General features: G+C 60.9%; 59 protein-coding genes, 1 tRNA gene and 1 pseudogene (1 of these 61 only partly in view). 36 read left to right on the top strand and 25 right to left on the bottom strand.

The window, feature by feature from the left end:
• The 3 genes in view from hisH to hisB are tightly spaced (at most 1 nt apart) and all read right to left on the bottom strand, a layout consistent with a single transcriptional unit that may run on beyond the window.
• On the bottom strand, positions 1 to 311 hold the 5' end (the start) of the coding sequence (gene hisH, locus RTX98_RS03850; RefSeq protein WP_312794713.1) for an imidazole glycerol phosphate synthase subunit HisH. 340 nt of this gene lie to the left of the window's left edge; the window shows 311 of its 651 coding nt (coding positions 1-311); it begins with the start codon at positions 309 to 311; the stop codon falls past the left edge of the window.
• Positions 311 to 799 (bottom strand): DUF2628 domain-containing protein, encoded by a 489-nt coding sequence (locus RTX98_RS03845; RefSeq protein ID WP_312794712.1) that lies wholly within the window; start codon positions 797 to 799, stop codon positions 311 to 313. The genes hisH and RTX98_RS03845 overlap by 1 nt, the downstream gene beginning before the upstream one ends.
• 1 nt (position 800) lies before the next feature.
• On the bottom strand, positions 801 to 1,406 hold the full coding sequence (gene hisB / locus RTX98_RS03840) for an imidazoleglycerol-phosphate dehydratase HisB (RefSeq protein WP_312794711.1): 606 nt from the start codon (positions 1,404 to 1,406) through the stop codon (positions 801 to 803).
• 169 nt (positions 1,407 to 1,575) lie between these two features.
• Between hisB and hslV the strand changes: the two genes are divergently transcribed.
• The 6 genes from hslV to RTX98_RS03810 all read left to right on the top strand — a co-directional run bounded on the left by hslV (position 1,576) and on the right by RTX98_RS03810 (position 6,828).
• Positions 1,576 to 2,124 (top strand): ATP-dependent protease subunit HslV, encoded by a 549-nt coding sequence (hslV, locus tag RTX98_RS03835; protein ID WP_280514875.1) that lies wholly within the window; start codon positions 1,576 to 1,578, stop codon positions 2,122 to 2,124.
• Complete coding sequence (locus RTX98_RS03830; protein WP_312794710.1) at positions 2,117 to 2,647, top strand: GNAT family N-acetyltransferase; 531 nt, start codon at positions 2,117 to 2,119, stop codon at positions 2,645 to 2,647. Before hslV ends, RTX98_RS03830 begins: the two co-directional genes overlap by 8 nt.
• Before the next feature lie 56 nt (positions 2,648 to 2,703).
• Positions 2,704 to 3,297 (top strand): DUF2585 domain-containing protein, encoded by a 594-nt coding sequence (locus RTX98_RS03825; protein ID WP_416223061.1) that lies wholly within the window; start codon positions 2,704 to 2,706, stop codon positions 3,295 to 3,297.
• Positions 3,298 to 3,300: 3 nt separating this feature from the next.
• Positions 3,301 to 4,476, top strand: a complete 1,176-nt coding sequence (locus tag RTX98_RS03820) for a hypothetical protein (protein ID WP_312794708.1) — start codon at positions 3,301 to 3,303, stop codon at positions 4,474 to 4,476.
• A 9-nt stretch (positions 4,477 to 4,485) separates the two neighbouring features.
• A complete protein-coding gene (gene hslU, locus RTX98_RS03815) occupies positions 4,486 to 5,778 on the top strand; it encodes an ATP-dependent protease ATPase subunit HslU (protein ID WP_312794707.1) in 1,293 nt (430 codons plus the stop codon).
• A 96-nt stretch (positions 5,779 to 5,874) separates the two neighbouring features.
• Positions 5,875 to 6,828 carry a DUF1402 family protein gene (locus RTX98_RS03810; protein ID WP_416223060.1) on the top strand — a complete coding sequence of 318 codons (954 nt, stop codon included), beginning with the start codon at positions 5,875 to 5,877 and terminating at the stop codon, positions 6,826 to 6,828.
• A 43-nt stretch (positions 6,829 to 6,871) separates the two neighbouring features.
• On the opposite strand, the gene RTX98_RS03805 is transcribed toward RTX98_RS03810, so the two are convergent.
• The 4 genes from RTX98_RS03805 to RTX98_RS03790 are packed head-to-tail and all read right to left on the bottom strand — an operon-like array spanning position 6,872 to position 9,626.
• Complete coding sequence (locus RTX98_RS03805; RefSeq protein ID WP_312794704.1) at positions 6,872 to 7,243, bottom strand: helix-turn-helix domain-containing protein; 372 nt, start codon at positions 7,241 to 7,243, stop codon at positions 6,872 to 6,874.
• Positions 7,240 to 7,791: a Smr/MutS family protein gene (locus RTX98_RS03800; RefSeq protein WP_312794703.1), complete on the bottom strand. Its 552-nt coding sequence runs from the start codon at positions 7,789 to 7,791 to the stop codon at positions 7,240 to 7,242. Before RTX98_RS03800 ends, RTX98_RS03805 begins: the two co-directional genes overlap by 4 nt.
• The gene (locus RTX98_RS03795; RefSeq protein WP_312794702.1) at positions 7,788 to 8,888 is read right to left on the bottom strand and encodes a murein transglycosylase A; all 1,101 of its coding nucleotides are present in this window, start codon (positions 8,886 to 8,888) and stop codon (positions 7,788 to 7,790) included. The genes RTX98_RS03800 and RTX98_RS03795 overlap by 4 nt, the downstream gene beginning before the upstream one ends.
• Before the next feature lie 27 nt (positions 8,889 to 8,915).
• Complete coding sequence (locus tag RTX98_RS03790) at positions 8,916 to 9,626, bottom strand: Tim44/TimA family putative adaptor protein (protein WP_312794701.1); 711 nt, start codon at positions 9,624 to 9,626, stop codon at positions 8,916 to 8,918.
• A 175-nt stretch (positions 9,627 to 9,801) separates the two neighbouring features.
• On the opposite strand from RTX98_RS03790, the gene RTX98_RS03785 reads away from it, so the two are divergent.
• Both RTX98_RS03785 and secB read left to right on the top strand, forming a co-directional pair.
• Complete coding sequence (locus tag RTX98_RS03785; RefSeq protein WP_312794700.1) at positions 9,802 to 10,341, top strand: FxsA family protein; 540 nt, start codon at positions 9,802 to 9,804, stop codon at positions 10,339 to 10,341.
• A 98-nt stretch (positions 10,342 to 10,439) separates the two neighbouring features.
• Positions 10,440 to 10,934, top strand: coding sequence for a protein-export chaperone SecB (secB, locus tag RTX98_RS03780; protein ID WP_312794699.1), 495 nt, complete (start codon positions 10,440 to 10,442; stop codon positions 10,932 to 10,934).
• Positions 10,935 to 11,012: 78 nt separating this feature from the next.
• On the opposite strand, the gene dnaQ is transcribed toward secB, so the two are convergent.
• From dnaQ to RTX98_RS03755, 5 genes are read right to left on the bottom strand one after another with little or no spacing between them, the layout of a single operon-like run.
• Positions 11,013 to 11,714: a DNA polymerase III subunit epsilon gene (gene dnaQ / locus RTX98_RS03775; protein WP_312794697.1), complete on the bottom strand. Its 702-nt coding sequence runs from the start codon at positions 11,712 to 11,714 to the stop codon at positions 11,013 to 11,015.
• 47 nt (positions 11,715 to 11,761) lie between these two features.
• The gene (gene coaE, locus RTX98_RS03770) at positions 11,762 to 12,367 is read right to left on the bottom strand and encodes a dephospho-CoA kinase (protein WP_312794695.1); all 606 of its coding nucleotides are present in this window, start codon (positions 12,365 to 12,367) and stop codon (positions 11,762 to 11,764) included.
• Positions 12,364 to 13,200, bottom strand: a complete 837-nt coding sequence (locus tag RTX98_RS03765; protein WP_312794692.1) for a shikimate dehydrogenase — start codon at positions 13,198 to 13,200, stop codon at positions 12,364 to 12,366. Before RTX98_RS03765 ends, coaE begins: the two co-directional genes overlap by 4 nt.
• Positions 13,193 to 13,789 carry a Maf-like protein gene (locus RTX98_RS03760; protein ID WP_312794690.1) on the bottom strand — a complete coding sequence of 199 codons (597 nt, stop codon included), beginning with the start codon at positions 13,787 to 13,789 and terminating at the stop codon, positions 13,193 to 13,195. Before RTX98_RS03760 ends, RTX98_RS03765 begins: the two co-directional genes overlap by 8 nt.
• Positions 13,790 to 13,813: 24 nt before the next feature.
• Positions 13,814 to 14,635 (bottom strand): pyruvate, water dikinase regulatory protein, encoded by an 822-nt coding sequence (locus tag RTX98_RS03755; RefSeq protein WP_312794688.1) that lies wholly within the window; start codon positions 14,633 to 14,635, stop codon positions 13,814 to 13,816.
• A gap of 390 nt (positions 14,636 to 15,025) precedes the next feature.
• Here RTX98_RS03755 and hemE point away from each other — a divergent pair, with 390 nt between their 5' ends.
• From hemE to RTX98_RS03715, 8 genes are all read left to right on the top strand, one after another.
• Positions 15,026 to 16,060, top strand: a complete 1,035-nt coding sequence (gene hemE / locus RTX98_RS03750) for a uroporphyrinogen decarboxylase (RefSeq protein WP_312794687.1) — start codon at positions 15,026 to 15,028, stop codon at positions 16,058 to 16,060.
• 14 nt (positions 16,061 to 16,074) lie between these two features.
• Positions 16,075 to 16,569: a protoporphyrinogen oxidase HemJ gene (hemJ, locus tag RTX98_RS03745; protein WP_312794686.1), complete on the top strand. Its 495-nt coding sequence runs from the start codon at positions 16,075 to 16,077 to the stop codon at positions 16,567 to 16,569.
• A 169-nt stretch (positions 16,570 to 16,738) separates the two neighbouring features.
• Entirely contained in the window at positions 16,739 to 18,004 is a 1,266-nt protein-coding gene (gene rho, locus RTX98_RS03740) for a transcription termination factor Rho (RefSeq protein ID WP_312794684.1), read from the top strand.
• A gap of 63 nt (positions 18,005 to 18,067) precedes the next feature.
• A complete protein-coding gene (mnmE, locus tag RTX98_RS03735; RefSeq protein WP_312794683.1) occupies positions 18,068 to 19,381 on the top strand; it encodes a tRNA uridine-5-carboxymethylaminomethyl(34) synthesis GTPase MnmE in 1,314 nt (437 codons plus the stop codon).
• Between the two features lie 20 nt (positions 19,382 to 19,401).
• Positions 19,402 to 21,261, top strand: coding sequence for a tRNA uridine-5-carboxymethylaminomethyl(34) synthesis enzyme MnmG (gene mnmG, locus RTX98_RS03730; RefSeq protein ID WP_312794682.1), 1,860 nt, complete (start codon positions 19,402 to 19,404; stop codon positions 21,259 to 21,261).
• Positions 21,258 to 21,896: a 16S rRNA (guanine(527)-N(7))-methyltransferase RsmG gene (gene rsmG / locus RTX98_RS03725; RefSeq protein WP_312794680.1), complete on the top strand. Its 639-nt coding sequence runs from the start codon at positions 21,258 to 21,260 to the stop codon at positions 21,894 to 21,896. The genes mnmG and rsmG overlap by 4 nt, the downstream gene beginning before the upstream one ends.
• 25 nt (positions 21,897 to 21,921) lie before the next feature.
• A complete protein-coding gene (locus RTX98_RS03720; protein ID WP_189504576.1) occupies positions 21,922 to 22,698 on the top strand; it encodes a ParA family protein in 777 nt (258 codons plus the stop codon).
• Position 22,699: 1 nt separating this feature from the next.
• A complete protein-coding gene (locus RTX98_RS03715) occupies positions 22,700 to 23,572 on the top strand; it encodes a ParB/RepB/Spo0J family partition protein (protein WP_312794677.1) in 873 nt (290 codons plus the stop codon).
• 12 nt (positions 23,573 to 23,584) lie between these two features.
• Here RTX98_RS03715 and holA read toward each other — a convergent pair whose 3' ends face one another.
• Positions 23,585 to 24,613 carry a DNA polymerase III subunit delta gene (holA, locus tag RTX98_RS03710; protein ID WP_312794675.1) on the bottom strand — a complete coding sequence of 343 codons (1,029 nt, stop codon included), beginning with the start codon at positions 24,611 to 24,613 and terminating at the stop codon, positions 23,585 to 23,587.
• Between the two features lie 162 nt (positions 24,614 to 24,775).
• On the opposite strand from holA, the gene RTX98_RS03705 reads away from it, so the two are divergent.
• The 3 genes from RTX98_RS03705 to RTX98_RS03695 are packed head-to-tail and all read left to right on the top strand — an operon-like array spanning position 24,776 to position 26,969.
• Positions 24,776 to 25,423 carry a CDP-alcohol phosphatidyltransferase family protein gene (locus RTX98_RS03705; RefSeq protein WP_312794673.1) on the top strand — a complete coding sequence of 216 codons (648 nt, stop codon included), beginning with the start codon at positions 24,776 to 24,778 and terminating at the stop codon, positions 25,421 to 25,423.
• Positions 25,420 to 26,031 (top strand): lysophospholipid acyltransferase family protein, encoded by a 612-nt coding sequence (locus tag RTX98_RS03700; protein WP_312794672.1) that lies wholly within the window; start codon positions 25,420 to 25,422, stop codon positions 26,029 to 26,031. The genes RTX98_RS03705 and RTX98_RS03700 overlap by 4 nt, the downstream gene beginning before the upstream one ends.
• Complete coding sequence (locus RTX98_RS03695) at positions 26,031 to 26,969, top strand: phosphatidate cytidylyltransferase (RefSeq protein WP_312794671.1); 939 nt, start codon at positions 26,031 to 26,033, stop codon at positions 26,967 to 26,969. Before RTX98_RS03700 ends, RTX98_RS03695 begins: the two co-directional genes overlap by 1 nt.
• Here the strand turns inward: RTX98_RS03695 and RTX98_RS03690 are convergent.
• The 3 genes from RTX98_RS03690 to RTX98_RS03680 all read right to left on the bottom strand — a co-directional run bounded on the left by RTX98_RS03690 (position 26,951) and on the right by RTX98_RS03680 (position 28,052).
• Positions 26,951 to 27,424 carry an MgtC/SapB family protein gene (locus tag RTX98_RS03690; protein ID WP_312794670.1) on the bottom strand — a complete coding sequence of 158 codons (474 nt, stop codon included), beginning with the start codon at positions 27,422 to 27,424 and terminating at the stop codon, positions 26,951 to 26,953. The genes RTX98_RS03695 and RTX98_RS03690 overlap by 19 nt on opposite strands.
• A 5-nt stretch (positions 27,425 to 27,429) precedes the next feature.
• Positions 27,430 to 27,816, bottom strand: coding sequence for a DUF1622 domain-containing protein (locus RTX98_RS03685; RefSeq protein WP_244641463.1), 387 nt, complete (start codon positions 27,814 to 27,816; stop codon positions 27,430 to 27,432).
• 161 nt (positions 27,817 to 27,977) lie between these two features.
• A tRNA-Gly gene (locus RTX98_RS03680) sits at positions 27,978 to 28,052 on the bottom strand.
• 142 nt (positions 28,053 to 28,194) lie between these two features.
• Here RTX98_RS03680 and RTX98_RS03675 point away from each other — a divergent pair.
• From RTX98_RS03675 to RTX98_RS03660, 4 genes are all read left to right on the top strand, one after another.
• The gene (locus tag RTX98_RS03675; protein WP_312794665.1) at positions 28,195 to 28,692 is read left to right on the top strand and encodes a prolyl-tRNA synthetase associated domain-containing protein; all 498 of its coding nucleotides are present in this window, start codon (positions 28,195 to 28,197) and stop codon (positions 28,690 to 28,692) included.
• Between the two features lie 57 nt (positions 28,693 to 28,749).
• On the top strand, positions 28,750 to 29,730 hold the full coding sequence (gene trxA / locus RTX98_RS03670; RefSeq protein ID WP_312794664.1) for a thioredoxin: 981 nt from the start codon (positions 28,750 to 28,752) through the stop codon (positions 29,728 to 29,730).
• 96 nt (positions 29,731 to 29,826) lie between these two features.
• Positions 29,827 to 30,498 (top strand): LON peptidase substrate-binding domain-containing protein, encoded by a 672-nt coding sequence (locus tag RTX98_RS03665; protein ID WP_189504595.1) that lies wholly within the window; start codon positions 29,827 to 29,829, stop codon positions 30,496 to 30,498.
• Positions 30,499 to 30,519: 21 nt separating this feature from the next.
• A complete protein-coding gene (locus tag RTX98_RS03660) occupies positions 30,520 to 30,741 on the top strand; it encodes a Trm112 family protein (RefSeq protein ID WP_312794663.1) in 222 nt (73 codons plus the stop codon).
• A 6-nt stretch (positions 30,742 to 30,747) separates the two neighbouring features.
• Here the strand turns inward: RTX98_RS03660 and RTX98_RS03655 are convergent, their stop codons facing one another.
• Genes RTX98_RS03655 through RTX98_RS03645 form a run of 3 tightly spaced genes read right to left on the bottom strand, consistent with a single transcriptional unit; the run spans position 30,748 to position 36,642 of the window.
• Positions 30,748 to 34,125: an error-prone DNA polymerase gene (locus tag RTX98_RS03655; RefSeq protein ID WP_312794662.1), complete on the bottom strand. Its 3,378-nt coding sequence runs from the start codon at positions 34,123 to 34,125 to the stop codon at positions 30,748 to 30,750.
• Positions 34,122 to 35,681 carry a DNA polymerase Y family protein gene (locus tag RTX98_RS03650; protein ID WP_312794741.1) on the bottom strand — a complete coding sequence of 520 codons (1,560 nt, stop codon included), beginning with the start codon at positions 35,679 to 35,681 and terminating at the stop codon, positions 34,122 to 34,124. Before RTX98_RS03650 ends, RTX98_RS03655 begins: the two co-directional genes overlap by 4 nt.
• Positions 35,674 to 36,642: a hypothetical protein gene (locus RTX98_RS03645; protein WP_312794661.1), complete on the bottom strand. Its 969-nt coding sequence runs from the start codon at positions 36,640 to 36,642 to the stop codon at positions 35,674 to 35,676. Before RTX98_RS03645 ends, RTX98_RS03650 begins: the two co-directional genes overlap by 8 nt.
• Before the next feature lie 179 nt (positions 36,643 to 36,821).
• On the opposite strand from RTX98_RS03645, the gene RTX98_RS03640 reads away from it, so the two are divergent.
• Positions 36,822 to 37,244, top strand: a complete 423-nt coding sequence (locus RTX98_RS03640; RefSeq protein WP_189504601.1) for a metallopeptidase family protein — start codon at positions 36,822 to 36,824, stop codon at positions 37,242 to 37,244.
• Between the two features lie 3 nt (positions 37,245 to 37,247).
• On the opposite strand, the gene RTX98_RS03635 is transcribed toward RTX98_RS03640, so the two are convergent.
• Both RTX98_RS03635 and RTX98_RS03630 read right to left on the bottom strand, forming a co-directional pair.
• Positions 37,248 to 37,454, bottom strand: a complete 207-nt coding sequence (locus RTX98_RS03635) for a DUF1737 domain-containing protein (protein ID WP_312794657.1) — start codon at positions 37,452 to 37,454, stop codon at positions 37,248 to 37,250.
• 12 nt (positions 37,455 to 37,466) lie between these two features.
• Positions 37,467 to 38,318 (bottom strand): CoA ester lyase, encoded by an 852-nt coding sequence (locus RTX98_RS03630; protein WP_312794740.1) that lies wholly within the window; start codon positions 38,316 to 38,318, stop codon positions 37,467 to 37,469.
• Between the two features lie 136 nt (positions 38,319 to 38,454).
• Here RTX98_RS03630 and RTX98_RS03625 point away from each other — a divergent pair, with 136 nt between their 5' ends.
• The 3 genes from RTX98_RS03625 (at position 38,455) to RTX98_RS03615 (ending at position 40,322) form a co-directional block, all read left to right on the top strand.
• Complete coding sequence (locus tag RTX98_RS03625; protein WP_312794739.1) at positions 38,455 to 39,624, top strand: FAD-binding oxidoreductase; 1,170 nt, start codon at positions 38,455 to 38,457, stop codon at positions 39,622 to 39,624.
• Positions 39,625 to 39,690: 66 nt separating this feature from the next.
• Complete coding sequence (locus RTX98_RS03620; RefSeq protein WP_312794655.1) at positions 39,691 to 39,924, top strand: type II toxin-antitoxin system prevent-host-death family antitoxin; 234 nt, start codon at positions 39,691 to 39,693, stop codon at positions 39,922 to 39,924.
• Positions 39,921 to 40,322, top strand: coding sequence for a type II toxin-antitoxin system VapC family toxin (locus tag RTX98_RS03615; protein WP_312794653.1), 402 nt, complete (start codon positions 39,921 to 39,923; stop codon positions 40,320 to 40,322). The genes RTX98_RS03620 and RTX98_RS03615 overlap by 4 nt, the downstream gene beginning before the upstream one ends.
• A 67-nt stretch (positions 40,323 to 40,389) precedes the next feature.
• Here the strand turns inward: RTX98_RS03615 and RTX98_RS03610 are convergent, their stop codons facing one another.
• Together RTX98_RS03610 and RTX98_RS03605 are read right to left on the bottom strand one after the other, a co-directional pair.
• The gene (locus RTX98_RS03610) at positions 40,390 to 40,827 is read right to left on the bottom strand and encodes an OsmC family protein (protein ID WP_312794651.1); all 438 of its coding nucleotides are present in this window, start codon (positions 40,825 to 40,827) and stop codon (positions 40,390 to 40,392) included.
• Positions 40,828 to 40,992: 165 nt separating this feature from the next.
• Positions 40,993 to 42,267, bottom strand: a complete 1,275-nt coding sequence (locus RTX98_RS03605) for a ubiquinone biosynthesis hydroxylase (RefSeq protein ID WP_312794649.1) — start codon at positions 42,265 to 42,267, stop codon at positions 40,993 to 40,995.
• 95 nt (positions 42,268 to 42,362) lie between these two features.
• Here RTX98_RS03605 and RTX98_RS03600 point away from each other — a divergent pair, with 95 nt between their 5' ends.
• From RTX98_RS03600 to RTX98_RS03565, 8 genes are all read left to right on the top strand, one after another.
• Positions 42,363 to 43,244 (top strand): acyl-CoA thioesterase II, encoded by an 882-nt coding sequence (locus RTX98_RS03600; protein ID WP_312794647.1) that lies wholly within the window; start codon positions 42,363 to 42,365, stop codon positions 43,242 to 43,244.
• 214 nt (positions 43,245 to 43,458) lie between these two features.
• Complete coding sequence (locus tag RTX98_RS03595; RefSeq protein ID WP_189504613.1) at positions 43,459 to 43,797, top strand: P-II family nitrogen regulator; 339 nt, start codon at positions 43,459 to 43,461, stop codon at positions 43,795 to 43,797.
• A 29-nt stretch (positions 43,798 to 43,826) separates the two neighbouring features.
• Positions 43,827 to 45,215, top strand: a complete 1,389-nt coding sequence (locus tag RTX98_RS03590) for an ammonium transporter (protein ID WP_312794646.1) — start codon at positions 43,827 to 43,829, stop codon at positions 45,213 to 45,215.
• A gap of 179 nt (positions 45,216 to 45,394) precedes the next feature.
• Positions 45,395 to 46,114, top strand: a complete 720-nt coding sequence (locus tag RTX98_RS03585) for a Crp/Fnr family transcriptional regulator (protein WP_312794645.1) — start codon at positions 45,395 to 45,397, stop codon at positions 46,112 to 46,114.
• 144 nt (positions 46,115 to 46,258) lie between these two features.
• On the top strand, positions 46,259 to 49,336 hold the full coding sequence (locus RTX98_RS03580; protein WP_312794644.1) for a DNA translocase FtsK: 3,078 nt from the start codon (positions 46,259 to 46,261) through the stop codon (positions 49,334 to 49,336).
• Between the two features lie 162 nt (positions 49,337 to 49,498).
• Positions 49,499 to 50,167, top strand: a complete 669-nt coding sequence (locus RTX98_RS03575; protein ID WP_416223059.1) for an outer-membrane lipoprotein carrier protein LolA — start codon at positions 49,499 to 49,501, stop codon at positions 50,165 to 50,167.
• A gap of 144 nt (positions 50,168 to 50,311) precedes the next feature.
• On the top strand, positions 50,312 to 51,121 hold the full coding sequence (locus tag RTX98_RS03570; protein ID WP_312794642.1) for an exodeoxyribonuclease III: 810 nt from the start codon (positions 50,312 to 50,314) through the stop codon (positions 51,119 to 51,121).
• Positions 51,114 to 51,575 (top strand): GNAT family N-acetyltransferase, encoded by a 462-nt coding sequence (locus RTX98_RS03565; protein WP_312794641.1) that lies wholly within the window; start codon positions 51,114 to 51,116, stop codon positions 51,573 to 51,575. Before RTX98_RS03570 ends, RTX98_RS03565 begins: the two co-directional genes overlap by 8 nt.
• A 3-nt stretch (positions 51,576 to 51,578) precedes the next feature.
• On the opposite strand, the gene RTX98_RS03560 is transcribed toward RTX98_RS03565, so the two are convergent.
• Both RTX98_RS03560 and RTX98_RS03555 read right to left on the bottom strand, forming a co-directional pair.
• Complete coding sequence (locus RTX98_RS03560) at positions 51,579 to 52,034, bottom strand: cyclic nucleotide-binding domain-containing protein (RefSeq protein ID WP_312794639.1); 456 nt, start codon at positions 52,032 to 52,034, stop codon at positions 51,579 to 51,581.
• Positions 52,035 to 52,114: 80 nt separating this feature from the next.
• Positions 52,115 to 52,798, bottom strand: coding sequence for a response regulator transcription factor (locus tag RTX98_RS03555; protein ID WP_312794637.1), 684 nt, complete (start codon positions 52,796 to 52,798; stop codon positions 52,115 to 52,117).
• Positions 52,799 to 52,916: 118 nt separating this feature from the next.
• Here RTX98_RS03555 and RTX98_RS03550 point away from each other — a divergent pair.
• Positions 52,917 to 53,231, top strand: a pseudogene (locus RTX98_RS03550) (hypothetical protein); the annotation flags it as partial.

Below are 53,231 nucleotides of genomic sequence, written 5' to 3'. Positions count from 1 at the left end.
GTAACCGTCTTTTCCAGTCCGCGCTCGGCCATCAGCTGCATGCCGACGCAGATGCCGATGAAGGGCTTTCCACCGCTTAGCACTGTTTCTTCCAGCACCTCGACCATCCCCGGAACGGCATCGAGTCCGGCGCGGCAATCGGCATAGGCACCGACGCCCGGCAGCACGATGCGATCGGCGCTTCGCACGACTTCGGCATCAGAGGTCAGGATGATCTCGGCATCGATGCCGCTTTCGCGCGCGGCGCGCTCGAAGGCCTTTGTCGCCGAATGCAGGTTGCCGGAGCCGTAGTCGATAATCGCGACGCGCATCAGCGTTTCCATGGAAAGGTGGTGGTAGCCTGAGGCGCAGTCATCACCCGAGGGGCTGGGAGGCGGGCGTTCGTCCGCTGGGGCCAAGGCGTGTCCTCAAGCACGACATCGCGCTCGTCGGCCGAGGCCGCATAGCGCAGTTCGGCTTCCTGGTGGTTGAGGGCCTCCACCGGCCCCCAAACGCGCCAACCACGACGGCGCATGGCGTTGACCTTCAGATTGCGGGCTTCGAGGCCGAAGTAGAGCTGGGTCAGCAGCGACAAGGAAAGCCCAAGCAGAGGATGGCCGCCGAACTGTGTTGCAAGAGCGCCAGCCGCCACCATCAGCGCAAGCGCCGCCAGCGCCTCGATCCAAAGCCGATGGAACAGCAGCCAGATTACCGGGAGGAGAAAGGCCCAGAAGGAGAAGCCATCGCGCACCAAGACGGCGCGATCCTGCGCTTGGGGCAGGTCGGACACATCGGGTTCGAGGACAACGAAAACGGCCATCTCAGCCCTTCAGCGAACCCTTGGTGGACGGAACGACACCGGCCTGGCGCGGATCGGTTTCGGTCGCCATCCGCAACACACGCGCCACTGCCTTGAAGCAGGTTTCGGCGATGTGGTGGGAGTTGGCGCCATAGTGGTTGGTGATATGCAGTGTGATCCCAGCATTTTGCGCCAAGGCGTGGAAGAACTCCCTGAACAGCTCGGTGTCGAACGTGCCGATCTTCTGCGACGGAAACTGCACGCTCCAAATGAGATAGGGCCGCCCCGAAACATCCACTGCCGCGCGGGTCAGCGTCTCATCCATGGCAAGATCGAGCGAGGCGTAGCGGGTGATGCCACGACGGTCACCCAGCGCCTTGTCGAGCGCCTGGCCGATCGCGATGCCGACATCTTCCACCGTGTGGTGATCGTCGATATGCAAATCGCCGTCAGCCTTGATGGTCATGTCGATCAGCGAATGGCGCGACAGCTGTTCCAGCATGTGGTCGAAGAAGCCAACCCCGGTGGCGATATCGAACTGGCCGGTGCCGTCGACCGAAAGCGACACGGCGATCGCGGTTTCCTTGGTCTTGCGCTCGACGCTTGCGCTACGCTGTGCCTCGGCCATGATTGCGGTCCTGCTTCACTGTGTCTGCGCTCCATAACAGCCGCCTCCGGTCGTGACCAGAAGCGGGCTTTGCAAATGCGCGCGCACCTTCATACATAGCCGCCAAGACCAAAGGGGTACGCATGATCGCCAGATACGGATCGTGCGCGCCGCCAATCCGGAGTTTTCCATGCCAAACGAAATCATCATGCACGGCACGACGATCGTCACCGTGCGCAAGGGCAACAAGGTCGTGATCGCCGGCGACGGGCAGGTCAGCCTTGGCCAGACCGTCATGAAGGGCAACGCCAAGAAGGTGCGCCGGCTCGGCAAGGGCAATGTGATCGCAGGCTTTGCGGGCGCCACGGCTGACGCCTTCACGCTGCTGGAGCGCCTGGAAGCCAAGCTCGAACAATACCCCGATCAGCTGACGCGCGCCTGCGTCGATCTCGCCAAGGATTGGCGCACCGATCGCTATCTGCGCCGGCTGGAAGCCATGATGCTGGTCGCCGACAAGAATGTGTCGCTGGCGCTCACCGGCACCGGCGATGTGCTGGAGCCCGAGCATGGGGTGATGGCGATCGGCTCCGGTGGGAATTATGCGCTTGCCGCGGCGCGCGCTTTGTTTGACACCGATCAGGATGCCGAAGCCATCGCGCGCAAGGCCATGCAGATCGCAGGTGAAATATGCGTTTACACCAACAACAGCGTCATCCTGGAGAGCGTCGATCTTGATTGATCCCGAAACCACCTACGACCTCCGCCCGGTTGTTCCGGAAGATCTGCCGCTCCTGGAAAGCTGGCTGCGTCAGCCGCATGCCCTGGAATGGTGGGGCGACGATGTCACGGGTTCCCTTGAAGAAATCATCGAGGCCGCCGAAGGCGTCGATACCGAACCGCTGATCGTCGAGCTCGACGGCACGCCCATCGCCTATCTCGAGATCTATGATCCGCATCTCGAAGACGATCATCCCTACCAGGATCAGCCCTTCGGCACGCTTGGCCTCGATCTTACCATCGGCGATCCGGCCTTGCTCGGCCAGGGTCACGGCACGGCCATTCTCACCCAAGTCAGCGACCAGCTGTTCGAAGAGGGCGCGCCGCAGCTGATCGTCGATCCGCATCCGGATAATGCCAGGGCGATCCGCGCTTCGGCGAACGCAGGCTTCGAAGAGATCGGACGCCGCACATCGGTAGAAGGTGCCGTTGTTCTCATGGCGCGGATTTCCGACGTGGATGCCGACATGCAGGATGGTAGCTGACGAGCAGGCTCCAGCCATGCCATGAAGAACATTCTTGTTCTTCGGCATCTGGAGCCATGATGACTACGCACACCGCGAACCCCCTGCCCCGTTCCGCCTGGAAAACGGGTGTGCTCCTCGTTCTGGGCCTGATCGTCATCCAGGCGATCACCCTTTATGCCATGGGGCGCGTGCCGATTTGCGAGTGCGGTTATGTGAAGCTGTGGCACGGCGTGGTAAACAGTTCGGAGAACTCGCAGCACCTTTCGGACTGGTACACCTTCTCCCACATCATTCACGGCTTCCTGTTCTACGCCCTGATGCGCTTCCTGTTTCCACGCGCTTCGCTCGGCACAAGGCTGGCACTGGCAGCCGGTCTGGAGATTGCCTGGGAGATCGTGGAAAACACCAACTGGGTCATCAACCGCTACCGCGAAGGCACCATCTCGCTGGACTATGACGGCGACTCCATCATCAACTCGGTGATGGATACGGTGTTCATGGTCGTAGGCTTCGTGTTGGCCTGGCGACTGCCGGTCTGGACGACGATCACGCTCGCCATCATTGCCGAGCTGGTGGTCGGCTTTCTCATCCGTGACAATCTCACCCTCAACGTCCTGATGCTGGTTTATCCGCTTGAAGCGGTGAAAGCTTGGCAAGGCGCGCTCTGAACCATGGCAACGGCGAACGACACGCGCCCGGCTTCGATCAGCCTCGAGACCCTTGATGCCGCCTTTGCCTCCGGCGTCATCTCGCTCGACCAGCGTGAGCGCCTGCTTGCGATGGAAGCGGGACCGGAGAGCGTGGCCACGGCCGAAGGCGACGAGGAAAACCTGCGTCTCATTGGCGGCGGCAACGACCTCTTCGTGACAGTCGGCACGGTACTCCTGACGGCCGGCTTCTACTTCGTTCTCAACACGATGCTTGCCGGGCGTCCTCTGTGGATCGCTGCCGCGCTTGCTGCCTTCGCCTGGCTCGTTGCCGAAGTGGTGACGCGCCAGCATCGCATGAAGCTGTCGTCGACCGTCCTCGCTTTGGTGTTCGCGGCGTCCGGCACCGTTTTGCTGGTCCTGCTCGTGCAGGCCACTCTCGATATTCAGCTGCCGGATTCCCTGTGGGAGCTGATCGCCATGCGCGGGCCGGTTTCCCAAGCGGGCTATGCCGTGCTTGGCGGCATCATCCTTGCCGCCGTCCTTTACTTCTGGCGCTTCCGCGTTCCCATTCTCGCCGGCGTGGTGGCAATCGCGGCAACGCTGCTCGCCTTCTTCCAGACAGCGCTATTCCTTTACGACGGCGTCACGTCAGGCACGGTCGCCCCACCCAGCCTGCAGGACGGACCCGAACTCGTACGGGCCGCCCTCTACATGCCGCTGGTTTGCGGTCTGATCATCTTCGCCACCGCGGTGGCGCTCGATCTTCATGACCGTGAGCGCCGCACGATCTGGTCCGATTGCGCATTCTGGCTGCATGTCGTGTCCGCACCGATGCTAGTGCATCCGCTCTTCATCATGGCGACGGGTCAGGACCTCGCCTTTGGGCGCATCGAACCCGGCGCCGACGCCACCGTGATGCTCGCCATCCTCATCATCGGCTTCGTCTATGTCGCGCTTGCCATCGACCGCCGGTCGCTGCTGGTTCCGACGCTGGCTTACTTCGGCACGCTCGGCATCTATTACCTCGTGAACTCGGCCGCCAACACCACGGGCGTGCCGCCTTTCGCGTTGATCCTGCTGGTGGTTGGCGCGCTGGTGATCCTGTTCGGCGCAGGCTGGCAGCGCATCCGACGCTTGATCATCGGTTCCACCCTCCCCACATCCGTGCTCAGCAAACTCCCTCCTTTCAGAATTTAAGCATCCTCCATGACCAATTTTTCTCCCCGCGAGATCGTTTCCGAGCTCGACCGCTTCATCATCGGCCAGAAGGACGCCAAGCGCGCCGTGGCTATTGCCCTGCGCAACCGCTGGCGCCGCCAGCAGCTGGAAGGCTCGATGCGCGAAGAGGTAATGCCGAAGAACATCCTGATGATCGGGCCGACTGGCGTCGGCAAGACCGAGATTTCGCGTCGCCTCGCCAAGCTCGCCGGCGCGCCCTTCATCAAGGTCGAAGCCACCAAGTTCACCGAAGTCGGCTATGTCGGCCGCGATGTCGAGCAGATCATCCGCGACCTCGTTGAAGTCGCCATCGGCCTGCAGCGCGAAAAGATGCGCGAGAACGTCAAGGCGCGCGCTCATGTCAATGCCGAGGAACGCGTGCTGGAAGCCCTTGTCGGCAAGACCGCCAGCCCGGCGACCCGCGACTCGTTCCGCAAGAAACTGCGCGACGGCGAGATGGACGACAAGGAAATCGAGATCGAGGTCGCCGATACCGGCGCGCCCGGCGGCTTCGAGGTTCCGGGCATGCCCAATATCGGCGTGCTCAACATCAACGACCTGATGTCAAAGATGGGTGGCAGCCGTACCAAGACTCGCCGTACGACCGTGAAGGAAAGCTACGACTTCCTGATCAATGACGAGAGCGACAAGCTGCTCGACCAGGAAGAAGTCACCCAGCGCGCCATCGAGTCCACCCAGAATGACGGCATCGTCTTCCTGGACGAGATCGACAAGGTGGCCGGCAGCGACAGTCGTACTGGTCCGTCACGCGAAGGCGTGCAGCGCGATCTGCTGCCGCTGGTGGAAGGCACCACGGTTGCCACCAAGTACGGGCCGGTGAAGACCGACCACATCCTGTTCATTGCATCAGGCGCCTTCCATGTCGCCAAGCCGTCCGACCTGCTGCCTGAGCTTCAGGGTCGCCTGCCGATCCGCGTCGAGTTGCGAGCTTTGGAGAAGGACGACTTCCGCCGTATCCTCACCGAAACGGAAGCCAGCCTCATCAAGCAGTATATCGCCCTGATGAACACGGAAGGTGTGGCGCTCGACTTCACCGATGACGCGATCGACCAGCTCGCTGGCATCGCGGTCGACCTCAACGCCAATGTCGAGAATATCGGTGCGCGGCGGTTGTCGACCGTCATGGAACGGGTGCTGGACGAGATCTCCTATACCGCGCCCGATCAGGGTGGCACGACACTCACGATCGATGCGGAGTATGTGAAGAAGCACGTCGGCGATCTCGCCAAGAACACCGACCTGTCGCGCTTCATACTTTGATATTGGAAGGGCCGACGCTAAACCCGGCCCTTTCCTTTTCAGTGAGCCTGATGCAAAGGCTCAGCTAATCAACAGGCCTGATCCCGGGGAACGAGCATGCCCATGCGCCGCTTTTGCATTGTTATGCTCAGCCTTCTTCTTGCCGCGCCCGCTTTCGCCATTACGCAAGTGCCTGAGGGCAACCGTAATGCCGAACAGCCCGGTGTGCCCGGCGGCTCGGCCCGGCGCACGGCAGCCCTCAGCACCACCTATGAGAACAAGTATCGCAAGGTCCTGAAGCTGCTTCAGACCGACAAGGCGCTGCGCACCAAGATCATCCAGACCGCACGGGCCTATGGCATTGCGCCGATCCATATCGCCGGCGCGATCGTTGGCGAGCATACCTATAATGTCGATGCCTATGACCGGCTTCAGACCTATTACGTCAAGGCGACGTCCTATCTCGGCTCCAGCTTCGCCTTCAAATATGACGGAGAGACCGTTGATCGCTTCGTTCAGCGTCCTGAGTTTGCGCAGTGTGCCTCGGTTCAGGAAAGCTATGCGCTTTGGACCTGCCGTGAGAGAGTCTGGAATGCCAAGTTCGCTGGAAAGAGCGTGGACGGAACCAAGTTCCCCAGCGATCGATTCGGAGCCGTTTTCTTCCAGCCTTTTTATGCCGGCCAGACCTTCGGCCTGGGCCAGCTCAACCCACTGACCGCCCTGCAGATGAGCGATCTCGTTCATCGCGTCTCAGGCTTCCCGAAGCTCGATGCGGCGGAGCCGGCCAAGGTCTATGAGACGATCATGGATCCCGACAAGACGCTGCCTTACGTCGCCGCGACGTTGAAGAAGTCGATCGATGCCTATCGCCGCGTGGGCTTCGACATCTCGAACAATCCAGGCATTACTGCCACGCTCTACAATATCGGTCAGCCCGAAGCGCGGGCTTCTGCGTTGAAGGCGGAAAATGCCCAGCGCCGTGCGCGCGGCGAAGCCGAGCGCCTGCCGGAAGAGAACTATTACGGCTGGCTGGTCAACGACCGGATCGCTGATCTCCAGGCGCTGTTCTAAAGCGTCGTCCGACGCTGATTTGAACGCAAAGCCTGCTCGTACTCTACCTCGAAGCGGCCTTTATAGGCTGATCGAGCACCGCCTGCATGGCCGCGATCTGCTCGGGAGACAGGTGCCGGATACGCTCGGCTAACCGGTTGGCGAGAGCGGTCGCTTCTGGCGCGAGGCTCACCGTATCGACGACGACGCGCGGATCGGAAATTTCGGCCAGCCGTTGCAGGTCTTCGGCTTCATCCCAGATCACGTTGAAATAGCCGATGATCTTCTGGATCATCGCCCAGGTCGGCTTGCCGCGACGGCCGTGTTCGAGGGCCGACAGGTAGGAGGCGGAAACGCCCAGTGCGGCCGCCATGTCCTTTTGCTCGACGCCGCGGGCTTGCCTGAGTTGCCTAAGCTTGGCGCCGAACGGCGTCATGACGTGCGCCGCCGCAACCGCACATAAAGCGCGCCAGTTCCGCCATGATGGCGCGCGGCATCATGATAGCCGCCGACCAGCACACGGAACGGCGGCGTTGCGAACCATGCCGGCACGGCGCGCTTCAAGATGCCCTCGCTGCCGAAGGATGCGCCCTTTCCGGTGACAACCAGCACATGGCGGCGGTCATGCGCGTAAGCCTGATGCATGAAGCCGAGCAGCATGGAATGCGCTTCGCTTTGGGTCAGGCCGTGCAGATCGATCTTGCCGTCGATCACCACCCTGCCCTTAGCAATCTTGTCGCGGGTCGGGCGGTCGATGGTCTGGCGCGGCGCGGTCATCGTGACGGTCGGCCGTTTGACCTCGGGTGCACGGTCGAGATCGGCAGCGAAGCGGTCGGCGGAATTCAGTTTGCTTTCAGTGAGTTGCGCATCCTTGATCGGCGCCGATTCCAGCGGAAGCGCCTTGCCCTTCAGCGGGGTCGTGGTGACCGCCACCGTGTGCCAGAGAATGCGGTCTTCTTCGGTGAGTTGCTTGCCGCGCTTCATGAGCCGAACCGCTCCACCGCCGGTGTCGGAATGAGGATAGTGAAATGCGCTAAGTGCTTGATGACGCCTGCTATTTCGCCAGCCGCATCGCCTGAGCCAAAGAACAAGTCGCCGCGAGCGGGACCGACGATGGCGGAGCCAGTATCCTGAGCAATCATCAATCTTGCCAAGGGCTTGCCGACTTCCATCAAGTCAGGAGCCTGGATGAAGAACGGCGTTCCGAAGGTGTGGATCAGGCGATCGACGGCAAGCGAGCGGCCTGGGGTCAGAGGCACCTTGGCGGCGGCGATGGGACCGAGTTCGGGGTCATCGACCGGGGCTTCGCGGAAGAAGATGAAGGAGCGATTTTGGTGCAAAATTTCGGAAAGACGCTCCGGTTTTTCCTGAAACCAGCTGCGAATCTTCCGGATTGTCACCTCGGAACGGGAAATTTCTCCCGTTTCGACGAGGATTTTTCCGGGTCCGGTGAAGGGATGACCGGTTTTTGCCGCGTAGGTGACGCGCTGCTCGCCGTCGGAAAATTGCAACCGCGCCGCACCCTGGACGTGGATAAGAAAAAGCGCGAACCGGTCTTCCAGCCAGGCGAATTCCAATCCGCGACCATCCAGCGCTCCGGTCTCGATCGCGGCGCGGTCAAAATATTCGACGATGCCGTCATCGGTCTGGCGGCCGAAGGCGAAATACGGATCCATGTCGGGAGGACGGTTTCCGTCATCGAGATCGACGAGGTCGTCAGGTCTGCGAAACAGGGGATAGCGGAAGGTTTCGGTCCGGTGACGTGACGCCTGGACGATGGGTTCGTAATAGCCCGTTACGAAACCGGCCTCGCCGGAAGCAGGCTGGATGCTGAACGGGACGAAGTGGGTTTCGAAGAAGGTGCGGGCGGCACCTTCATCGCTATCGGCTAGACTCAAAGCGGCGCGATAGGCGGCGTCAAAATCAGCAGGAGGCAAGCCTAGGCTACCGGTTCGGTAAGCCTTGGTTTGTGCATGAAGCGCGCAACGGCGAAATGCCGCCAGCGCTTCAACAAACGTGTCCGCAGCCCATCCGCCGAGGGTGGCGAAATCCGTGCGCTGGAGATGAGCGGCGGGTTGCATGATCGGGCACGGAAGCCGGCGCGCCGATCAGTCTTCGGCTTCTGTCGCGACCAGCTTCCAGTTCGGATCACGCGAGCGCGTATCGCGCGAGAAGGTCCAGACATCCTTGACCTCGGCGACAGCTTCCGGATCACCCTCGATGACCTCACCAGCCGCATCGCGCGTGGCCGAGATCAACTCGCTGATGATGCGCAGGGTGACATGGGCTTCCGAGCCCTTCATTTCCGCACCCACAACATCGGCCTTGTTGATGCCGACGAAAGAAGACTGGACCTTCTCGTTGCGCTTTTCCCGGTCGGTAATGGCGGCAACGAAGCCGTCATAGACTTCCTTGGAAAGAAGGCTCTTGAGCGCCTTGCGGTCGCCTTCGGCAAAGGCGGTCACGATCATTTCATAAGCCATCTTGGCGCCGTCAACGAAACCGCCGGCTTCAAAGGAGGGATCCGCGTCGCGGATGGCGCGCAGGCCAGTGTTGACCTCACTGCCGGGCGTGGTCAGCGCATCAATCGCGGCATAGTTTTCCGCAGCAGTCTCGGCAGCGGGCTTCTGCTTGCGGGGAAGGGAAACGACGTTCTCCGAACCTTGTGCCGGATCGGCGCTGCGCTTGCGCGCGGCGGTATAGGGATCGAATGGCGGGCGCTCGTTGCCGGTGCGGCGTCCGAGCACGTTGCGCAGCTGGTAGAAAATCACGGCAGCCGCGACGATGAAGAGGATCGTGCCCAGATCGAAATATTCCATCGCTGACGCCTGTCGGCTCCTGTTTTGCTGCGCCGGTCTGAAGCCGTTCGCTCATCTCACCGGATGCTGTCCCACATCCATTCCTTCCTTTCCATATAGAATGCGCTGCGGCATCATTCAAATTCCCGAGGGGAGTTCCCATCTGTTCGGGATCATCCCGCCCGGGATGGCAACTTTGTCCTTGAGCAAAAGGGTCGACGCCACAGTGCGCCTGTCCATTATTCCCCTGATCTTCCTCGGCTACATCCTTCTGGAAATCGCCGTCTTCATTCTCGTTGGCGATGCGATCGGCGTGTTGCCGACGCTGGGCCTCATTCTTCTGTCCGGCGTGGTCGGCGTCGGTTTGATGCGGGTGCAGGGCTTCGGTGTCATTGCCCGCATGCGCTCCGAACAGGCAGCCGGACGCGTTCCCGGACGTGAAGTGCTGCATGGTTTCATGATCCTGCTGGCCGGCATTCTTCTTCTTCTGCCGGGCTTCGTCACGGATGTGCTGGGCCTGCTGCTGTTCATTCCGGCGGTGCGCGACGGCGCCTGGAACCTGATCAAGAGCCGCCTGACGGTCGTTACCAATGTCCGCGGCTTTCGCGGGCGTCGCGCGCCGGCAGACCGGGTGGTGGATCTGGATGATGCCGAGTTTCACCGCACCGACCAGCGCGCCCCAGACGCAAAGCCAGGCTCGAGCCCCTGGATCAGGCACGAGGATCGCCGCAACTGAACGTGCCGCCGCGCTTGTCACTCAAACGGCAATCATGGTAGCCACGCGCCACATGCTAAAGCGGGTGTGTGATCGCCCGAGCTCGTTAGGGAAATGATATGTCCGACAAGCCTTTCGCGCCGACCGGTGCCCCTGCCAATGGCGCTGCAGCGCCTTCGCTGAACATCCTGACGCAGTATGTGAAGGACCTGTCCTTCGAAAATCCAGGCGCGCCGAACTCGCTGCGCGGCCGCAACCAGTCGCCGAACATCGGCATCAACGTGAATGTCGGCGCCAACCCGATCGGCGACAAGGAATATGACGTCACCCTGACCCTGTCGGCTAAGGCCGGCGAGGACAAGGAAGTGCTGTTCAACGTCGAACTGGTTTATGGCGGCGTGTTCCGCATCGACGGTTTCCCGCAGGAGCACATGCTGCCGGTGCTGTTCATCGAATGCCCGCGCCTGCTGTTCCCCTTCGCGCGCCAGATCCTCGCTGACGCCACGCGCAATGGCGGCTTCCCGCCGCTGATGCTCGATCCGATCGATTTCGGCCAGATGTTCCAGCAGAAGATGGCCGAGGAACAGGCCAAGAGCAAAATCCAGGTTAGCTAAGTGGCATTCGCCACACCTCTGAAAAAAAGAGAGCCCGCACTTGATGCGGGCTTTTTTGTGCCGTGGGAAACAGCGTGATCATGCGCTGGGAAGCGTGCTCCAGATCGCCTTTTCGCCAAGGCTGGCCACGAGGGCTGCATGGGCGGCCCGTTCTTCGTCACTGAGCCGCGGCGTGAGTGCCCTTGGACGCGGCATGGTTTCGATGACGATGGTTGTTTCCGAATAGCCACCGCCGTTCGACAAGGACACTTCGAAGCCAAGGGCGGCCTGCTTGCCGCCAATCAGCTCGATATAGACTTCGGCCAACAATTCTGAATCGAGCAGCGCGCCGTGTTTGGTGCGGCGGGTGTTGTCGATGCCGTAGCGACGGCACAGAGCATCGAGCGAGTTTGGCCCCATAGGATGCTTGCGCTTGGCCATGGCCAGCGTGTCCACCACACGGATCGGCTCAACCGGCGGATGGCCGAGACGCGCAAACTCTGCATTGATGAAGTTGATATCGAAGGTGGCGTTGTGCGCGACCAGCTTGGCACCTTCAATGAAAGACAGGAACTCGTCGCAGATATGCGGGAAATGCGGCTTGTCGGCGAGGTGCTCGACGGTGATGCCATGCACGGCGAGCGCTTCGGGATGGATCTCGCGACCCTGGGGATTGATGTAAAAGTGGATCGTACGACCGGTCGGAAAGCGATTGTCGAGTTCGATGCCGCCGATTTCAATCACTCGGTCTTCGCGGTGATCAAGGCCGGTGGTTTCGGTATCGAAGATGATTTCACGCATCGATTCGGATCCGTTTTCTTTCTTTTAATCGTTAACGCCGCGACGCCTTAGCGCGAAGCGCCTGGCAATGACGCTTCGCGAATGTCTTTCAGGACCGCCTGAACGGCAGCACGCGCAGGCTCCAGACCGGCGCCTGTGTCGATGACGTAATCGGCACGTCGACGCTTTTCCCCATCCGGCAACTGCTTCGCCAGAATAGACGCAAATTTGTCTTCCGTCATGTTCGGACGTGACAAGACCCGTTCACGTTGGATGTCGGGCGAGGCACTGACCACGACGATTCTGTTGACCCGATCTTCGCCATGGGTTTCGAACAGCAGGGGGATGTCGAGCACGGCCACCGGTGTTTTGGCCTTTCGATGCGTGTCGAGAAAGTTTTCGCTTTCCGCCCGCACCAGCGGATGGATGATCGCTTCCAGCCGCTTGAGCTCAGGCGGGTTGTTGATTACCGCAGCCGCCAGTCTGGTACGATCGACGACACCATCCACGACCGTGCCGGGAAAGGCCGCGTCGATCAGCGGCACGGCCTTGCCGGCATAAAGGCGATGCACGGTTTCATCGGAATCATGAACCGGCACACCCTCGTCGCGAAACATCTGGGCCGTCGTGGATTTACCCATGCCGATGGAGCCGGTGAGGCCGAGAATGATCATGCGGCTTTTTCCACATCGGCGGCGATAAGGTCGTAAAGCGCCTGATCGACCGTCGGCCGCGCACCGAACCAGCGTTCGAAGCCGGGAACGGCCTGATGCAGGAGCATGCCGAGGCCATCGACCGTGCGCAAACCGCGCTGTTCGGCGTCGCGCAACAAGGGCGTTTGCAGCGGCACATAAACGATGTCGGAGACCACGGCGGTCTTTGGCAGGCGGTCGAGATCGAGGACCGGGCCGGGTGTTCCCTTCATCCCAAGCGAAGTCGTGTTGACCACGAGGCCGGCATCTTCAAGCAGGCCGTCGGTCTCGTCTTCGCCGTGGGCGGTGACGCCGTTGCCGAAATGATCGGCCAGTGCTTCAGCCCGCGCGACCGTGCGGTTGACGACGCGGATCGACGGCACCTTGCGGGTTTTCAGAGCTTGGATGATGGCGCGCGCGGCACCACCGGCGCCAAGCACGACGGCCGCCTCGCATTTATCCCAGCCGGGCGCTTGCGCATCCATGTTGGCGGCATAACCGTAGGCGTCGGTGTTGCCGCCCCACAGCGTTTCGCCAGCCATCCACAGCGTGTTGACGGCGCCGATGGCTTCGGCCGCTTCATCGCGCCGGTCGACCAGCTGGAACGCGGCTTCCTTGTGGGGAATGGTGACATTGCCGCCAACGAAAGCGCCGGCGCGAAGTTGCGCGATGAAGTCCGCAAAGCCATCCGGCGCGACTTCGACGCGTTCGTAGGAGCCGGGAAGGCCGAGTGCCTCCAGCCAGTGGTTGTGGATCATCGGCGAGCGGGAATGGGCGATCGGAAACCCGCAAACGAAAGCCTTTTGATCAGCCATCGATAGCCTCCTGCTCCCGCAGAGCTGACAGGAGTGGCAGCAGCGGCAGGCCGACAATGGTGAAATGATCGCCTTCGATCTTTTCGAACAGCTGAATGCCCTCGCCTTCAATCTGGTAGGCGCCCACGCTTTGCAGAGCCTTGGGCCCGACATGGCTGAGATGGCGACCGATAAAGCCTAGATCAAGCTTGCGCATCGTCATGCGCGCGACCGAAACCGTGCGCCAGATGGGAACGCCGGCGCGCGCAATGACTACCGCGCTGTTCAGCTCATGGGTCTTGCCCGACAAAGCCAAAAGGTGACGACGCGCGCCTTCCATGTCGGCCGGCTTGTGGAAGATCTCGTCGTCAAGGGAAAGGGTCTGGTCAGCACCGATAACGACGGCATCGGGATAGCTTTCGCTGACGGACACGGCCTTGGCTTCCGCCAGAATGTCGGCGACTTCCGCCGGCGTAACGCCGGTATCTTTCAGCGTGGCGTCGATAGCGCGCTCATCGATGTCCGAGGCAACGGCGTCGACGGTGAGACCCGCGTCTCGCAACATCTTCAGGCGAAACGGGCTGGTGGAAGCGAGAATGATCTGGGTCACGGCAATTCCTGAGTTCCGGGCGGGCTATCGGTTCTTGCCGCGCAAGGCAACGATGGCAGCCGCCGTCTCTTCGATCGACCGCCGGCTGACATCGATCATCGGCCAGCCATGCCGGCCACAGATCTGGCGGGCATAAGCGAGTTCGGCCGATATCTGCGAGCGATCCGTATAAGAAGAGATGTCGAAGCTTGGCGTGGAGCCGAGCAGGCGGTTCTCGCGAACCTGCGAAATGCGTTCGGCCGAGGCAATCAGGCCGACGATCAGCGGCTTGGTGGCGGCAGCCAGACTGTCGGGCATCGGCACGCCGAGAACGATTGGGATATTCACGGTCTTGATGCCGCGATTGGCGAGATAGATGCTGGTCGGCGTTTTCGACGTGCGGGAAATGCCGATCAGGACGATATCCGCATCGTTCATATCCGGCGGCAACTGGCCGTCATCATGCTCCATGGTGAAGTTCAGCGCATCGATGCGCCGGAAATAATCGGCATCCAGCACGTGCTGCGCGCCGACGCGGCGTCCGGCCGGCGTGCCGAGATAGGACTGAAACACGGTCAGCACCGGTTCCAAAACAGACACATAGGGCAGCCCCATGGCGGCACAGCGCGCATCGATGATCGCCGCCAGCTCCTGGTCCACCATGGTGTAAAGGATGATGCCGGGCTCGGCCTCGATTTCCTCCAGCACCTTTTCAACCTGCTTGGTCGTGCGGATCAGCGGATAGATGTGCTCGATGGCGCGCGCATCCTTGTATTGCGAAGCCGCCGCTCGGCCCGCCGCCAGGAGAGTCTCGCCGGTCGCATCAGAAATCAGATGCAAATGGAAGTAGCTTTGCGGCTTGCTCACACTCTTTAGCCTGTCCTGTGGGGTTCTGTGGAAAAGGCGGGACGGTTCGGCGGCCTGTGGAAGACGGGCCGGGATAGCAGCCGATTTGTCCACAATTCACGACGGTTCGGCAATGGTTTCGTGACGGCTGGGGAGATCGTGGACGGCAGAAGGTTGTTCGTTCGAGGTTCTCAAGCCTAGTGAAATTGGCTTCAAACAAGATTTTGAATCTCAACCTCTTTTTGCGGTTATCCCCGTGATTGACATCCTCTCCGCCTGACTGTCCCACGCCGCACTGGCAGTGACGCATCGACGCGGGACATGTGGGTAATGTTGAACTCCCGTTACGAACAGAGTCATAGAAACAAAAGACTCTTAGATAAGAAATCTTCTTTATTAGGGATGGCAGGCATGGAAGCGCCGCGACGCGTGGTAGTCGAGGTACTGAAGGGTTCGACTGCCTTTCCGCCTCCGATCTGGATGATGCGCCAGGCAGGCCGCTATCTTCCCGAATATAGGGAGCTGCGCCAGAAAGCAGGGAGCTTCCTCGATCTCTGCTACAATCCCGATTTTGCCGTGGAAGTGACGCTGCAGCCGATCCGCCGCTTTGGCTTCGATGCGTCGATCCTGTTCTCCGACATCCTCGTCGTGCCGCATGCGCTTGGCCGCGATCTGCGCTTCGAGGAAGGACGCGGGCCGCTGATGACGCCGATCCAGCCGGACGAAATCCCGGCGCTCGATGGCTCACGCTTCCACGACCACCTGGCGCCCGTCTACGAGACCGTTCGGCGCTTGCGCAGTGCCCTGCCCCCTGAAACCACGCTGATCGGCTTCTGCGGGGCTCCCTGGACGATTGCGACCTATATGATCGCCGGACATGGCACGACGGATCAGGCGCCGGCTCGACTGTTCTCGTTCCAGTATCCCGACCTGTTCGAGCAGATGCTGAACACGGTTGCCGATCATTCCGCCGATTATCTCATCCGTCAGATCGAAGAAGGCGCGGATGTCGTGCAAATCTTCGATTCCTGGTCGGGCGTGTTGGACGAGGCTTCCTTCGAGCGCTGGTGCGTGAAGCCGGTGGCGCGGATCGTTGCAAAAGTGCGGACGCGTTTCCCGGATGTGCCGATCATCGGTTTTCCGAAAGGGGCCGGCACGCTTTATGCACAATACCGCCAGAAGACCGGCGTCACCGCGCTTGGCCTCGACTGGTCGGTTCCGCTCAGCCAGGCGGCCAGCCTGCAGCGTGACGGCGCCGTTCAAGGCAATCTCGATCCGATGCGGCTTGTGGCCGGCGGCGAGGCGCTGCGTGAGGGCGTTGGCGCCATTCTCAAGCAACTCGGCTCCGGTCCGCTGATCTTCAATCTCGGCCACGGCATCACGCCGCAAACGCCGATCCCCCATGTTCAGGCCATGGTGGATCAGGTGCGCGCGGCCGGCGCTTAAACCAGGTTTCTGTCATGCGCGCGATCGTTTCGATTGTTGTTCTGGTTGCGGGTGCCGCGCTTCTGTTTGCGGTCGCCGGCGACGGGTTCTATCCCTGGGCCAAGGCGATCCATGTCATGGCCGTGATTTCCTGGATGGCCGGGATGTTCTACCTGCCGCGGCTGTTCGTGTATCATGCGGAAACCGGTACCGGCACGCCGCAATCCGAAACCTTTAAGATCATGGAACGGCGTTTGTTGCGGGCGATCATCAATCCCGCGATGATCGTGACCTGGATCTTCGGCCTGTGGCTGGCGTGGCATGGCTTTGCGTTTTCCGGTGGATGGCTGCATGCCAAGATCACGTTGGTTGTGATCCTGTCGGCCCTGCACGGCTATCTCACCACTGCGCAGCGGCGCTTCGAGGAGGATCGCAACGTCCATCCCCCGCGTCATTGGCGCATCGTCAACGAGATCCCGACCGTTCTGATGGTGCTGATCGTGATTCTGGTGATCGTGAAGCCGTTCTAAGGCAGCAGGAAACCAGTCAGACCATCTTGCGTGAAGGGTCAGACACAGCTATGTGGAGGCCCTCCCTCCTTTGTAAGCGCCGATTGTTCTCCGTTCGGTGCCGCAGGCTGCATTCCACTGAAAGCGCCGGCCCTTCACTCCCCCTATCTGATCCCCCACTAGGTTCCCCATGCAGGAAATGAAACTCCAGGAGCTCAAGAGCAAGAAGCCGGCGGAACTCGTCGCTTTTGCTGAAACGCTCGAAGTCGAGAATGCCAGCGTTCTGCGCAAGCAAGAGCTGATGTTCGCCATTCTGAAGAAGCTCGCGGCGCAGGAAGTCGAGATCATCGGCGAAGGCGTGGTGGAAGTCCTGCAGGACGGCTTCGGCTTTCTGCGCTCCGCCAATGCCAACTATCTTCCAGGACCGGACGATATCTACATCTCGCCCTCCCAAATCCGCCGCTTTTCTCTAAAGACCGGCGACACGGTTGAAGGGCCGATCCGCAGTCCGAAGGAAGGCGAGCGTTACTTCGCGCTCCTCAAGGTGAACACGATCAATTTCGACGATCCGGAAAAGATCCGGCATAAAATCCACTTCGACAACCTGACGCCGCTTTATCCCAACCAGCGGTTGAAGATGGAGATCGACAATCCGACGACGAAGGATATTTCGCCGCGCGTGATCGATCTGGTGGCCCCGATCGGCAAGGGCCAGCGCGCTCTGATCACCGCACCGCCGCGCACGGGTAAGACCGTGCTGATGCAGAACATCGCCCATTCCATCACCACCAATCATCCGGAATGCTACCTGATCGTTCTTCTGATCGATGAGCGGCCGGAAGAAGTGACGGACATGCAGCGATCGGTGAAGGGCGAGGTCGTGTCCTCCACCTTTGATGAACCGGCGGTGCGCCACGTTCAGGTCGCTGAGATCGTCATCGAAAAAGCAAAGCGCTTGGTCGAACACGGTCGCGACGTCGTCATTCTTTTGGACTCGATCACCCGTCTGGGTCGCGCCTACAACACGGTGGTGCCGTCATCCGGCAAGGTGCTAACCGGCGGTGTGGATGCGAACGCTTTGCAGCGCCCAAAGCGCTTCTTCGGTGCCGCGCGCAATATCGAAGAAGGCGGTTCGTTGACGATCATCGCGACTGCCCTCATCGATACTGGCAGCCGTATGGATGAAGTGATCTTCGAAGAGTTCAAGGGCACCGGTAACTCCGAAATCGTGCTTGATCGCAAGGTCGCCGACAAGCGCATCTTCCCGTCCATGGATATCCTGAAATCCGGTACGCGTAAGGAAGACCTGCTGATCGCGCGTCAGGACTTGCAGAAGATCTTCGTGCTTCGCCGTATCCTTGCTCCGATGGGTACAACGGACGCGATTGAGTTCCTGATTGACAAGCTGAAGCAGACGAAGACCAATTCCGAGTTCTTCGAGTCGATGAACACCTGATCGATTCGGTCCCGCAACAAAGATGAGGAAGAAGGCCGGGTCTAACCGGCCTTTTCCATTCCGATGGCAAACTTCAGCGATACGATCTACGCTTTGTCCTCGGGTTCACTGCCCGCCGGGATTGCGGTTGTTCGCATTTCAGGTCCGGCCGCTGAGACAATCCTGAAGCGATTGACTGGCAAGGCGGTTGAACCTCGAATAGCCCGTTTACTGGTCCTGAGGGATGAGCAAGGCGAGGTGCTCGATCAGGCTCTCACCCTGTTTTTTCCCGAGGGCATGAGCTTTACGGGAGAAGCTGTCGTCGAGCTACATCTCCACGGCGGCAAGGCGGTCCTGCGCGCCGTTTTGGATGCCATCGCTGCTTTTCCCAATACGCGCCTCGCGGAAGCAGGCGAGTTTACGCGGCGTGCGTTCATCAATGGACGTATGGATCTCACCGCCGCCGAAGGTGTTGCCGATCTCATCTCTGCCGAGACAGACGCGCAACGTCGCTTTGCGCTTAGCAATGCAGTCGGTGATCAAGAAAGGCTTTATTCCGGTTGGCGTGAGCAGTTGATCGAAGCCAGAGCCCTGATCGAAGCCGATCTCGACTTTTCCGATGAAGGCGACGTGCCGGGATCGGTGGCAGACGCGGTGCTGGAGCAGGTTCATGCATTGCGTGTGGTAGTCGAGGAGCATCTGAGCCAAACACGGCGAGGCGAAATCCTGCGCGACGGATTTCGCATAGCCATTGTCGGCGAGCCTAACGTTGGCAAATCAAGCTTGCTTAATGCGATTGCACGGCGTGATGTGGCGATTGTGTCTTATGAAGCTGGCACCACACGCGACTTGATTGAAGTGGCTCTCGACCTTGGTGGCTATAAGGTTATCCTGATCGATACGGCCGGCCTCCGGGAAACCGACAATATAGTCGAGCGCCTTGGTATCGAACGTGCGCGCACCGCGGCACATCAAGCCGACTTGGTTTTGCACCTGCATGTAGCCGGAACTGAGAACCCGTCCAAACTAGATGTACCTGTACAAACACTTTCGGTGGCCACAAAAGCCGATCTTCTGCCTGATGGCGTGCCTGCTGACTCCGTTGCTTTGTCTACGATGACCGGGGACGGATTATCAGATTTGCTTGTAGAGATAGAACACCGTGTAACAGAAGCAGCATCCGGCATGTCTCTGCTGCTTCCAAGCCGGGAGCGTCACGTTCAGCATCTTCGCCAAACGCACCTTGCTCTAGAACGGTCACAGAGGACGCACCTGCCCCTCGAGCTTCTTGCGGAGGAGCTTCGGATCGCGGCGGATCATCTCGGTCATATTACCGGCGCCATCGGCGTTGATGATCTTCTGGATGTTATCTTCACGCGCTTCTGTATCGGAAAATGACTCACGTGAAACACAGAGCCATGACAAACACCTTGTATGACGTTGTTGTCGTCGGCGGCGGACATGCCGGATGTGAAGCTGCAGCGGCCTCAGCACGGATGGGCGCTCGGACGGCCCTCATCACCATGGATGTCAGCAAGATCGGCGTTATGTCTTGCAACCCAGCCATCGGCGGTCTCGGTAAAGGCCATCTGGTTCGAGAAGTAGACGCACTGGACGGGTTGATGGGTCGCGCGGCTGATGCGTCAGGTATCCAGTTCAGGATGCTCAACCGCCGAAAGGGACCGGCCGTTCGCGGGCCCCGGACACAGGCCGATCGCAAGCTCTACCGGAAAGCGGTCCAGGAGCTTCTGAGCGAGCAGCCGAACCTCGACTTGATCTCAGGTGAAGTCGCTGATCTGCTACTGGACGGCAAGAGAGTAGCAGGGGTTCACCTTACTGAAGGTACGACGATAACATGTGGTGGTGTCGTCCTCACCACAGGAACTTTTCTCGGCGGCATCATCCACTTGGGTGATCGAACCTGGCCCGCTGGCCGCGTTGGCGAGGAGCCGTCAACAGCACTTGCAGCGCGATTGCGGCATCACCTTCAACTAGGAAGATTGAAGACGGGCACCCCACCCCGGCTAGATGGTAAGACGATCGATTGGGCTGGCATCGGCAAACAAGAAGCAGATACGGATCCCCGACCCTTTTCCCTAATGACCGATCGTATTCAGGTCCCACAAATCGCTTGCGGTATTACGCGCACCGCGCTGGCTACGCACGCTGTGATCCGGGACAACTTGCATCGCTCGGCGATGTATTCGGGATCGATCACCGGCGTCGGGCCACGCTACTGTCCGTCGATCGAGGACAAAGTCGTGCGTTTCGGCGATCGGGATGGGCATCAGGTCTTCTTGGAACCGGAAGGGCTGGATGACGATACGGTTTATCCAAATGGCATCAGCACGTCCCTCCCCGAGGAGGTGCAGGCGGCCATCATCCAGTCTATGCTTGGCTTGGAAAAGACGCGCATCTTACAGCCCGGCTATGCGATCGAATACGACTATGCCGATCCCCGGCAACTCGTTCACTCACTGGAAAGCAAGCAAATACCTGGCCTGTTCCTGGCAGGACAAATCAATGGAACGACCGGCTATGAGGAAGCAGCCGCGCAGGGGTTGCTGGCCGGACTAAACGCCGCTCGGTTGGCTGCTGGTAGCAACTGTGTTCGGATGAGCCGGACAGAGAGCTATCTAGGCGTCATGGTGGACGATCTTGTCACGCGCGGTGTGAGCGAGCCCTATCGCATGTTTACATCGCGCGCGGAGTTTCGACTGTCGCTTCGCCCTGATAATGCTGACGAACGCCTTACGCCCAAGGCAATCGAATTCGGTCTCTCGTCCGCGAAGCGGACAAAGGCATTCCACGCGTACCAAGAAGAGATCGGGCTTGGTTTGGGCATGCTTTCCTCTCTAAAAGCTTCCCCCAACCAGCTTCGATCGTTCGGCTTGTCCGTCAATTTGGACGGGCGCGTGAGAACAGCGTTCGACGTTCTTGCCAGCAGCGACACAAGCTTGGACGACATTGTTCGAATTTGGCCGGAGGTCGACAGCCTGAGCGCCAGAGCGAAGGAAGCGTTGGAAATCAAGGCTAAGTACTCGGTCTATCTTGATCGCCAAGAGGCCGACGCCGCGATGCTACGGAAGGAAGAAGCCAGGTTGCTTCCGGTGGATTTGAACTATGCCGGGATCTCTGGTCTGTCGAATGAGCTGAAGGCGAAACTGGCTGCCGCCCAACCCTTATCATTGGCTGACGCTCAGAAGATCGAAGGCATTACGCCGTCCGCCCTTGCTCTCGTTCTAGCGCACGCTCATCGAGCACAAGTTGCTGCATGACGCCGTCGGAAAAGATCGAATCACTGCAAGCCGTTGCACCTGACGTTTCACGTGAAACAGCCGAAAAGATGCTTGGACTGGAGAGCTTCTTTCTGAAATGGGCAAAGACCATCAATCTGGTCTCTTCCAGTACCTTGGACGAAGCTTGGAAGCGGCATTTTCTTGACAGTGCACAGCTGTGGAATTGGCGTGGCGAGACCAAAGCGTGGCTTGATCTTGGCTCTGGCAGCGGTTTTCCAGCGCTTGTGATAGCGCTGTTAGAACGTGACAGCGGCGCCAGGGTTACGCTTGTTGAAAGCAACGTCAAAAAGTCGGCTTATCTCCGACAGGCTATCACAGCCCTTGATCTCAACGCTCATGTTCTCACCCGCAGGGTAGAAGAACTGGAAGACGGTGTCTTCAAAGGCTCATCCACCACAATCACGGCGCGCGCCTTCGCACCTCTGGACCGTATGCTGGAGTGGACCAACGGCTTTGGCTGTGCCTCGGCGCGAGCCCTTTTGCACAAAGGTCGTGGATTTCATGCCGAGCTGGATGATGCGCGTAGGCGCTGGGCATTCGATCTGGTAGAACGCACCAGCCTGGTTGATTCCGATAGCGTGATTTTGGATATCACTGCCGTTCGAAGGCTGTAGGCGCTGAACTCAATGTGGTTAGCCAATGCGCATTATAACTCTGGCCAATCAAAAAGGCGGTGTCGGTAAGACAACCACCGCTATCAACCTCGCCACTGCGCTTGCTGCGATTGGCGAGCGGGTGCTGATTGTGGATCTAGATCCGCAAGGGAATGCTAGCACAGGCCTGGGTATCGACAAGGAAGAGCGGACGCTTTCGTCCTATGACGTGCTTGCCGATAAGATTCCTCTGTCCGAAGTCGCCATCCAGACGGTTGTTCCCAATCTTTGGATTGTCCCTTCCACGATGGATCTGTTGGGCGTGGAGATGGAGATCGCCGCCCTCCCCGATCGGACCACCCGTTTGAAGTCGGCTTTGGGTGATGCTCAAGACCTCTTCTCGTATGTGCTTGTTGATTGCCCACCATCGCTGAACTTGCTGACCATCAACGCGATGGCCGCGGCTGACTCCGTGCTGGTTCCGCTGCAATGCGAGTTCTTCGCGCTGGAAGGTCTCAGCCAGCTTCTTCGCACAGTGGAAATGGTGCGGCAGACGATCAATCCGCAGTTGATCATCCAGGGCATTGTGCTGACCATGTATGATGGTCGCAACAACCTTGCGAACCAGGTTGTCGATGATGTGCGGGCGCATATGGGGGATAAGGTCTATGAGACCGTGATTCCGCGCAATGTGCGGATTTCGGAAGCGCCATCGCACGGAAAGCCGGCAATCCTGTATGATCTGAAATGCTCGGGAAGCCAGGCCTATCTGCAACTGGCCACCGAAGTCATCCGGCGCGAACGGCGTTTGAAGGCAGCTTGATATGAGTGAAGAAACGGGAAAACGCCGCCTCGGTCGCGGCCTGGCTGCATTGATCGGCGAGATCGATCGTCCTGCCGAGCAGCAAGCTCCGAAGGCGCGTGCGGATGGCGTTGTGCCGATCGAGATGGTGGTTGCCAATCCACGCAATCCCAGGCGGACGTTCGGCGAGAACGATCTGACCGATCTCGCGCAGTCGATTCGCGAACATGGCGTCGTGCAGCCAGTGATCGTACGGCCGGGCCGTATGGATGGAACGTATGAGATCATCGCCGGTGAGCGTCGTTGGCGGGCGGCGCAACGCGCAGGTGTCACGCAGCTTCCGGTTCTGATCCGCGAGGTCGATGATCGTGTCGCGCTTGAGCTTGCGATCGTTGAGAACGTTCAGCGCGCCGATCTGAATCCTGTTGAAGAAGCAATGGGTTATCAGCAGCTGATCGACGAACACAGCTATACTCAGGCTGATCTAGGGCAGGTGATCGGCAAGAGCCGTAGCCATGTCGCGAACACGTTGCGCTTGCTGAAGCTGCCGACGATCATCCAGGATATGCTGACCAGCGGAACGCTGTCGGCCGGTCATGCGCGCACCTTGGTGACGGCGGCCGATCCGTCCGGTCTCGCCAAGCGGATCGTGGAAGAGGGTCTTTCGGTGCGTCAGGCAGAGGCGCTTGCTCAGGCGCCGGAAAGCAAGACGCCGGCGCCGACCCGCGCTAACGACAATGCCAAGGATGCCGATACGCTGGCGCTGGAGAAGCTGCTATCCGATCAGACTGGTTTGCGAGTGACCATCCTGCACAAGGAAAAGGGCGGCGAGATCAAGATTGCTTACCGCTCGCTCGATCAGCTCGATGAGCTGTGTCGCCGCCTTCAGGCTTGATGAGCCGCGCACTCAAGGACGGTGCAGGGTCAGTCCTAGCAGACAACGCTCGATGATCGCATCGCTGAGGTCGGGGTAACGCCGGCTTTCCAGTATGGCCGCCTGTACGCGCTGCAAGGCGGTCGAGGCTTGTGGCAGGGAGAAGCGGGTCAGGGCACGTTCCACTGCCGCCTTGCGATCGAAGTAGAGCGGCGGGCGTGCTGCGCCGATGACAGCGCTTGCAGGCCGGTTGGAGGTCTGCATGTCCGCGCGAAGGCTTTGCACGATCTGCAACTGGCGAAGCGCAGACAGGAGCAGGGTCGTTCGATTGCCGCCGGCCGACTTGAACCGTAGTAGAGCCTGCTGAAAACCGGATACGTCGCCCTTGAGCGCGGCGTTCAGGGCATCGTCGGCCGAGGTCGCCGACACGTCGCCGATCAGCAAAGCGACATCGTCTTCCTCCACTTCCGATTTGCCGTGGCAATACAGCGCCAGCTTTTCGATCTCGCCACGTGACGCCAGCCGGTCGCCGCCGAGCAGGGCCTTCAAGCGGGAGCGGGCGGGCAGGCCGATGCGCAATCCATATGGCTGCAGGCCCTCATCGATCAGGGCATCGATGGCGCGCGGATCGTCGCTGTAGCAAGGCAAGGCCATGCCGCTGAACGCTGTTTCCACGACGCCACGCACGCCGGCGCCCTTCTTCAAATCGCCGCCCTCGATAAGTACCAAGGCATCGGCAGGCGGGTCTTTGGCGAGATCCTTGATGGCGTCGGCGAATGCCTTTTGCGCGCCGGCATTGCGGATCCAGATCAATCGCTGGCTGCTGAACATGGAAAAGGTCTTCACCTCGTCGAACAGGCGGCCGGGATCGGAGTCGATGTCGCCAGCGTCCAGCCGCACGACGGCAAACGGATCATCCAGCGCGATGCCAGTTGAAACGGCGAACTTGCGCGCACGCTCGGCGACAAGGCCGCGATCAGGGCCATAGACCAAGATGATGCGGGCGGTACGGTCCGGCCGGGCCAGCCAGGAGTCGACTTCGTGGTTCTTCTTCTGCGCCATAGGAACAATCAGTATCTCGTTCCCGGCAGGTGGTAACCGAACAACCCCAGGCCTGTCACGCGGCCAGACGCGACACGTTCCGATTGCCGCAGGGGCAGCGACTCTGGTTTTACGGATCGAACCCGGCTATCGGGTGAGTCGGGGTTCTATGTGGGGGATTGTATGGCGGAACAGGTGAACGAGCAGGCGACTGCGGATCGCCGGCCTTTGGCGTCGCGCAGCACCAGCTGGGCACAAGGGCTGGCCAAGCTGCTTCTCAAGACGTCGGCCACCCCGAATGCCGTATCGGCCACGGGGATAGGTTTTGCGGCACTGGGCGGCGTGGCCTTCGGCTACGGTCCTCAGCATCCCTGGTTGTTTCTCGTGGGTGCGCTAATGGTGCAGCTGCGCTTGTTGTGCAATCTTCTGGACGGCATGGTTGCGGTGGAAGGTGGCCGTGGGTCGCCCACCGGCGCCTTGTTCAACGAAATCCCCGACCGCTTCGAAGACAGTTTTTTGCTGATCGGCTTCGGCTATGGTTGTGGACATCCTGAGCTGGGATATGTCGCTGCGATCCTGGCGGTGATGACCGCCTATCTTCGCGCCTTCGGCGCATCGCTCAGTTTCGGACAGGATTTCCGCGGACCGATGGCCAAGCCGCAGCGTATGGCGGCGTTGACGATCGGTGGCGTGCTCGCCTTCTTTGAAGCCGTGTTGTTCGGCTCTTTGTACAGCCCGATCATCATTCTGGCCGTGGTTATCGCAGGCACCGCATGGACCTGTTCGCGTCGCATCGGCGCGATGAGCGCGCGTTTGAAGGACCGGGCATGATCGACCACATCCTGATCGGACTGGCGCGCTTTCTTGTTGGCGGGCGGCCCGAATGGCTTGGCACGCAGCCATCGCTGCGCCAGCGGATCTACTTCGCCAATCACGGCAGCCATCTCGATACGATCCTGCTCTGGGCCGCGATCCCAACGCGCCTGCGGCCGACCACGCATCCGGTTGCGGCGGCGGACTATTGGGGCAAGGGGCGTCTGCGCCGCTCCGTTGCGCTTGATCTTCTGAATGCGGTTCTGGTTGATCGCAGCGGAGGAGGCGCAGCGTCCGGCCAGGATCCGCTCGCGCCCTTGGAAGAAACGCTGGAGCGGGGCCATTCCCTGATCATCTTTCCGGAAGGAACGCGCGGCGGTGAAAAACTGCCGGCCGCGTTCAAGTCGGGGCTGTTTCGATTGGCGACGCGGTTTCCGCAGGTCGAACTCGTTCCTGTTTACCTCGAGAACATGTCGCGGGCTTTTCCGCGTGGCGCCTTTTTGCCTGTTCCGATCTCCTGCCATGTCCGCTTCGGCGCGCCTTTGTACATCGAAGGCGGCGAGACCAAGGAAGCATTCCTGGAGCGGGCGCGTGAGGCGATCGTGGCCCTGGCGGAGGTGAACTGATGGACCCGACGCTTGTCACGCTCTTCATCGGGCTGATCACCGTTCTTGCCACCGCCACCCTGATCGGCCAGATCCTGGGACGTCGTGCCGAAAGCACGGAAGCCCGTGCAACGGTCGACAACCTCAATGCGCGTATCCGGGCCTGGTGGCTGATGGTCGCGATCTTTGCCGTGGCCTTCGTATTTGGCAGGATCGTTACGCTCGTGCTGTTTGCGCTGACCTCGTTTTACTGTTTGCGCGAGTTCATCTCGCTCACACCAACAAAACCTGGCGATCATACCGCCCTTGCCTTCGCATTTTATGTCTTCCTGCCGCTGCAGTATGTGCTGATCGGGATCGACTGGCAGTCGCTGTTTTCTATCGCCATCCCCGTTTACGCCTTTCTGCTGCTGCCGGTTCTGGCGGTGCTGCGCCATGACACCGACGACTTCCTGTCGCGCACGGCCAAGCTGCAATGGGCCCTGCTTCTGACGGTTTACTGCATCAGCCACGCGCCGGCTTTGCTGCTGCTGAAGATACCCGGCTTCGAGAACAAGGGTGTGCTGCTGTTGTTCTTCCTGGTCACCGTGGTGCAGGCGAGCGACGTGCTGCAATACATTTTCGGAAAGCTGTTCGGCCGGCACAAAATCGCGCCGGTGGTCAGCCCCAACAAGACATGGGAAGGCTTCGTCGGGGGCGGTTTGGCCGCCACGCTGCTGGGGGCGGGCTTGTTCTGGATCACGCCATTCACACCGCTGCAGGCGGCCGGCATGGCGTTGGCAATCGTGCTTGCCGGCTTCAGCGGCGGTCTGGTTCTGTCAGCCGTGAAACGCTCGATGGGCGCAAAGGACTGGGGCCGCATGATCGAAGGCCACGGCGGCGCGCTCGACCGCATGGACTCCGTGACTTACGCGGCGCCCCTGTTTTTCCACCTGGTGAATTACTTCTTCGCAGCTTGAGCCTGTGCTTCCTTTTCTGAGTCGGGGCTGGTCTTTTCCTCACGGACAGGATCGGGGTAGCTGTCGGCGATGAACAGGATCACGGCCGTGACGAGGCCGACGATTACGCCCAGACCCCAGAAGGACGTACCGATCGCCAAGCCAAGCGCCCCGGTAATCCACACTGCGGCCGCGGCTTTGATGCCTTTTACGTCGAAGCCGCTCTTGAAGATCACGGCGCCGCCGAGGAAGCCGATGCCCGACAGAAAGCCTTGCAGAGTACGTGACAGGGAACTCGGATCGAGTTGCGCGAGGTGGACGCCAAGCAGCATGTAGGTGGTGGAACCGACAGCGATCAGGATCATGCCAGCTATGCCGATTGCCTTGTGGTGGACGCGCCGCTCGAAGCCGATAGCTGCGCCCAGGATCGCCGCTGCGCCAAGCCGCATCAGGATATCCAGCCCGTCCGACCACATCGATATCATCGTGGCTGCCTTTCCGTGTTTTCGCCTGCCTTTTGCCAAGGCCATCGATTCTCGATTTCTACGGTGAGCGAGATCGAGAGGAACGTTCTGATCAGCACGATCAAAGCCAGGATCAGGACGTTTTGCAATGTCGGTCGAATGGCGACCGTACCGATGATGTCGGCAGCCACAAGCAGTTCCAAGCCAAGCAGAATGGCACGGCCAAGCGTTTGGCGGAACTGGTGGTAAGGACTACTCGGCGCAGTGCTGCTGCGCGCCGCTGTGAAGGATCGAAAGAGCGCGTAAGCGGCCCCCAAAACAATAACGGCCACGCCAGTCCCTTCCAGGCCACGCGTTATGGCATGGAGCAGAAAGTCGAACCAGGATGTGGATGCTTCCGTCATCCGAAATCCTCTCGGCAGCGTCACTGATCGAACGCGGAAGCATCAAGATTGTTGCCGTTCAGTCGTCAGTCAGGAGTGGTGGTGCTGGAGACAAAGAGCCGGAAAACAAAAAAGCCGCCCGAAGGCGGCTTTTTGATCGCTTGAACTTCCCGAAGGAAGATTGGAGCGGGTGAGGCGATTCGAACGCCCGACCCCAACCTTGGCAAGGTTGTGCTCTACCCCTGAGCTACACCCGCTCACACGGCAACGCCGCAAGCCGCGCCTATATGGCCGAAAGCTTTTTCGATTGCAACAGGAATTTCGCATGCTTGCGCAGCCTTTCCGCTGCCTTTACGGAACGCTGATTATCGTCGGTTTTGTGATGCGGGTGAGGGTTCTATGCGTGTTGATCGTGAGGGATTGCTGGCGAAGCTCGATGGGCTGGGGATCCAGACAAGTACCGTCGATCATCCTCCGCTGCATACGGTGGAGGAATCGCAGCATCTGCGCGGCGAGATCCCGGGTGCGCATACGAAGAACCTCTTCGTCAAGGATCGCAAGGACCGCTACTTTCTGCTCGTGGTGGAAGAGATGGCTGTCGTCGATCTCAAGACCGTGCATCATGTGATCGGCGCGTCGGGCAAGGTCTCGTTCGGCAAGCCGGAAGCGCTGATGGATCTGCTTGGTGTGGTGCCCGGATCGGTCTGCGTGTTCGGTGCGATCAACGACACCGAGAACAGGGTCACAGTGGTGCTCGACAGCACCTTGATGGAAAGCGCGGTGATCAACGCGCATCCACTAACCAACGAGGCGACGACGTCGATCGGCAGGGACGACCTGCTGGCGTTTCTTCAAGCCGTCTCCCACCCGCCTCTTGTCTTGAAAATCACCGCCTGATCGCTCACATCGTGAGCCAAGTCGATAAGGGCAGGCTGAAGTCTGGAAGGATGTTTCATGAGCGATAAAGCAAACAATCCCTACGCTAGCGGGGGCCAGCCTTACCAGACCGAAGTCACGCTTGGCGGCGGCATTGCAGGCAATGGGGCCGGCAATGGGGCGAGCGGCGGTGGCGACCTCATCAAGGATACGACGACATCAGGGTTTTCCGCCGACGTGATCCAGGCCTCGCGCACGCAGCCAGTGCTGGTGGATTTCTGGGCGCCATGGTGCGGACCCTGCAAGCAGCTGACGCCGGTTCTGGAGCGCGTGGTTCAGGCCGCACGCGGCGCGGTGAAGCTCGTGAAGATGAATATCGACGAGCATCCCTCGATTGCAGGCCAGCTCGGCATCCAATCCATTCCAGCCGTAATCGCCTTCAAGAACGGCCAGCCGGTCGATGGTTTCATGGGCGCGGTGCCTGAAACCCAGATCAAGGCGTTTATCGACAAGCTTACGGCCGACATGGCTGGCGGAACGGCGGATCTTCTGGCGCAGGCGGAAGAGGCGGTGACACGCGGCGAAGCTGCGATTGCGGCTGATCTTTATGCCGCCGTGCTCGACGAAGACGAGACCAATGTGGATGCGCTGGCCGGGCTTGCGAATCTGTATTTCGATGCCGGGCAGGCGGATACGGCGCGCGAGCTGCTTGAGCGTGTTGCCGAAGACAAGGCTGGTCATGCCGGTGTTGCCGGGTTGCGCGCCAAGTTCGCTTTGGCCGATCAGATTGCCGAGCTTGGCGATGAAGGCGAGTTGCAACGCCGGTTAAGTGCTGATTCCACCGATCATGGTGCGCGCTTCGATCTCGCTTTGATCGCCAATGCGCGCGGCAACCGCGAAGAGGCTGCCGATCAGTTGCTGGCGATCATGAAGGCTGACCGGGAATGGCGTGAGGACGGCGCGCGGCAGCAGCTTTTGAAGTTCTTCGAAGCCTGGGGTCTGACTGATCCTTCGACCCTTGCAGCACGCCGCAAGTTGTCCTCGCTTTTGTTTCGTTGATTGGGGTGCGTTAACAAACAGTCCTGAGAAAAGGCCCGCACTCTTGAGAAACGGCCGGCCCGCACCAGATCTTTGGCCAACAGCGAGGAGATTTCAGTGCAGGCCGGCAATGCCCATTATCGTGTCGCGGAGGATATTCCTCCGGTGGTCCCGATCTTTCCGCTCTCGGCAGCGCTGTTGCTACCGGGCGGACGCATGCCGCTCAACATTTTCGAACCGCGCTATCTCAAGATGATCGATGCCGCTTGTGGCGGAGACCGGCTGATCGGCATGATCCAGCCGAGCCTCGACGGCGCGACGCTTGGTAATGGCGAACCAAGTCTGTGCGCGGTGGGCTGCCTTGGGCGCCTCGTTTCCTTTGCGGAAACAGGCGACGGCCGCTACCTCATCGGTCTGCAGGGCATCTGCCGTTTTCGGGTATCCGAGGAGATCGAGCATAAGGCGCCGTATCGCTTGTGCCGTATCGCGCCTTTCGTCAGCGACCTCAACGAGGACGCCGGCAGTGGCGAGATCGACCGGCCGGCCTTGCTCAAGACGCTGAAAGCCTATCTCGAGGTCAACGAGTTGGATGCGGATTGGGAGGGCGTGAGCCGGGCGGAGAACGCGACGCTGGTGAATGCGCTGTCCATGATGTCGCCTTATGGCGCGGCGGAAAAGCAGGCGCTGCTGGAAGCGCCGGATCTGCGCACCCGCGCCGATACGCTGATTGCGATTACGGAAATGGCCTTGGCCCGCTCGCGCGACAGTTTTGGCTCAGGCCTGCAATGACCGCGGGTACGGTGCTTCTCTATGGGTGATGAGCCGGCAAACAATCCACTCGCGTCGCGCCGTGTGGCAAAGCTTGACGTGCGCATGCTCGAGCTCCTGGCTTGCCCGGTGACCAAGGGCCTGCTGCGCTATGATGCCGAGCATGAGGAACTGATTTCGCCCGGCGCACGCTTGGCTTATCCCGTGCGCGACGGCATTCCGATCCTGCTGCAATCGGAAGCGCGGGTGATCGAGCTCGACTGAGCCACTTCATTGAAAGTTGCGACCGCGCGGCATGACCTTGGCCGAGCGCTTGGCGAGTTCCTCGATATCTTCCTTGAACTCCGGCATGTCGCGCATCAGTTTGGCGACGCGTTTTTCTGAATACGGGCCGTTGGCGCTTTGCGGCAGGGGACGGCGCACATGATCGGAATTGGCAAGGCTGTCGATCGTGGGGCCGTGTTCCGATAGCTCGGCCAAACGCGGCGTCAGATCCTCGATCTTCTGTGCGATCACATGGATCACCTCGCCCTGATGCTGCAGTTTGCCTGAAACGCGAACAAAACGGGCGCCCAGCACGATCGGCCGGAATTTTTCGAACGTGTCTTTCCAGATGATGATGTTGGCGAGGCCTGTTTCGTCTTCCATCGACATGAAGATCACGCCCTTGGCCGAACCCGGCCGCTGACGCACCAGAACCAGACCGGCCACGGACACGAAACGGCCGCTCCGCGTCTGGCCGAGATCGGCGCAAGGCAGCGTGCGCTCGCGCACCAATCGACCCCGCAGGAAGCTGACCGGATGCGCCTTCAGCGACAGAGTGAGGGTACGGTAGTCGTGGATGACATGCTCGCCGAGCGGCATCTCCGGCAACCGGGTTTCAGGCTCGAATTCGCGCAGTTGAAGGCCGGCTTGCGTGAACAACGGCAGCGTTTCGGGAGCGGTCTTGGCATCGAGTGCGCGTGCAGCCCATAAAGCGGCGCGACGGTCGAGACCGATCGAGCGGAACGCGTCGGCTTCGGCCAAACGCACGATCGTCGATGGGGAAAGTCCGGTTTTCAGCCAGAGATCGCGCACCGATGCGAAGCCTGAACCGCGAGCGGCAACCAGTTTATCAAGCTCTGCCTGGCTCAGCCCTTTCACCTGGCGGAAGCCTAGCCGGACCGCATGGCGGGTGCGGATGACGCCGCGCATGGAGCGATGGCGGCTGGCGATATGATCGGGCCTGAACGGCGCCTCCTCTAGGGTACAGTCCCAATCCGAGTGGTTGATGTCGACTTCGCGGATGTCCAAACCATGCTCTCGGGCATCACGCACCAACTGAGCCGGCGCATAGAAGCCCATCGGCTGGGCGTTGAGGATCGCTGCGCAGAAGACATCGGGATAATAGGTCTTGAACCAGCACGAGGCGTAAACCAGCAAGGCGAAACAAGCCGCGTGGCTCTCTGGAAAGCCGTATTCGCCGAAGCCCTCGATCTGGCGAAAGCAGCGTTCGGCGAAATCACGCGGGTAGCCGTTCTTGACCATGCCGTCGATCAGCTCGTTTTCAAGCTGGGAGATGATGCCGACGCGCCGGAATGTCGCCATGGCACGGCGCATCTTGTCGGCCTTGTCCGGCTTGAAGCCGCCGCATTCGATGGCGATCCGCATGGCCTGCTCCTGGAAAAGAGGAACGCCGAGGGTCTTGCCAAGAATGGCTTCCAACTGAGGCTTGATGTAGGTCGGCTCTTCCAGGCCTTCGCGACGGCGCAGATAAGGATGCACCATATCACCCTGGATAGGACCAGGGCGGACGATGGCCACTTCGATGACGAGGTCATAGAACTCCCTTGGCTTCAAACGCGGCAGCATCGACATCTGGGCACGGCTTTCGATCTGAAACACGCCCAGCGTGTCGGCGCGGCAGATCATGTCGTAAACGTTGTTCTCACCTTCCGGGATGGTGGCCAGCGTGGTGGATTGCTCTTCAGGGTAATGCTGCTTCACCAGATCGAAGCAGCGACGCAGGCACGACAGCATGCCGAGCGCCAGAATATCGACCTTGAACAGGCCGACGGAGTCGAGATCGTCCTTGTCCCATTCGATCATCTTGCGCTCGGGCATGGCCGTTTTCATGATCGGCACGATCTCGTCTAGCCGATCGCGCGTGATCACGAAGCCGCCGACATGCTGGCTGAGATGGCGGGGAAAGCCCTGGATCGCGTTGGCGTAATCGAAAAAGCGCCGGGTCAGCGGATCCTGCATAGCAAGGCCGGCGGAAGCGGCTTCGCGCGCACCAAGAGACGTGTCGCCCCATTTCCAGGTCGAGGCTGACAAAGCGCTGATCGTGTCTTCCGACAGGCCCAGCGCCTTGCCGACCTCGCGCATGGCCGAGCGCGAGCGATAGGAAATCACCGCCGCTGCAAGGGCCGTGTTTCGGAAGCTGTATTTCTCGTAGATGAAGGCGATGACTTCGTCGCGGCGCTGGTGCTCGAAATCGACGTCGATATCCGGCGGCTCGCCACGCTCTTTGGAGATGAAGCGCTCGAACAGCGTTTCCAACCGGTCAGGACCGATATCGGTGATGCGCAAGCAATAGCAGATCAGCGAATTGGCGGCCGAACCGCGCCCCTGACATAGAATACCCTTCGAACGGGCATGGCGTACGATGTCGTTGACGGTCAGGAAGTAGCCGGCGTAGCCGAGCTCTTCGACCAGAGCGAGTTCCTTTTGCAGGATCTCAATCGTCTTCTCGGTCGGACCGTCGGGAAAGCGCCAGGCTGCTCCTTCCCAGGTCAGCCGCTCCAGTTCCTCCTGCGCCGTTGCGCCATCTCGCGTTGGTTCGTTGGGGTAGTTGTGCTGCAGCTCTTTAAGCGAGAAACGCAGTGTGGCGGCGAAGCGCTGTGTCTCCACCAGGGCCTGGGGGATGCTGGCAAAGAGCCGTGCGATCTGAGCAGGGGATTTCAGATAGCGTTCGGCATTGGCCTGACGCTCCAGCCCAATGTTGCTGACCGGCTTGTTGAGACGGATGGCGGTAATGACATCCTGCATCTCGCGAAATTCCGGACGATGATACAACACATCGTTCACGGCCATGAGCGGCAAGCCCGATCGCCGGGCCAGTGCCGACACCTGCTCAAGGCGGAAACGATGATCGCCATTATAGGTCGGCGCTACCGCCAACCAGACCGAGCGATTGAAGCGCTGGCGAAGCTCCTCAAGAAAGGCGAGTGTTTCTTCCGTGTCCCCATAGGGATCGGCCAGAACGGCGAGCGAGATGTCCGCGCCCCATTCGATGAGATCGGCGCGGTAAACGCGCGATGCGCCCTTTTCGCTTTCTTCACGCAGATTGGCCTGGCTCAACAGCCGGCAAAGATGCCCCCAGCCTTCACGCGTTTGCGGATAGGCCAGAACATCCGGGGTGCCATCGCAGAAAACCAGCCGGCTGCCGGGATGAAACTGGAACCGGTTGGTTTTTGCCATGTTCCAGCCGCGCACTACGCCGGCCACCGTGTTTCGGTCCGCAATACCGACTGCGGTATAACCAGCTTCCAGCGCACCTCCCACCATCTGCTCGGGCGAGGCCGCGCCATGCAGAAAGGAGAAGTTCGACTGCACGGCGAATTCCGCAAAAGCGGGGCTGGCTTGCGGAAAGCGCTCCGTGCTCATGCAAAGATCCCATGCATGTACCAGCGCGGCATGGGCGGAAGAGCCGCCTGAAGATCGTCTTTCTCTTCCTTTGCCGCCGGATTCATATCAACGGTTTCAGCGAGTTTGCCGCTTTTGCGGCGGCGCTCTTCTTCCTCGGCTTTCATTAAAGGGCCAAGCCTCGGCTCGCCCTCGTAAAGGCCTTGGCGAAACAGCCAGTAGCGATGGCCCTCGCCATCCTCGACGCGGAAATAATCACGCGTTTCGCCGGTCTCGTCGTACCACCATTCCGGCGTCAAACGTTCCGGCCCTTCCGCGCGCACGATGCGGTGATGCATGCGCCGCCAGCGGAAATGGGCCGGCGGGCCTTCCGGTACTTCCGCGGTGACATCCACGGGTTCGGGCTGGCGCAGGAGCCGCAAAGGGCGCGAGAAGGTGGAAGCCGGCTTGGTGTCTTCGACCTCCGTCTTGTTTGCAGCACCGGGCGCATAGGCGATGGCGCGTTCCGGGATGTGGCTCGCGACCTCCACGGGATGCACCATCACCTGGCGACCGAGCCTGGCTTCCACCCGGTCAGCCAGAAGAGCGATGCTTTGCACCTCTTCATCGCCTTCCTTCATCAGGTCGCTTTGCACTTCCGCAAAAGGCTGCGCGGTGAGAACCGACAAGCGCAGGAGATCGAAGCCATAGCCGGGATCGAGGCTCTCGCTGGTGGCTGAGAGTTTTTCGCGAAACAGGAGCCGGATCAGTTTGGGATCCCGCAGAGGCCGTGCGGTTCTGACCCGCAACCGGAACACGGTGCCATCGACACGAAACAGCGCCAGTTCCAGTGAGGTCGCACCTTCACCGCGTTCGCCGAGAGCGGGCTGCAATGTCTTGGACAAGGTCAGAACCAGTTGCTCGATCTCTTCGATCGTGCCGATCGGCTCGAAGAAACGGCGTTCGGCCGATAGGGTCGGAACCGGTCGGCGAGGCGTGATGGATTCTTCCACCCGGCCAACAGCCTGGTCGATGCGCAGCAGAAGCTGCTTGCCAAAGCGTTTGGCAAGCGGGGCACGCGGAGCGGACAAAACGGCGCCCACCACACGCAAACCAACGCTTTCCAGGCCGTGGCGCGTATCGGGCGGTAGGCGCAGGGCCGACAAAGGGAAGGGCGCCAGAGCCTGCGCTTCCTCCCCTTGTTCGATGATCGCGCCGGAATCGAAGCGCGCCAGCGCATAGGCCGTGCCAGGCGTGGCGGCGAGCCCGCCGCGAATGTCGAAACCCTGTTCCTTGAGCCGTTTGCGGATATCGGCCATCAAGGCCACTTCGCCGCCAAACAGATGCGCGCAACCCGTGATGTCGAGATAAAGCCCGTCCGGCCAATCGATCGCCACCAGGGGCGTGTAGCGATCGCACCAGTCGGCCAAGGCGTCGAGCAGGCGCCGGTCACCCTCGGCATCGTCTTCGACGATATCGAGATCGGGATGCATGGCCCGCGCTTCGGCAATGCCCTGACCGATGCGCAGCTTGAGGGATTCGGCCTTGGCATCAAGGGCAGCGATGCGCTGCGCATTGTCCTGCCTGCAACTAACCACCAGCGGCGGCACGTCGCCGTTCAGGCGCGAAGCCCACGACTTGCCCAGCCGCTTGCGCCAGATTCGGTCTGTAGACAGACGCGGAAACCACAGAGCCAGAAACCGCTGGCTGTGCTTGGGCTGAAGGTTGGTTCGCTGTTCGGAGTTGGAGACGGCGTTCATGAGGGTTCCATTCCAGCGTGAAAGTGCCTGGACGTGCGGTGCGGCTTTTGGCGACGGTCAGTTCCAGGCCCGGCGGCCCGAGCGAGTCTCGCAAGGGACCATCAAGCGTTTGCCGCAAACCCGCAGGCGCAGGGGAAACAAGCAGCCTGACGGGTGCCGCGGTGGGTGTTTGTTCAGCTGACTGGCGCAGCAGGAACACCGGCCGCCCAGCCGCTTGCGCGCGGCGATGCAGCCTTCGCGTGGCGGTCAGATCCAGCATGCGGGGATTGCCGCGCAGTTCCAGGATCACGCCGGCCAGATCCGGCAGCCGTGCCGCTTCCTCACCAATCCACAGCGTGTCGCCGAGCTTGGGTGCTTCGGCGAAAAGAAGGCGCTGCGGCGCGATGCCGAAAGTTTCGCGGATGCCGGCGGCATAAGGCAGGCCGCCTTCGGAAAAAGCTTCCGTCGTGCCCAACCATAAAAGCGGCAGATGCTTTTGGGGCTCGCGCTGCAGGAGCCTGGAACCAAGCGCCAAGGCAAAGGCCGCTGCGGCTCCGGCGGCGCGTGCGGTCGGCGCGTGGATTTCCGTGAGCGCCCCCAAAGGCAGACCGCCGCCGAGCAGGGCATCGAGCGGCTCCACCTGGCTCGGCAGACAATCGCCATCCGGCAGACCCCGTCCGCTGCGCCGCATAAGGATGCCGTCGGCCGTTTGCCCGTCAGCTGAAGGCGCAGCCAAGCGCTCCGGCAGTACGCCTTCGATCCTGGCAATCTCATGACGCAAGGCGCAAAGCCTTTCCTGCGCCAAGGCTGATACCGCCATGACGTTCCACTCCGGTCGAGTTCGTTCCTGTTATGTTCTTATAGATTCCCGAGGGTGCTCCGAGAGTCAAGCACACTCTAGAGAATTTATTCCTGACGCTGCGGCCGTAAGGGGTCGGATGCGAAAGTCCTCGAAAGCCGCGAATTAACGCTCTATATGAGCCGGCCAAAGGAGACCGAATGGCTCGTCTTTATCAAACCCGGCAATGGCATGATCAGTTTTCGCCCTCGATCGAGGAGTTCGAGCTGCTTGCGCTGGAAACTTATGCCCATCTGCCTGAAGAGTTTCGCAAGCTGACCGGCGACATCATCATCCAGATCGCCGAATTTCCCACCGAAGAGATCATGGACGATCTAGCGCTGGAAACGCCGTTCGACCTGCTCGGCCTGTTTGAAGGCCGTGGCATTGCCGAGCGCTGGACGCCGCAAACCGGCGAGGAACCGAACAAGATCACGCTCTATCGCCGCGCGATCCTCGATTACTGGTCAGAAAACGAGGAAACGCTGGGCGACATCGTCAGCCACGTGCTGATCCACGAAGTCGGCCACCATTTCGGCCTGTCGGACGACGACATGGAAAAAATCGAGGAAGCGGCGGAATAGGACCTACTGCTCGCCGAGCTTCATGTCGGGATGGTAGTCCTTGCCCTCCACCTCCTTCACCACGGCCTGGCCGCAGCGCATGGTGCCGGTCGCGGCGTCGAAGGCGTAGGTGGGGCTGCCGGCCAGTTCCCATCCCTTGTTCAGCGCCGTCGTGACCTTGTGGCAGAAGCTCGAATCATCGGGGCCTGACAGGAAGCGGTAGAGTTTCATCGCTGTAGTCCTTCAAAGACGCGCGGCCAGCAGCTTTTCGGCCTGCGCGAGATGCAGCCGCTCGATCATGCGGCCGTTGATCTGAATGACGCCTTGAGCGGGATCGGCGGCGAAGGCTGCGACGATGGCTTCCGCTTCCGCCACGTCTTCCTCGCTCGGTGCAAAGGCGCGGTTGGCGGGTTCGATCTGGGCGGGATGGATCAGCGTTTTGCCGTCGAAACCCATGTTCCGGCCTTCGCTGCACTCGGCAGAAAAGGCATCGAGATCGCGGAAATTGTTGCTGACGCCGTCGAGTACAGTGAGGTTTCCGGCCCGTGCCGCCATCACCATCTGCGATAAAGCCGGCATGAGGTAGCGGCGATCCGGCGTCATGCGAATGCCGATGTCCTTGGCGAGATCGTTGGTGCCGGCCACCAGGCAGGCAAGGCGTGCGGCGCGATCGCGGCCGAGCGCTGCAATGGCGCCGATATTCATCATCGCCTTCGGGGTTTCGATCATCGCCCACAAACGGATGCGCTTGGGCGCGTCGATCTCGTCCAGCGCGTCGTCGGTTTCCAGGATGTCGCGCGGTGAATCGACCTTCGGCAGGAGGATGGCGTTGGGCTTGCAGGATTTGGCGACCGCCAGATCGTCCGCGCCCCATTCCGTAGACATCGCATTGATGCGGATGATCAGGCGCTTGTTTGGACGGTTCTCGAACAAGCGTACGAGGTTGTCGCGCGCGGCTGCCTTCTGGTCTGGTGCAACCGCGTCTTCCAAATCGAGGATGATCGCGTCGGCGGCGAGATCGGCGATCTTGGCCAGCGCTTTCTGGTTGGCGGCCGGCACGTAAAGCACTGAGCGGTGGGGATGAGGGGCGGTCATACCCATTCATCGCCGGGCCTTGGTGAACGCGCAAGAGCTTATCGGACTTTCTACTGAGGCAGGTTACGCAAATGCCGCTTGCGAAGGACGCATGAACCTGATTGCGTGCGCCCGCTTTCACGGAATGAACATCCCCATGTCTGGCTACGATATTCTCATCATCGGTGGCGCGATCGTCGGCAGTTCCGCTGCCTATTTCCTGCGCGACCAGGGCTTCACCGGCACGATCGGCGTGGTGGAACGCGATCCGAGCTTTGCCACGTCTGCCACAACCCTGTCGGCGGCATCGATCCGCCAGCAGTTCTCCATTGCCGAGAATATCCGCCTGTCGCGTTTCACGCTGAACCTGTTTCGCGAGCTGACCGACCGCTTCGGTGCGGATGCCGACATCGCATTCCGCGAAAAGGGCTATCTGATCCTGGCGAGCGAAGCAGGGTTGCCCATTCTCAGGACGAACCACGCCGTGCAGATTGCTGAGGGCGCGGAGATCGTGCTGGAAGACGCTAGAGCCCTGGCGAAGCGCTTTGCCTGGCTGTCGACCGAAGACATTGCCGGTGGCGCTTATGGTGTCAGCGGCGAGGGCTGGTTCGATGCCCATGCGCTGCTCGGCCTGTTCCGCAAGGCGTTGAAGAGCATGAAGGTCGACCTGATCACGGATACGGTCACCGGCATCACGCGCGATGGAGACGCGGTCACCGGCGTGACGCTGGAACAGGGCGGTGCGGTTTCTGCCGGTCTCATCATCAATGCTGCCGGCCCGAATGGCGGCAAGGTCGCTGCCATGGCGGGCATCGATCTGCCGGTGGAGCCGCGCAAGCGCAACGTGTTCGTGTTCGAAGCCCGCGACCGCTTCGAGGACATGCCGCTGATGGTCGATCCCTCGGGCATTTATGTCCGCCCGGAAGGCCAGGTTTACATCACCGGCGGCGCAGAAAATCCCGATACGGACGGCCCGGCCGACCCGCGCGATTTCGATCCGGACTGGAGCCTGTTCGAAGAGGTGATTTGGCCAGTCTTGGCCACCCGCGTTCCCGCCTTCGAGGCGATCAAGCCGACGCGCGCCTGGGCCGGGCACTACGACTACAACACGTTCGACCAGAACGCTGTTGTGGGTCCGCATCCCCAGGTAAAGAACTTCCTCTTCGCCAATGGCTTTTCCGGCCACGGCCTGCAGCAGGCCGCCGCAGTCGGCAAAGCACTCGCCGAGCTGTTGACGTTTGGCGGTTATCGCAGCGTCGATTGCAGCGCCTTTGCTTGGGAGCGCATCCCGAAAAACAGTCCCTTCGTGGAACTGAACGTCATCTGAGTTAACCGAGACTCGACAGAAGGATGTAATCCTCCTATTAGCTAAGTTAGCTAATAGGAGGCGCGGATGCAGGTCACGGTTCATGCCGCAAAGACCAACCTTTCGAAATTGATCGAGGCGGCGCTGTCTGGCGAAGAGGTCATTATCGCCAAGGGTAAGCTGCCGGTGGTAAAGATCGTGCCCGTTGCACAGGGCCAGTTCAAAGTAGGGCTTCTAAAGGACCAACTCACCGGAACCGGTCCTGACTTCTTCGAGCCCATGAGCGACGATGAACTGGCGCATTGGGAAGGTCGGGATTGACGCATATCCTGCTCGATACGCATGCCTGGGCCTGGTCGCTGACGGCCGATGCTCGTTTGTCCACCGCAGCGTTTGCTGCCATGGAACAGGCCGACACAGTTTCAATCAGCGCCATCAGCCTGTTCGAGATCGGCCAGAAAGTCCGTCTTGGCAAATGGCCGGAGATGCAGCCCTTTCTCGGCAGTCTGGCCAGGCTGGCCGATCAACAAGGCGGGCGGTTTGTGGATGTATCGCCAGAAGCGAGCTTACTGGCTTCCACCTTGGATTGGGCGCATCGAGATCCGTTTGACCGGATCATCGGAGCCACGGCGATGACGCGTGGATTGACGCTCATTTCGGCGGATACGGCGTTCGATGGATTGGCTGCTGAACCAAAATGGCTTGGCCGGATTTGGTGACCACGGCCAATAAAAAAGCCGGCCCGCGATAGGCGAACCGGCTTCTTCGTCATGCTGCCGGCGCAGTTTAGGCGAGCTTGGCTTCCAGGCTGACCTTGATGGCGCCGAGGGCCTTGGAGACGGGGCAGCCTTCCTTGGCCTTGGTGGCGAGTTCCTGGAACTTGGCGTCGTCGATGCCTGGAACTGTGCCGGTCAGGGCGATGGCGCTTTCGGTGATCTCGAAGCCGCCGCCGGAAGCCGGACCGTAATGCACGGTTGCGACTGCATCCAGCTTGTCGGCCGGGGTGCCGTTTTCAGCCAGGAAGTGCGACAGCTGCATGGCGAAGCAGCCTGCATGGGCGGCTGCGATCAGCTCTTCCGGATTGGTGCCGGACTTGCCGCTTTCGTCCTGGAACCGGCCCTTGAAGGAATAGGGCGCGCCGGTGAAGGCGCCGCTCTGGGTGTCGAGCGTGCCGGTGCCTTCGGTGAGCGTGCCCTTCCAGACGGCCGTTGCTGTGCGCTTCATGGTGATCATCCTCGTCTTGGTGACGTTGTTATGAGTGTGAATTCCGTCCGGCATCAGCGGATGCCGGCAGACCATATCTAGGATGCGAAAAAGCGTGCGCCAGAGGGCACGCCTTTGTCATTGTGGTGCGGTCGAGGCTTGGTAAAGGCCTGGCTTACCGGCTTGTCAGATCGGTTGCCCTTGCAGCAGCTTGGGAGAAGGACCTGCCATGCCGGCGGCCTGGCCGATGAAGAAGTCCTTCAGGCGGGGCATGCGGTCCACGAGGCCGAGGCCGAGATCGCGGATGGCGCGGATCGGCGCGATGTCGTTGGAAAACAGGCGGTTCAGCACATCGGTGGTGATGCCCATCTGCAGCGTGTCGAAGCGGCGCCAGCGCTGATAGGTTTCCAACACGTCGAGCATGCCGATGTCGCGCCCCATGCGATCGGCTTCCACGATGACCTGTGCCAGGGCTGCCGCATCCTTGAAGCCGAGATTGAGGCCTTGGCCGGAGATTGGATGAATGCCGTGCGCAGCGTCACCCGCCAGGGCAAAGCGGTGGCCGACGAAGTCGCGCGCAAGCGTCAAACCAAGCGGCCAGGCCTTGCGAGGACCTTCAACGCGGATTTCGCCGAGCTTCAGGCCGAAGCGGCGTTCCAGCTCGAGTTCGAAGATCAGATCGTCTTCGGCCACGAGGCGGTTGGCGTCTTCGGTGCGCTCGGTCCAAACGATGGACGATCGGTTTCCCGTGAGCGGCAGGGTGGCGAAGGGGCCGGCAGGCAAGAAATGCTCTTCGGCGCGGCCCTCATGCGGGCGTTCATGCTTGACCGTGCAAACAATGCCGGACTGGCCGTAGTGCCATCTGTTGACCTTGATGCCGGCGAGATCGCGCAGCTTGGAACGCACGCCGTCGGCAGCGACCAGCAAACGGCTGGTCAGGGTCCGACCGTCGCTCAAGGTGATCGTGACGCCTGCGGTGTCGCGTTCGAACCCGCTCACGCCGGCGCCTTCGATCAATACGATGCCAAGCTCGTCGACCCGGCGGCGCAGCGCGCCGTTCATGTGCACATTGGCGATCATATGCGCAAAAGGCTCGCCGGCGCCAACCGTGCCATCAAAGGTCAGGAACACGGGCCGCACGGGATCCGCGGTGCGCGAATCCGTGATGATCATCTCGTTGATGGGCTGGGCCTCGCCGACCAGTTCATCCCAGCAACCAAGTGTGTCCAGCATGCGCCGGGCAGCCGCCGCGATGGCCGACGCACGACCGTCTTTTTTCCAAACGCCCGCGGGGGCTGCATCGACAACCGCGATTTCAAGCGAGGGGCGCGCCTGTTTGATGGCGACTGCCGTGGCGAGGCCGACGTAATTGCCGCCGCCGATCACCACGTCGAAGCTGGTTCGCGCGGTCGCGTCAGACGTGTTCGGCTCGGGCAGATCGATGGTGGGGGAAGGCGCCATGCTTGGCTTCTCCGTGTTCAGGGGTCTGCCTTGACTTGCACGCGGCGAACTGTTCGTAAACCGGGCGCCACCAAGCAGCGAAAGGATAGTAGGCCATGTCTGAGGCCATGCGGGACTTGTTGGACATACTTGATCTGGAAACGCTGGAACTCAACCTGTTTCGTGGTCGCAGCCCCCAGGTCGGCTGGCAGCGCGTTTTCGGCGGACAGGTGGTGGCGCAGGCGCTGGTTGCGGCGCAGCGCACGGTTGGCGCCGATCGCCACACCCACTCGCTGCACGGCTATTTCATGCGTCCGGGCGATCCGGCCGTGCCGATCATCTATGAGGTCGACCGCATCCGCGACGGCGGCAGTTTTACCACACGGCGTGTCGTGGCCATCCAGCATGGGCATGCAATCTTTTCGCTGGAAGCCTCGTTCCAGAAGGATGAGCCGGGCCTGGATCACCAGGTTCCGATGCCGCTCGACGTGCCTGCGCCGGAAACGCTGATGACGCAGATGGAGCTGATCGAGCGCTACGGGCAGAACCTGCCGGATGCCATCCGGCGCTTTTGGGCACGCGAACGGCCACTGCAGATCCGGCCGGTCAACATCGAACATTATGCCTCGCGCGATCCACTCCCGCCGCAGCAGAAGGTGTGGATGCGCATCAACGGCGTCAAAGCCGCAACGCGGGCGCTGAATGCCGCCATGCTGGCTTACATTTCCGACATGACGCTGCTCGACACCGCCACCTTCCCACATGGACGCTGGGGTTTCGAGCCCGACATTCAGATGGCCAGCCTCGATCATGCGATCTGGTTTCATCGCGAGCCGCCGAACGGCATGGATGACTGGCTCCTGTATAGTCAGGACACCCCATCGACGATGGGGGCGCGGGGTTTTGCGCGCGGGCAAATCTTCAGCCGCGATGGCACGCTGATCGCTTCGGTCGCGCAGGAGGGTCTGATCCGCCTACGAACGAAGCAGTCTGCTTGATCACTGGATTTTTGCTTAAATAATAGGCAAGCGCTACTGGCCGAACAATCGTCTCCCGGTCGTTTCGACAGCGTACAACCTGCTTTTTCACCATTCACGGCCGCTTCATCCCAATTGGCATGAAGCTTGATTCTCTTCGTCCACGGGCCGCGTTCGCGCGCGGCGATGATGGGGCAGCGGGCTCAACCCGCGAAACGAAGGGGTATGGTTGCGAATGAAAATCGTCATGGCTGTTATCAAGCCGTTCAAGCTCGACGAAGTCCGTGAAGCGCTGACGGCCGTTGGCATTCAGGGTCTCACCGTTACCGAGGTCAAAGGCTACGGACGTCAGAAGGGACACACCGAAATCTATCGCGGTGCCGAATATGCCGTGAGCTTCCTGCCGAAGATCAAGATCGAAGTCGCGGTTGCGGCCGAGCTCGTGGATCGCGCGGTGGAAGCCATCACCGCTGCGGCCAAGACCGGGCAGATCGGAGACGGAAAGATCTTCGTTTACGCGCTCGATCAGGCCGTCCGCATCCGGACCGGCGAAACCGACAGCGACGCGCTTTGAGCGGCCGACGCGAACCTCAGGAGATTTCGATGACAATTTCTATCCTTCTCCCCGGTCGCCTGCTGCCGTTGGCACGCACCGGTTTGGCGACGGTCCTCGGGCTCGGCGCTTTCGGCGTGCTCAGCGCCGTCGCACAGGAAACGGCCCCGGTTGCGGCCGATGCCGCAGCGCCTGTGGTTGCCACGATCGACAAGGGCGATGTCGCCTGGATGCTGGTTTCCACCATCCTCGTTCTGTTCATGATCCTGCCCGGCCTCGCGCTCTTCTATGGCGGCCTGGTGCGCGCCAAGAACATGCTGTCCGTGCTGATGCAGTGCACGATGATCACCGCGGTGGTGATCGTGATCTGGGTTCTGTGGGGCTATTCCTTCGCCTTTGGGGGTTCCACCAGCCCGTATTGGGGCGGTCTCGGCAAGCTGTTCCTGGCAGGCGTCACGCCGGATTCGCAGTCGCCGACCTTCTCCGAAGGCGTGATGATCCCGGAATTCGTATTCATCTGCTTCCAGATGACCTTTGCCTGCATCACGCCGGCGCTGATCGTCGGCGCCTTTGCCGAGCGCATCAAGTTCTCGGCGGTGATCCTGTTCGTGGTTCTGTGGGTGACGCTGGTTTATTTCCCGATCGCGCACATGGTCTGGGATTCCAACGGCCTGATCTTCGGCTGGGGCGCGCTTGATTTCGCAGGCGGCACCGTCGTGCACATCAATGCCGGTATTGCCGGTCTGGTGGGCGCATTGCTGATCGGCAAGCGCCACGGCTATGGCCGCGACAACATGGCGCCGCACTCCATGACGCTGACCATGGTGGGTGCATCCATCCTGTTCGTGGGTTGGTTCGGCTTCAATGCCGGTTCCAACCTCGAAGCCACCGGTGGTGCAGCACTTGCCATGATCAACACCTTCACCGCCACCGCCGGCGCCGTGATCACCTGGGTGGTGATCGAAGGTCTGGCACGCGGCAAGGCTTCGATGCTCGGTGCGGCATCCGGTGTTGTCGCCGGCCTCGTTGCCGTGACGCCGGCTGCGGGCCTTGTTGGTCCGATCGGCGCGATCGTGCTTGGCGCCCTTGCTTCTGCCGTCTGCTACTGGTTCGTGGCCGTGGTGAAGATCAAGGCCGGCTATGACGACTCGCTCGACGTGTTCGGCATTCACGGCATTGGCGGCATCATCGGCGCGATCGGCACCGGCATCTTCGCTTCGCCTTCGCTGGGTGGCGTTGGTTATGCCGATGGCGTGACGATGGGCGGGCAGGTCTATACGCAGATCCTTGCCGTGCTCGTGACCATCATCTGGTGCGGTGTTGTGTCCGCGATCCTCTACAAGCTGGTTGATGTCGTGATCGGTCTGCGTCCGAGCACCGAAGCCGAAACGCAGGGTCTCGACATCACCTCGCATGGCGAAGTGGCGTACCACTCCTGATCGAAGGAGCGGGCTTTCAGGGCCTGCCTTTTCCATCCGCTAAAAAGAGAGAGCCCGCCTTCTGCGCGGGCTTTTTTGCGCGCCCGGATTAACAAAAAGCAATGCTTTGAGGGGCTTGGCAGCTTCGTCAGGCTTTTGTATTCACCTGAAATCTCTTTCTGTTCTTCGTGCGAGTCGCCGTGACCAATCCCCTTGTGCTGTTTTTGTCGCGGCGGGATGATGTGAGCGCGGAAGAAATCGCCGCGCTCGAAACCCTGACGCTCAACCACCAGGACTTTGCAGCCGGCACCGCAATGATCCGGCAAGGCGATCGCCCGCAATCCAGCATTCTGGTTTTGGATGGGCTGGCTGCGCGCGCGCATTACCTGGCCGACGGCAAGCGCATGATCAGCGCCCTGCATATTCCGGGCGATTACGTGGATCTGCATTCGCTTCTGCTCGACCGCATGGACCACGATGTGACGGCCTTGACGGATTGCCGCGTCGCTTTGACCGCGCATCCTGATATCCGGCGCGTGACCGAAAGGCTGCCTCATCTCGGGCGCTTGCTGTGGCTTTCCACGACGATCGATGCCGCCATGCATCGCGCCTGGATCGTGGCGCTCGGTCGCATGTCGCCGCTCAGCCACATGGCGCACTTCCTGTGTGAAATGTATATCCGGCTGGAAATCGTCGGTCAGGCTGCCGATCATAGCTATCGCCTGCCGATCACCCAGATCGATCTTGCCGACATGCTTGGACTTTCGGTCGTGCACGTCAACCGCACCCTGCAGGATCTTCGGGCCACCGGAATGGTCAGCTGGGTAGGGCCGACGGTCAGCATCAAGGACTGGAACGGGTTGCGTGAACTCGGCCAGTTCGAGGACGCTTATCTCAATCTCAACAAGCGCCCGCGCTGATCGTCGCTTCAGCAACGCCGTTGGCCGCTGGGTAAGCTTACCGGGGGTCCATGGTTAATGCAGCTTTAACTGTCCTGTCGTTACGGTCACACCGAATCCTGTCCGGGAGAACCCGGCCTTTTTCGCACGATCGAGGACTGTTCTATGCGCATTGGCCTTTCGGCACCCATGAATGTGGCTGATGCAGGGTATGGCTTGCGCGGTTTTGCCCGGCGGCAGGTTGCGCGTCTGGTTGGATTATCCCTGCTTGGTTTGACCGCGCTCGGCGTGGCGTCGCTGGCGACCTGGAATGTTGCCGATCCGAGCTTCAGCCATGCCACCGACAATCCGGTCACCAATGCGATCGGCTATCCCGGCGCTGTTTTCTCCGATCTCGCGACGCAGTTCTTCGGTCTGGCCGCACTGGCCGTTCTCGTGCCGCTGGCGATCTGGGGCGTGCTGTTGATGACGGGCCATCGCATCGATCGCAAGCCGACGCGTGCGGCGGTTTGGTTCCTCGGCGGGATGTTTGCGGCAGGTGTTGCCGGCTGCTTTGCACCCAACGCAACCTGGCCGCTGCCGACCGGCTTTGGCGGTGTATTCGGCGACATCATGCTGAAGCTGCCGGCTCTCATGCTCGGCGCTTATCCGACGGGCCTGGTGGCCACCATTCTCAGCGTCATCCTCGCGATCCCCGCTTTGGCGCTGCTCGCATTTGGGTCTGGCCTCGTTGGCCGCCGCGCGCCGGTTGAAGACGATTTCGAGGATGAAGATGACCTTGCCGTGTCCGTGCAGTCGGCCGACGAGGAGGACGATCGCGACTCCGTTCTGATGGGCTTGATGACCCACTGGTTCCTGTCGGCACAGGCGATGGTTCGTCGCTTGAAGGGCGGCAACGAGCGTCAGGCACCGCAAAAGAGCAAGCTGCGCCAAGCCATGGTGCGGATCGATCGCGACATGGACATGGAAGCGCATTATCCCGCGCCCAGTCAGCGCGTCGAGCCGGGCTTCGGCAGCCCCTATGCCCCCGATGAGCGCCATGAGTCCTTCGATCTTGACCGCATCGTAGGTGTGGCAAACCCCATGCCTGCCGCTGCTCGCGCAGCCCCGGACATGCCGGTTGTTGAAGCCCCGACGCGCCGCCCGATCGTGGTGGAGCCGCCCGCGCAGCCGGTTCCGCAGCGTGTCGAACGCGTGGAGCCCGATTGGTCGAACTGGACGCCGGTCAAGGAAAGTGCCAACGGCCATGTGCAGGCCTTCCGCTCCATGCCCGGTATGGTGCGTGGTGTGCGCCGCCCCGAGCCCGAACTCACGCAGCCGAACGAAATCCAGGCCGAGCCGGACTTTGCGCCCTTGCAGGATCTGACGCCGGACGTCGGCGAAGATGACGCGCCCTTCGACATGCCGTTTGATGCACCTTACGAAGATAGCTACGCCGAACCTGTTGCGCCGCAGCCGGTAGCTTCCGTTGCCGCGATGCGCCAGCCGGCCGCCCGCCGTTCAACCGAAACGCCGGACCAGCTGTTCGATGCGCCGGCAATGGCACATGGCGAAGCGCAGGCACGCGGTATCCAGCGCACCGATGCCGCTGCTTCCTCTCGCGTAATCGAAGCGCCGTTGCCAAGCCGCGCCAAGATCGACGCGCCGGCGCCAGCGCCGCGCCCTGTCGCCGCTCCGTCCCGTAATTATGCCGCCAGCGGGGCGATGGATGACGGCTTCATCATGCCGGCGCTCGAATTCCTGGCAGAGCCAAAGAATATCGGCCGTGATCCGACGCTGTCCAAGGATGCGCTGGAACAGAATGCGCGGCTGCTCGAGGGCGTGCTGGAAGACTTCGGCGTCAAGGGCGAGATCATCCATGTTCGCCCCGGCCCGGTGGTCACGCTCTACGAACTGGAACCGGCGCCGGGCATCAAGTCCAGCCGCGTAATCGGTCTGGCCGACGACATTGCCCGCTCCATGAGCGCGATTGCTGCCCGCGTTGCCGTTGTTCCCGGCCGCAATGCAATCGGCATCGAGCTGCCAAATGCACGGCGTGAAACCGTTTATCTGCGCGAGATGCTGGCATCGCAGGCCTTTGACGATTCGACGGCTAAGCTGGCGCTGGCGCTGGGCAAGACGATCAACGGCGATCCAGTCGTAGTCGATATCGCCAAGATGCCACACGTGCTGGTCGCCGGCACCACCGGGTCCGGCAAGTCGGTCGCCATCAACACGATGGTGCTGTCGCTTCTGTACCGCATGAAGCCGGAACAGTGCCGTTTGATCATGATCGATCCGAAGATGGTCGAACTCTCGGTTTATGACGGCATTCCGCACCTGCTGACCCCGGTCGTGACCGATCCGAAAAAGGCTGTCGTGGCCCTGAAGTGGTTGGTGCGGGAGATGGAAGACCGCTACCGCAAGATGGCCAAGGTCGGCGTGCGCAACATCGACGGCTTCAACCAGCGCGTGGCGCAGGCGACAGCCAAGGGCGAGGTCATCACGCGCACCGTGCAGACCGGTTTCGACCGCGAAACCGGCGAGGCGATCTATGAAAGCGAAGAGCTCGACCTGCAGCCGTTCCCCTTTATCGTCGTGATCATCGACGAAGTGGCCGACCTAATGATGGTGGCCGGCAAGGATATCGAAGGCGCCGTTCAGCGTCTCGGCCAGATGGCGCGTGCTGCCGGCATCCATGTCGTGATGGCGACTCAGCGTCCTTCGGTCGACGTCATCACCGGTACGATCAAGGCCAACTTCCCGACCCGCATGTCGTTCCAGGTGACCTCCAAGATCGATAGCCGCACCATTCTCGGCGAGATGGGCGCCGAGCAGCTGCTCGGCATGGGCGACATGCTCTACATGGCCGGCGGCGGCCGCATCCAGCGCGTTCACGGACCTTTCGTTTCGGATGACGAAGTGGAAAAGGTCGTCGCGCATCTCAAGCTTCAGGGTGTGCCGGATTATCTCGACGCCATCACCGAAGATGACGAGGAAGAGGCGGAAGACGGGGCCTCGGGCAAGGGTGGGCCTGCGGGCACCAGCAACCTCGAAGATTCCGAGGACCCGTATGACCAGGCGGTTGCCGTGGTGCTGCGTGATGGCAAGGCGTCCACCAGCTACATCCAGCGGCGTCTGGGCATCGGCTACAACCGTGCCGCGTCGATCATCGAGCGCATGGAAAAAGAGGGGATCGTTGGTCCCGCCAACCATGCGGGCAAGCGCGAAATCCTGGTGCCGACGGAAGACGACAAGTTCTAGCGGTACGGCTTTGCTCGCGAACACATTGCAGCGAGTTGGAAAGGGCGTGTCTTGCGATGCGCCCTTTCTGCCATACCTGATGGCCATACTCTCGTGCTTACGAAGCCAAATTTGAGCCGCACTGGTCCGCTACCCGGTGCGCTAAAGAATAAGGAACCAAGAATGCTGAAGCGTCTTCCGAACCGTTTTGACCGCCGCGGCGTGTTGCGCCTGATGGGTGGAGCCGTCTTGGCCGTCACGATGTTCGGTGCTCTCGGGACCACGCATGCCGTCGCCCAGGATGCCGCCGTGGCGCAGCAGATCGCCGATCACTTCGGCCGGGTTCGCACCATGACCGGTGAGTTCGTGCAGTTCGGTCCGCGCGGCGAACAAACCGGCGGGAAGTTCTATCTGGAGCGTCCCGGCAAGATCCGCTTCGATTACGAAGGCAAGAACGGCTACCGCGTGACGGCTGACGGCACCTCGGTCGTGATCGACAACAAGAAGATGCGCACGGCCGATCTTTATCCGCTCTCGAAGACGCCGCTGAAGCTTCTGCTCGACAGCCGCATCGATCTGTCCGGCAACAAGGTCCAGCAGGTCAAGCAGGAGCCGGACATGACCACGATCAAGCTCGCCGATCGTAGCGTGTTCGGCAATTCGACCATCACCATGATGTTTGATCCGACGTCCTATACGCTGAAGCAGTGGACAATCACCGATGCGCAGAACAAGGACACAACGGTGATGATCTTCAACACGAAGGAAGGCGTGGCGCTCGATCCCGGTGTGTTTACGATCGACTACAATCGCGTCAACCAGCTGAACGTGAAGGGTCCGAAGGACCGCTGATCCCGCCTGCGATGCTCACCGAAAAGGTCGCTGCGGCGGCCTTTTTTGTTGGTGCGTTACGCCGACGGAGCCGCCGGGGTTGTCTCTCAGGGGAGAGGCTGGCAGGGTCGCGCCGCTTTCCACAACCAGTCTGATTGTTTTTTCATGCCCTTCACGCTTGCCACCTGGAACATCAACTCCGTGCGGCTACGTATGCCGATCGTGGAGCGCTTCCTGCAGACCTACCAGCCCGATGTTCTGTGCCTGCAGGAGATCAAGGTTCCCGACGAGCTGTTTCCGACCGAAGCCTTCTACGCGATCGGCTATGAGCATGTCACCTTCCACGGCCAGAAGGGCTATCATGGCGTCGCGACTGTTGCGAAGCATCGGATCGACATCGAGGAAAAGCGCAACTTCTGCGACATGGGCGACACCCGCCATATGTCGACGCGCATCGATATTGCCGGCAAGTCCATCCTTCTGCACAATTTCTACGTTCCGGCCGGAGGCGACGAGCCCAACCCTGAAACGAACCCGAAATTCCGCCACAAGCTCGATTTCGTGGAGGAAATGCGCTGCTTCAAGGCGCTGTCATCAGACAACTCCGCGTCGATCCTGGTGGGCGATCTCAACATCGCGCCGCTCGAAAACGACGTCTGGTCGCACAAGCAGATGCTGAAGATCGTCAGCCACACGCCGGTGGAAACCGAGGCGTTTGAAGCCATGCGCCGTGCAGGCGAGTGGGAAGACCTGATGCGCCGCCATGTTCCTGCCGACCAGAAGCTGTTCACCTGGTGGAGCTATCGCGCGTCGGATTGGGCTGCGTCCGACCGGGGCCGGCGGCTCGATCATGTCTGGGGTTCGGCCAATTTGGGGCCACTGCTGACCGATATCGAAGTGGTGCGTGAAGCCCGGAGCTGGGACCGGCCGTCCGATCATGTGCCGGTGATTGCGCGCTTCAACCTCGATGCCTGAGCCGATCCGCATCGATGATCTGCGCGATCGTCCTGACCGCGTGCCCGATGTGGCGGACCGGATCTGGACCGCGTGGTGGCGTGATGCGGGTGTTTCGCTGGAGGATCTGACGGGGCTGGTGCGCGATGGTCTCGGACCTTCTGCCGTGCCGTCCACTTTCGTCGCGCATCGCGGCGAGCGCTTTGCCGGCACGGCTTCGATCATCGCCCATGACATGGATGCCCGGCCCAACTACTCACCCTGGGTGGCTGCGGTGTGGGTGGAAGCAGAGCATCGAGGCTGCGGCATTGGTTCACGGCTAGTGCGCCACGTTTCCGCTTTTGCCTTCGCGGCCGGCGTCACCAAGCTGTATCTTTACTGCGAACCGTCCAAAGCACCGTTCTACGAGGGGCTTGGATGGCGGCGGATCGAAGCGGATGTCGAGGGCAACGACATCTTTGTACTCGATGCCTGAAGCCTAATCCTCGAAGCGGTCGGCCAGTTGGGCGATGCGGGCGACAAGGTCCTGAAGCTCGGCGGCGATACGGCTGTGGAGCAAAGCGGCGAGCTGCGGATATTCTTCGAGGATGCGGCGGAAGAGGCGGCGGTTCAGCCGGATCAGCTCGACATCGGTAGCGGCAACCGCGCTGGTTGGGCGCGAGGTGTCGGCGATCAGAGCGAGTTCGCCGAGCAGGGTGTTGGGTCCTAGAACCTGCAGTTCGACTGTCGTGTCGCCGATGCCATGCACGAGTTTCACCGTGCCGGATGTCACCACGAAGGCGCAATCGGCCGAATCACCTTCGGCATAGATCAGACGATCGGCGGCAACGGAGATGTTTTCGGCGCCGAATGCCAGGAGGCGGAGCTGTTCCTGAGCAAAGCCCTCGAACAGCGCTAGGCCGGCCAGAACCCGGATATCGTCATCCAGCGCCATTCACAATTCAATCCCCGGCACAGGTTAATCCCCGGTGCCTGTTCCTCCCCCTCGTGGTCTTGGAAGGATTTCCAACAGGATCACGGAACGAGCTTGTACCCACCGCTTTCTGTCACAAGAATTTCGGCATTGGAAGGATCACGCTCGATCTTCTGGCGCAGACGATAGACATGCGTTTCCAGCGTGTGGGTGGTGACGCCCGAATTGTAGCCCCAGACCTCTTCCAGCAGGATGTCGCGGGTGACGACCTTCTGCTCGGCGCGGTAGAGATATTTGATGATCGAGGCTTCCTTTTCGGTCAGCCGGATCTTGCCGCCCTTGGCATCGAGCAGGAGCTTCTGGCTCGGCTTGAAGGTGTAGGGACCAACGGTGAAGGTCGCGTCTTCGCTCTGCTCGTGCTGGCGCAGCTGGGCGCGGATGCGGGCCAGAAGTACGGCGAAGCGGAAGGGTTTCGTGACGTAATCGTTGGCGCCGGCTTCGAGACCCAGGATCGTGTCCGAATCGGTATCCTGACCGGTCAGCATGATGATCGGCGCCTTGTAGCCGCCCTTACGCAGGAGCTTGACGGCTTCGCGCCCATCCATGTCGGGCAGACCCACATCCATGATGAGCAGATCGACCGTGCGGCCGCGCGCGGTGTTCACGCCCTTGGTGGCCGTCGGCTCCTGGATCACCTCGAACTCCTCATAGAGCCCGAGCTGCTCGGCCAGTGTGCTGCGCAGGTCGTCGTCGTCGTCGACAATGAGGATGGTGCGAGAAGTCATCGATCAATCCATTGTTTCAAATCATCAAATGAGAAGCTTGACGATTTTGGCAATATGCTGAACCTCGCCATCAGCGATAGGCCGATCACGGCGATGTGTCCGATGGTGATGAGTTCCGATGCAGGTGTCCAGGCAAAAACACGGCTTCATCAAGCGCATCACGGTCCGGCCGCGTCCGGGCAGACCGACGCAAGGCCTGTTGATGGCCGACGGCCTGGTGTTTTCGTGCGCGCTCGGCCGCGGCGGCATCACGGCCAACAAGCGCGAAGGCGATGGCGGAACGCCGATGGGGCCCATGCGGCTCCTGTCCGGCTATCTACGCGACCACCGCTTCGTCTACCGCAGCCGCCTGCCGCTTGGGCCCATCACCGCCGATCTCGGCTGGTGCGAAGTGCCGGATGACCGCAACTACAACCGCCCCGTCCGCATCCCC

Origin of the sequence: Tianweitania sp. (assembly GCF_032053605.1) — a bacterium.
In the GTDB taxonomy this organism is placed as follows: Bacteria; Pseudomonadota; Alphaproteobacteria; order Rhizobiales; family Rhizobiaceae; genus Tianweitania.
The sequence above is the reverse complement of the archived record's forward strand: the minus strand, read 5'-3'. Positions and strand labels throughout refer to the sequence as shown.

What these genes read in the sequence shown, in the direction of transcription:
- RTX98_RS03845 (WP_312794712.1), bottom strand. Translation starts at nt 799, where the DNA reads ATGGCCGTTTTCGTTGTCCTCGAACCCGATGTGTCCGACCTGCCCCAA.
- RTX98_RS03575 (WP_416223059.1), top strand. Translation starts at nt 49,499, where the DNA reads ATGCTGAAGCGTCTTCCGAACCGTTTTGACCGCCGCGGCGTGTTGCGC.
- RTX98_RS03655 (WP_312794662.1), bottom strand. Translation starts at nt 34,125, where the DNA reads ATGAGCACGGAGCGCTTTCCGCAAGCCAGCCCCGCTTTTGCGGAATTC.
- coaE (WP_312794695.1), bottom strand. Translation starts at nt 12,367, where the DNA reads ATGATCATTCTCGGCCTCACCGGCTCCATCGGCATGGGTAAATCCACG.
- mnmE (WP_312794683.1), top strand. Translation starts at nt 18,068, where the DNA reads ATGGCAAACTTCAGCGATACGATCTACGCTTTGTCCTCGGGTTCACTG.
- RTX98_RS03660 (WP_312794663.1), top strand. Translation starts at nt 30,520, where the DNA reads ATGGGTGATGAGCCGGCAAACAATCCACTCGCGTCGCGCCGTGTGGCA.
- hslV (WP_280514875.1), top strand. Translation starts at nt 1,576, where the DNA reads ATGCCAAACGAAATCATCATGCACGGCACGACGATCGTCACCGTGCGC.
- RTX98_RS03625 (WP_312794739.1), top strand. Translation starts at nt 38,455, where the DNA reads ATGTCTGGCTACGATATTCTCATCATCGGTGGCGCGATCGTCGGCAGT.
- RTX98_RS03645 (WP_312794661.1), bottom strand. Translation starts at nt 36,642, where the DNA reads ATGGCGGTATCAGCCTTGGCGCAGGAAAGGCTTTGCGCCTTGCGTCAT.
- RTX98_RS03590 (WP_312794646.1), top strand. Translation starts at nt 43,827, where the DNA reads ATGACAATTTCTATCCTTCTCCCCGGTCGCCTGCTGCCGTTGGCACGC.
- RTX98_RS03695 (WP_312794671.1), top strand. Translation starts at nt 26,031, where the DNA reads ATGGACCCGACGCTTGTCACGCTCTTCATCGGGCTGATCACCGTTCTT.
- RTX98_RS03795 (WP_312794702.1), bottom strand. Translation starts at nt 8,888, where the DNA reads ATGCAACCCGCCGCTCATCTCCAGCGCACGGATTTCGCCACCCTCGGC.
- RTX98_RS03610 (WP_312794651.1), bottom strand. Translation starts at nt 40,827, where the DNA reads ATGAAGCGCACAGCAACGGCCGTCTGGAAGGGCACGCTCACCGAAGGC.
- hemE (WP_312794687.1), top strand. Translation starts at nt 15,026, where the DNA reads ATGGAAGCGCCGCGACGCGTGGTAGTCGAGGTACTGAAGGGTTCGACT.
- RTX98_RS03560 (WP_312794639.1), bottom strand. Translation starts at nt 52,034, where the DNA reads ATGGCGCTGGATGACGATATCCGGGTTCTGGCCGGCCTAGCGCTGTTC.
- RTX98_RS03810 (WP_416223060.1), top strand. Translation starts at nt 5,875, where the DNA reads ATGCCCATGCGCCGCTTTTGCATTGTTATGCTCAGCCTTCTTCTTGCC.
- trxA (WP_312794664.1), top strand. Translation starts at nt 28,750, where the DNA reads ATGAGCGATAAAGCAAACAATCCCTACGCTAGCGGGGGCCAGCCTTAC.
- hemJ (WP_312794686.1), top strand. Translation starts at nt 16,075, where the DNA reads ATGCGCGCGATCGTTTCGATTGTTGTTCTGGTTGCGGGTGCCGCGCTT.
- secB (WP_312794699.1), top strand. Translation starts at nt 10,440, where the DNA reads ATGTCCGACAAGCCTTTCGCGCCGACCGGTGCCCCTGCCAATGGCGCT.
- RTX98_RS03570 (WP_312794642.1), top strand. Translation starts at nt 50,312, where the DNA reads ATGCCCTTCACGCTTGCCACCTGGAACATCAACTCCGTGCGGCTACGT.
- RTX98_RS03800 (WP_312794703.1), bottom strand. Translation starts at nt 7,791, where the DNA reads ATGAAGCGCGGCAAGCAACTCACCGAAGAAGACCGCATTCTCTGGCAC.
- RTX98_RS03720 (WP_189504576.1), top strand. Translation starts at nt 21,922, where the DNA reads ATGCGCATTATAACTCTGGCCAATCAAAAAGGCGGTGTCGGTAAGACA.
- RTX98_RS03620 (WP_312794655.1), top strand. Translation starts at nt 39,691, where the DNA reads ATGCAGGTCACGGTTCATGCCGCAAAGACCAACCTTTCGAAATTGATC.
- rsmG (WP_312794680.1), top strand. Translation starts at nt 21,258, where the DNA reads ATGACGCCGTCGGAAAAGATCGAATCACTGCAAGCCGTTGCACCTGAC.
- rho (WP_312794684.1), top strand. Translation starts at nt 16,739, where the DNA reads ATGCAGGAAATGAAACTCCAGGAGCTCAAGAGCAAGAAGCCGGCGGAA.
- RTX98_RS03820 (WP_312794708.1), top strand. Translation starts at nt 3,301, where the DNA reads ATGGCAACGGCGAACGACACGCGCCCGGCTTCGATCAGCCTCGAGACC.
- RTX98_RS03675 (WP_312794665.1), top strand. Translation starts at nt 28,195, where the DNA reads ATGCGTGTTGATCGTGAGGGATTGCTGGCGAAGCTCGATGGGCTGGGG.
- RTX98_RS03605 (WP_312794649.1), bottom strand. Translation starts at nt 42,267, where the DNA reads ATGGCGCCTTCCCCCACCATCGATCTGCCCGAGCCGAACACGTCTGAC.
- RTX98_RS03580 (WP_312794644.1), top strand. Translation starts at nt 46,259, where the DNA reads ATGCGCATTGGCCTTTCGGCACCCATGAATGTGGCTGATGCAGGGTAT.
- RTX98_RS03790 (WP_312794701.1), bottom strand. Translation starts at nt 9,626, where the DNA reads ATGGAATATTTCGATCTGGGCACGATCCTCTTCATCGTCGCGGCTGCC.
- hisB (WP_312794711.1), bottom strand. Translation starts at nt 1,406, where the DNA reads ATGGCCGAGGCACAGCGTAGCGCAAGCGTCGAGCGCAAGACCAAGGAA.
- RTX98_RS03685 (WP_244641463.1), bottom strand. Translation starts at nt 27,816, where the DNA reads ATGACGGAAGCATCCACATCCTGGTTCGACTTTCTGCTCCATGCCATA.
- hslU (WP_312794707.1), top strand. Translation starts at nt 4,486, where the DNA reads ATGACCAATTTTTCTCCCCGCGAGATCGTTTCCGAGCTCGACCGCTTC.
- RTX98_RS03565 (WP_312794641.1), top strand. Translation starts at nt 51,114, where the DNA reads ATGCCTGAGCCGATCCGCATCGATGATCTGCGCGATCGTCCTGACCGC.
- RTX98_RS03600 (WP_312794647.1), top strand. Translation starts at nt 42,363, where the DNA reads ATGTCTGAGGCCATGCGGGACTTGTTGGACATACTTGATCTGGAAACG.
- RTX98_RS03630 (WP_312794740.1), bottom strand. Translation starts at nt 38,318, where the DNA reads ATGACCGCCCCTCATCCCCACCGCTCAGTGCTTTACGTGCCGGCCGCC.
- dnaQ (WP_312794697.1), bottom strand. Translation starts at nt 11,714, where the DNA reads ATGCGTGAAATCATCTTCGATACCGAAACCACCGGCCTTGATCACCGC.
- RTX98_RS03635 (WP_312794657.1), bottom strand. Translation starts at nt 37,454, where the DNA reads ATGAAACTCTACCGCTTCCTGTCAGGCCCCGATGATTCGAGCTTCTGC.
- RTX98_RS03690 (WP_312794670.1), bottom strand. Translation starts at nt 27,424, where the DNA reads ATGTGGTCGGACGGGCTGGATATCCTGATGCGGCTTGGCGCAGCGGCG.
- RTX98_RS03805 (WP_312794704.1), bottom strand. Translation starts at nt 7,243, where the DNA reads ATGACGCCGTTCGGCGCCAAGCTTAGGCAACTCAGGCAAGCCCGCGGC.
- holA (WP_312794675.1), bottom strand. Translation starts at nt 24,613, where the DNA reads ATGGCGCAGAAGAAGAACCACGAAGTCGACTCCTGGCTGGCCCGGCCG.
- RTX98_RS03705 (WP_312794673.1), top strand. Translation starts at nt 24,776, where the DNA reads ATGGCGGAACAGGTGAACGAGCAGGCGACTGCGGATCGCCGGCCTTTG.
- RTX98_RS03640 (WP_189504601.1), top strand. Translation starts at nt 36,822, where the DNA reads ATGGCTCGTCTTTATCAAACCCGGCAATGGCATGATCAGTTTTCGCCC.
- RTX98_RS03765 (WP_312794692.1), bottom strand. Translation starts at nt 13,200, where the DNA reads ATGGCTGATCAAAAGGCTTTCGTTTGCGGGTTTCCGATCGCCCATTCC.
- RTX98_RS03825 (WP_416223061.1), top strand. Translation starts at nt 2,704, where the DNA reads ATGATGACTACGCACACCGCGAACCCCCTGCCCCGTTCCGCCTGGAAA.
- mnmG (WP_312794682.1), top strand. Translation starts at nt 19,402, where the DNA reads ATGACAAACACCTTGTATGACGTTGTTGTCGTCGGCGGCGGACATGCC.
- RTX98_RS03595 (WP_189504613.1), top strand. Translation starts at nt 43,459, where the DNA reads ATGAAAATCGTCATGGCTGTTATCAAGCCGTTCAAGCTCGACGAAGTC.
- RTX98_RS03715 (WP_312794677.1), top strand. Translation starts at nt 22,700, where the DNA reads ATGAGTGAAGAAACGGGAAAACGCCGCCTCGGTCGCGGCCTGGCTGCA.
- RTX98_RS03555 (WP_312794637.1), bottom strand. Translation starts at nt 52,798, where the DNA reads ATGACTTCTCGCACCATCCTCATTGTCGACGACGACGACGACCTGCGC.
- RTX98_RS03700 (WP_312794672.1), top strand. Translation starts at nt 25,420, where the DNA reads ATGATCGACCACATCCTGATCGGACTGGCGCGCTTTCTTGTTGGCGGG.